Source organism: Parafilimonas sp., from assembly GCF_051953455.1.
In the GTDB taxonomy this organism is placed as follows: Bacteria; Bacteroidota; Bacteroidia; order Chitinophagales; family Chitinophagaceae; genus Parafilimonas.
The window spans coordinates 461,372-510,061 of sequence record NZ_JBQCIT010000014.1 but is presented as its reverse complement, the minus strand read 5'-3'; the positions used below and the strand labels follow the sequence as shown (position 1 = coordinate 510,061).

Genomic DNA, 48,690 nt, shown 5'->3' with positions numbered 1-48,690 from the left:
ACCGCCGTCTTCATCCGTTAAACCATCACAGTCATTATCCTTACCATCACAGAGTTCAGGAGCGTTCGGATAGATGGTGTTGTCGGCATCATTACAATCAGTATTATCAGCAACATAGCCTGTTGGCTGTGCACATGCTTTTTGAGAGATGGAAGCATCGCCATAACCATCGCCGTCAGCATCTTTATACCAGGCAACACCGCCATCTTCATCCGTTAAACCATCACAGTCATTATCCTTACCATCACAGAGTTCAGGCGCGTTTGGATAGATGGTGTTGTCGGCATCACTACAATCAGTATTATCAGCAACATAACCTGTTGGCTGTGCACATGCTTTTTGAGAGATGGAAGCATCGCCGTAACCATCACCGTCAGCATCTTTATACCAGGTAACACCGCCGTCTTCATCCGTTAAACCATCACAGTCATTATCCTTACCATCACAGAGTTCAGGAGCGTTCGGATAGATGGTGTTGTCGGCATCATTACAATCTGTATTATCAGCAACATAACCTGCCGGTTGCGAACATGAAAGCTTTGTGACATTCGGGTTCCCGTAACCATCGCCATCTGCATCGGCATACCAGGTGAATTTTTCAGCATCTTCATCTATCTCGCCATCACCATCATTATCTATTCCATCGCAGAGGTCTTCTTCTTCAGGTGTAAATGTGTTAAGGAATGAATAGCTTGAAAAATCAGAACTGTAATAAGGAAATACTTTTATCCAGTAATCGCCTTTTTGCATGTCTGCAAGGTCAACTGTGCGGTTAGCAACGGCTGCATAACTTGAATGAACGGGTGAAGCAGTTGTATCCTTATACAACCTGAACCACAGGTTATCATAACCACCTGTTTTCTTTTCTTCCTGGCTAATGGTGAAACTGAGGTTACCGTCTTTGCCTGTATAGTTTAGCTTAAACCAGTCTGCCGTATCCCGCCTGTTATTATAATAAAAACCTGCATGGCCGCCTGTTGTTGTATTTGGCGTAACCACCTGGCCCTGGTTTGCATAGCCATTTGGTTCACTGTCATTTTCAAAAGAATAGTAAGTAACCGTATTACTTAATGTATAAGGGCCAAATTCTGAGGTATAATATGGGTTCACTCTTACATAATAAGTGCCGGCCTGCGCCCCATCAAATGTAATAGAAGTGCTGGTGGAGGAATAGGCAGATTTTAAAAGTGTAGTACCATTATTATCAAACAAATAAACCCACTTATTCTGGCCATTGTAAGATTGTAAATCAAGTGTGATAACACCATCTTTTAATGTTGTTAGTTTATACCAATCGGCTGTGTCTTTATAGTGATCGTAATAGTAGTTTACATAACCTGTTTTGCTGCCGTTTAACGGCAATGTAAGCGCCTGTGCCCTTATATTGTTTGGTTCGGGATCATCTGCCTGCTGCGGTGTAAACAAACTATCTTCCAGCGTATAAGGGGCAAACTCAGAAGTATAATAGGTATTCACTCTTATGTAATAGGTGCCGGCAGCAAGGCCGTCTTTATTTACAACAACAGCAGCGCCTGAGGTGTAGCCCGCATCTAATTGTGTTGTACCATCGTTATCGAACAGGTAGGCCCATACGTTCTGGCCGTTGGCAGATGTGATTTTTAAACGTATCCTGCCGCCGCTGTTAGTTACCAGCTTATACCAGTCAGTGCTATCCTTTTTTTTATCGTAATAATAATTAATATGGCCTTTAACGCTGTCATTCAATGGTAATGCAATTGCCTGTGCTTTTGCGTTATTAGGTTCAGTATCATTTTTATGTGTTGTAAACAGGCTGTCGTATAATGTATAAGGGGCAAATTCGTTTGTATAGTAGGTATTCACTCTTATGTAATAAGTGCCGGCTGCAAGGCCATCTCTATTAACCACAACCGCATTTCCAGACGTATAATCTGCATCTAATAGCGTGGTGCCATCTTTATCATATAAATACGCCCAAACATTTTGCCCGTTGCCGGATTTAATTGTAAGGCGTATGCGGCCATCGCTGTTGGTTGTTAATTTATACCAGTCTGATGAGTCTCTTTTATTGTTATAATAATAATTTATATGGCCCGTTGCACTGCTGTTTAATGGCAGCGTAAGCGCCTGCGCTTTTAAATTGTTTGGCTCGGTATCATTTTCTACTGCTGGTGTAAACAAACTGTCAGATAAAGTATAGGGTGCAAAATCGTTTGTATAATATGTTTTGATTTTTATATAATAAACACCCGCAGCAAGACCATCTTTATTAACCACAACTGTATTTCCGGATGTATAACCCGCATCCAGTTGAGTAGCTCCATCGTTATCATATAAATAAGCCCACACGTACTGGCCATTGGCAGAGGATATGGTTAAGCGAATGCGCCCGTTTTCATTTGTCGTTAATTTATACCAGTCTGATGAGTCTCTTTTATTGTTATAATAATAATTTATATGGCCAGTTACACTGCTATTCAACGGGAGGATAATAGCCTCTGCCCTGGAATCGTTAGGTTCTGCATCATTGGCCTGGGCAGGAATATCCAAAGTGTTGGAAATGGTATAGGCAGGCATGTGCCCGCCGTAATAAGGATAAAGTTTTAGATAATACGTGCCTTTTGCAAGCCCGTCCTGCGAAACTATTGTGGTGGCTGCGGTATAACCCTGTGTTAAAAGCGTGGTGCCATCATTATCATATATCTGGCACCATAAATATTCACCGTTGGAAACAGTAATAGTAATATTCAGTTTACCATCACTGTTGGTAGTTACCTTCCACCAATCTATATCAGTGGCAGAGCCAATGGCGCCTGAATTGCTACCGCTCAGGGCAAGCGTGTTTGCCTGCGCTTTTGTATCGTTAGGCTCGCTTTCTGCGGCCATACTGTTTTTCATACAGAGTAATGCAAGAAAAAAGAGTAGAAGTCTCATACGTTTCATAAAGCATGGTTGTTTTGAATAAATAAATTTTAGACCATGCAAAAATTTATTAAATCATTAACCCCTGAAATACTCAATTTGTAGTATGCAATAGTGATAGATATGGAAATGTTTGAAGTTTAAGGTGCATCCTGTAATTTGGCTACGTAACTGTTAATAGGAAAAATTATGAAACGATTATTGCTTTGTTTTTCAAGCGTGCTTATTAAAGTGGCATTAATTGCCCAGTCTGATAACATACCCACACTGCAATGGCGGCCTGTATATCATTTCACGCCTGATAAGAACTGGACGAACGATCCTAACGGTTTGCTTTATCTCAATGGCGAATATCACCTGTACAATCAGCAGAATCCATTTGAAAATTTCTGGGGCCACATGAGCTGGGGCCATGCTGTGAGCACAGATCTTATTCATTGGAAACATTTGCCCATAGCTATTCCTGAAAAAATAAAGGATAGCGATACCACCTGGATATTTTCAGGCAGCGCCGTTTGGGATAAAAGCAATACCAGCGGCTTTTGCAACAACGGCGGATGCGTGGTGGCTATTTATACAGCGCATAGCCCCAACAGGCGCAATGAATCGCAATACATAGCTTATAGTAATGATGATGGCAAAACATTCACCGGTTATGAAAAAAATCCCGTAATTGACCTGGACCGGCTCGATTTCAGGGACCCTAATGTTTTCTGGTATGAACCGGGAAAATTTTGGTTGATGACAGTTGTTGTACCCGATATGCATAAAGCGCAATTCTACAGGTCGCCCGATTTAAAAAACTGGACGTTGCTGAGCGAATTCGGGCCGCAGGGTTATACCGGCGCTAACTGGGAATGCCCTTTCTTAATTCAGTTGCCGGTTGAAGGAACGAACATAAAAAAATGGGTATTGGGCATATCGGCAGCAGGTGGCGAGCGCGGAGTGTTTGAACAATATTTTGTGGGTGATTTCGATGGAAAGGAATTTAAGAATGATAATGCTGCAGATAAAGTATTGCCGCTTGATTACGGCGACACCTATTATGCGGCTATTCCCTGGAATAATGTGCCTGGTGATAAAAATATTTATATAGGCTGGATGATTCCCAACACGCAGCCAACCTGGCCCTGGCGCGGTCAAATGTCTATACCAAGGGATTTGAGTTTAAAGCAAACAACGGAAGGCTACCGGCTTATTCAAAAGCCATCATCTGTTGTTGTAAAAAACCTTGACAAATTTTCCAATAACGTTGTCTCTGTTTCAAACCTGCAATTAAATAATGAAGAGATCAATCCTGATAAAACAGGCAAAATAAAAGGCAATGCTTACTGGCTCGATGCCGAATTGGATGTAAAACCCAATGCTGTAGCGGGTTTCAAAATAGCGCAGCAAAAAGATGCAGGAGGAAAGGTTATTAATGAAACAATTATCAGTTATAATAGTTCAACCCGCCAGCTAACTGTTGACCGGACAAATGCAGGCGGTAAATTAAATGAACATGCGCTTAAACGGAGCATTGATGTTCAAGGCAACAGCCATACTGTTAGGTTAACCATACTGTTAGATAAATCTTCGCTGGAGGTTTTTGTGAATGATGGAGAGGCAGCTTTAACTACTTACATTTATCCCGGTGAAAATGCTGATAAGATTGTAGCTTTTGCAGCAGGCGGAAGCGCAGAAATAAAAAATTTAAAGATCAGGGATATGTCAAATAGTGGGAAATAAAGACATGCTTTTGCTATATTTAATTATGATTGCCTGCCCTGCTTAAAATCAATATGAGGAAACTTATGCTTCAAAGAATTTTTACTTTCCTAATTGCCTGCAGCATTGGTTATTTTTCGTTTGCACAGCCATCGAAAAATATTGCACCGTTTAAAATAAAATTAACCAATGGTAAAATGTTTACTTACCAGGACTTAAAAAAGAATACGCCAACGGTGCTTGTTTATTTTTCTCCCACCTGCGATCATTGCAAACATTTTATGGACGCATTGATGCGTAATGAAAACCGGCTAAAAAATAAACAGATCATATTGATAACCTATCAGCCTGTGAACGAAATAAAAGCGTTTGACCAGTCTTATAATATAGCAACAAAGCCTTATTTTAAAATAGGAACGGAAGGGCTCACATTTATTGTGCAGAAATATTATAACATTCAAAAATTTCCCTACATCGTTCTTTACAATAAGCAGTTAAAAGAGGTGAAAAAATTATCGCCCACAGATGATCCTGATGTATTGGCAAAAGAAGTGAGTGGGTTTGATTAGCATTAAACGTTTGCAAACGTTGCCCGCATTTTTATTAGCTTACACTAAAATGCCCGCAGCCGTTAATTCTTTTTTTAGTTTGCCTTCCAGTTCTTCCACAGATTCATGGTATTCCAGTGTAATTACGCCGCCAAGATCGGAAGGTAACTGCAATTGTTTTTGTTTTACAATGCAAACCCTCGACCTGCCGAAGCGCCCGCAAAACCAGCCCATCTCAAACAATACATTTGGCCTTGCCTGAAAATATTTTGTGTTCTTGTTCTTTATAATATCATCAGGTGAAAGGACGGCAATGGCATAACCGCAAAACCTTGCCATTTCTTCAAACTTTTCTATTACCGAATCGCCCAGGTTTGCTTCATCTTTTAATACAACCACATCAAGTTTAAATTCATCTTCAAGCATATTTTCGAGCAGGCGCAAATTACCTTCATCGTGCCCGTGTATAATAAAAACTTTCCTTGCCAATGGCGGCAGAAAACTTATCGTTTTTTGTTCATTCAGCAGGCGTTCAATTGTGTTCTCATATATACCTGCCTGTTGCGCAAAAGATTCGCGTAAAGCAATTATTGCAGGCACATTAATAAAATCAAGATCTTCAATTTTTTTCCAGGTGGCTACTGTTTGTTTCAACACTTCCGGTTCGGAAACAAATTTGCCCTGCTTCCTGTCTATTTGCATCTGCAGTGCCAACCCAAGGCCTTCTATAAACAGTTCAAATATTTTAAATAAATAACCTAATAATATTTTTTTATCATTTTCATCTTCATATTGCGGAACAAGCTGCTGCATCAGGCCAAAACCACTCCTGCACGTTGAAAGCGCATTTTTATATTGCTCCACCGCTTTCTCTATTTTGGCCTCGGCCTGGTATAATGTCATTTTCAATAAGGCGGCAACCAATTCTATATAATTCACCTGGCCTTCTGCAATCAGCCTGAGATTGTTTTCAACCGCAGGAGATAATTTTTTAAATGCCGTTTTGGCCTGCATCAGGGCCTGGTCGGTTCTGGCTTTATCCTGAAACTGGATGGTTATCATTGCAGTGGAGAAAGCTTCGTCAATTGCCTTCAGGTAATCAAGGTCACCCGCAGGTTTATATGTTGTCATAGGTGTATCAGCCATTAGAAATGATTTTCCTACTAAAGTACAACTTCATGTTGCAATTATTATAACAGGCGCATGTTCGCTTTAAATTTCTTCTATTTACTATACAATTGTAATTTCATCCCCAATATAATTGCATGAACCGTATTGACCGTTTATCAGCCATACTTATACAATTACAATCTAAACGATTGGTAAAGGCACAGCATATTGCCGATAAATTCAGCATAAGCCTGCGCACGGTTTACCGCGATATACATGCTTTGCAGGAATCCGGCGTGCCCATTATAGGAGAAGCGGGCACAGGTTATAGTTTAATGGAAGGTTATAAACTGCCGCCGGTAATGTTTACGCAGGATGAAACATCGGCGCTGCTTACTGCCGCCAAGCTCATGCAATCAAAAACAGATAAAAATTCAGCACGCCATTATAATGCAGCTTTGGATAAAATAAAGGCTGTATTAAGGTTTGCGGAAAAAGATCATATTGAAGAAATTGATGATCACATTGCAGTGTTGGAACACCCGGCCTTTAAGCGTGAGAAACCTGAAGAGTTACATCTTCAGTCTATATTAAAAGCTATAGCGGCCAAAACGGTGCTGGAGATAACGTACAGCGCTATTGAAGGCAATAAATTAACACGCAGAAAAGTGGAGCCGTTGGGTATTTACAACCTTGGCAATAACTGGCACCTCGTGGCGTTTTGCAGGCTGAGGAACGATTACCGTAACTTTCGCACAGACCGCATAGGGAAACTTATTTTCACTGAAGAAACGTTTGAGCAAATACACCCTTCATTGCAGGAATTTATGAAGCGGATGTCGCATGAGCGCGAACTCATCAAAGTGGTAGTGGAAGCAGAAATCGGCATCTTTAAATATTTTGGCCAGGAAAAATATTATCATGGTTTTGTAAAAGAAGAATTGGAAGAGGATATAGTGCGCATGACTTTTTTAAGCAGTTCCCTAATGGGCTTTGCAAGATGGTTTATGATGTTTGGCGACCATGCAAAAATTATAGAACCAGTAGAGCTAAATGATATGGTTTTAAATATTTCAGAAAATATTTTGAAAAAAATTGAACAAAGCCAAATGCTACTGACATAGGGCTGTCACAATCCCGCAGTTATTTTGTGTATTAAAACAAAGTAACTATGACATTCATCGAATTTTTTAAGCAACAATTTATTGAAGAAGGCGCCACCACCCGTAAAATGCTTTCACGCGTTCCCGAAGATAAATGGGATTACAAACCACATGAAAAAAGCATGAGCATGAAGCAGCTCACAGAACATTTAGCCGATCTGCCGGCCTGGATTTCGCTGGTGATTAAAACTGATGAGCTTGACTTTGAAAAACCTTATGATCATCCCAGGGTTAGCAATACACAAGAATTGCTGGCAGCTTTTGAAAAAAGTTATAATGATGGCCTCGCCGCATTAACGCCCGATTCGGAAGCATTGCTGGATAAGCCGTGGACGCTAAGAAGCGGCGCAAAAATATTCAGTACAGATCCAAAGATTGCTGTAATAAGGATGGCATTAAGCCAGCAAATACACCACCGCGCACAACTGGGCGTTTATTTAAGATTATTGAATATTCCAATACCCGGCAGCTACGGCCCGAGCGCCGACGAGAATAATTTTATGTAATAAAGTTTCCCGCAGGCAATCCTGTTCATAAAGATCGCCTGTGGGAATTTTTTTGTAACAGGCTAATATCGTTGTGGCATCACGGTTGTGTCACTCCCTTGTACTGAAGTTTTCATGGCAGCAATGTTCTTTTATACATTCCTGCTGTCTTATTATACAGTAAATAATTATTCCGGTTGTCAATAATAAAACAGCATTTTCCAATCAATAAAGTAGTATTTATATGACGCCTCATTATTTATTCACCATCTTTTTCAAACTCATCAAAATGCTTTGCAAAGCAGCAGCAGTTTTTTTTAATTGCCGTGCAGGCTGCTCCCGTTGTTGTAACTGTTGCTAAACATTTCTCCTTTAGTTTTGCACCTATGAGCAGGTACGATGTTTTTATTATTGGCGGCGGCCCGATAGGTTTGGCATGTGGCATAGCAGCACAAAAAGCAAATCTTAATTATATAATTGTTGAAAAGGGATGTTTGGTAAACAGTTTATACAACTATCCCGTTAACATGACTTTTTTCTCCACCTCTGAGAGGCTGGAAATTGGCAATGTGCCTTTTATGAGCTTAAACCCAAAACCGAAACGTGCAGAAGCACTGGAATATTACAGGCGCGTGGCAAAAGATAAACAGCTTAACATACATCTTTTTGAAAAAATAGAATCGGTTCAGCGCATTGATGAGAAGACTTATGAAATACGAACCAACAAACAAAATTATATAAGTACTAATATAATTGTGGCAACAGGGTTTTATGATATTCCCCAGTTGCTGCATGTGCCGGGGGAGGATTTACCGAAAGTAAAGCACTATTATGATGACCCGCATTATTATGCTTTTCAAAAAGTGATCGTTGTAGGGGCCAGCAATTCTTCTGTAGATGCGGCATTGGAAACATGGCGCAAAGGCGCCGAGGTAACAATGGTTATAAGAAAAGACACCATCGGTAAAAGTGTAAAATACTGGGTGAAACCCGACATTGAAAACCGTATTAAAGAAGGCAGTATTAAAGCGTATTTTAATTCTAATATTACAGCTATCCACGAACATGCGGTAGATATACAAACGCCTGATGGTATGGTTACGCTTGAGAATGATTTTGTGCTGGCATTAACCGGTTATCACCCGGATTTTAATTTGCTTAAAAGTTTGCACATTACTTTATCTGAAGACGAAAAGCAATGTCCTTTATATGATGGCGAAACGATGGAAACCAACCAGCGGGGCATTTATCTTGCCGGTGTTGTTTGCGGCGGCTTTGATACACATAAACTCTTTATAGAAAATTCAAGGGTGCATGCAGAAAAGATAATTGACGATATAAAGAAAAAAATATAAGCTGTTACCAAAAAGTGCCTTAGTTGTTAGAGAATTAAACCACTGAGGCGCAAAGACACAAAGTATTGCTAAGGTTCACCATCCGATACCATAATCTTCCCCGTTATTGGAGGATCCGCCCCAGAAGCTGCCATGCTTCCAGTCAAAATAAATAGCATTGATCGGTCCGCTTGTGCGTTCACCGATGGATAATGTATAACCCATTTTTCGCAGAGCGCTTCGCACATAATCCGGCGTATCGGAATTTACAAGTATGCTGCCGGGATGCGGTTGCCTGTCTTTAATTTGTTCGCCGCCTAATGAAAGCCATAATTGGTCGCTGTTGATGTTGGATGCTTCAGCAGCTTCCTGTATGGTCATGCCAAATTCAACTACGTTTAAGAAACATTGCAATAAATTTTGATCCTGTGTATCGCCACCCTGCACTCCAAAAGCCATAAAAGGTTTTCCGTCTTTCATGGCCAGTGTGGGTGTGAGTGTGACACGTGGTCTTTTGCCGGGCTCAATTACATTAAACGGATCAAGCGCACTGTCTAACACAAAGCTTTGCAAACGCTGGCTCATACCCACACCCGTATGCCCCGCTATACAGGCGGGAAGCCAGCCGCCGCTTGGCGTAACAGAAACCACCCATCCGTCTTTATCTGCTGCTTCCACCGAAGTAGTGCCCCGCCATAAGCGGTCTATATAGGCAGAATCGGGCGCGCTGATATTACGAACAACATCTTTTTGCTGCATGGCGTTTATTTGTGCCGCATCATGTTTTGGAATAGCGCCGGGAATAGTTTTATTGGTTGAATCAATCGTAAAACCTCTTTGTTTTAAAATATTTAAATATGGATTGGTTTTGCCTTCAAAAGGGTAGGGGTCGCCGGGGCCAATAGTTGGATTGCTTTTATCTAAGTTAATTAACGCCGCCCTTTGCCTCGCATAGGTTTTATCCAATAAACCTTTCATTGGTTCTTCGGGTGGAAAATATGGATCGCCATAATAAAAATCCCGGTCGGCGAAAGACAGGCTCATTGCCTGGTATAAAGTATTCATATAACGGGCAGAGTTATAGCCCATGCTTTCCAGATCGAAATTTTCGAGTATGTTCAACGCCTGCAGCATGGAAGGCCCTTGTGTCCATTGCTGCAGTTTATATACTTCAATGCCTTTATAATTTACGTGCATCGGTTCTTCTTCAACGGGTTTCCATTTTGCCAGGTCTTCCATCGTAATCAATCCGCCCTGTTCCTGTGCGCCACGCACAAATTCTTTCGCAATATCGCCTTTATAAAAACGGTCATAAGCAGCATAAATGGCATCTTTCCGGTTCTTCTTATTTTCTAATGCCTGCTGTTCTGCCTCCACCATTTTGGTTAATGTTTCCAATAAATCTTTCTGCACAAAAATTTCACCCGGCTCAGGCGCTTCCCGCTGCTGCCCTTCATGCGGTAAAAAAACGGCTTTGCTGTAAGGCCATTGCTTAATCATCTTCTTTCCACGCTCCATGCTATTGGCTGTTTGTGCTTCAATAGGATAACCGGCGGCCAGTTGCATGGCAGGCGCCAGCACCTGTTTCAGGCTCATCGTTCCATATTCGGCCAGCATATAACAAATTCCACCGGGCGTGCCCGGCGTAACGGCAGCCAATGGCCCATATTCAGGCGGAAAAGCCATGCCTTTATTTTTGAAAAAATCAACGGTGGCGCCAGTTGGTGCCACACCGAGTGCATTTATAGCAATTACTTTTTTGGTTTTAGGATTATAGATCAGCGCCTGGGTTTCGCCGCCCCAACTTAATACATCCCACATGGTACATGTTGCAGCAATCATGGCGCAGGCAGCATCTACGGCATTACCGCCCTGCTGGAAAATCATAGCGCCGGCTTCCGCTGCTAATGGCTTGCCTGTTATTGCCATCCAGTTTTTGCCATGCAATGGTGGTTTCTGCGTGTGCTGTGCGAAAATTATTACTGGCAGTAAAAGCGCGATAAGCAGGGCAAAGTATTGCTTCATATAACATTGATTTGCTTAAAGATAAAAATCAATTTATGAAAAGCTATAAAATAAAGAAGACTATTGGCTGCCGGAAGTTTGAAAAAAATTAGTAGCCGGCCTTGAAAATATCAGCGCATCCTTGTAAGATAAGGAATAAAAAAGGCGCAATAATTTTTCATTATACCAAAAAAATGGTTTAAAATTACAGGAAGAAATTAAGCCAAAGCACGAACATAAATTGTATAAACCTGCTTATTATGCAGGCACGCTAAATATCGTAAGCAAAAATTGTTGAAGCCCCGTCCAATATCTGACCATTGGCCTTTGCTAACTAAACAAGCCCCGTAAAAAAGCGGGGCTTTTCTGTATGTGGCGAAACTCGTTTCCTTTTAAATTAAAACCTTGTGCCACCCGCATCTTAAAATTTAATTAATACTGCTTAACAATGAAGAGACCTGATTCGGATAATCCATTCTAATAAATTGATTATCATTCAGGTAAAGTTGATGAAAGTTGCAGCTTTTTGCAATAAGCCAAATTGTCTTCTCCATATACTTCAAACCACTATCTTTGCCGCTCTCAAAAAAATTGTAAATACGTTTTAATTATGCAACTGAAAGGATTGGTGCGTTTTTTTGCGCTTGCTCTTATACTAATTTGCTTGTACCAATTGTCTTTTACCTGGATTGTTCGCAGCTATGAATCTTCAATGCGTGATAAGGCTGGATTGTGGGTGAAGGCTATGTATCCCCAAACTACTGATAAAGACAGCCTGGAACTGCTGAAAAAACAAAGACTTCAGCATGTGCTGGACAGTACAAAAGATACCAAAATTGGCCCTTTTGGGTTTACCACTTACCAGGCGGCTAAAGAAAAAGAATTGATGCTTGGTCTTGATTTGCAGGGCGGTATGAGTGTTACCATGGAAGTAGGGCTTGACGGGTTAATAAAATCGCTGGCTAACTACACTAAAGATCAAACATTTAATAAGGCGCTGGATGCCGCCGTAGCTAAAAAAGCAACTTCCGGTGCAGACCTCATTACACTTTTCTCAAATGAGTTTAAAAACGTAAGCGCCGGCGCTAAGCTTGCTCCTTATTTCGTTACACGCAGCAACGGTAAAATAAACTACGATGCTTCAAACGATGCGGTTATCACTTACCTGAGAGACCAGGCTAAAAGCGCATTTACCAATACCACCAATATTTTAACCCAACGTATTGACAGGTTTGGCGTGGCTTCACCCAATATTAATCCGGATCCTCAAAAAGGTATCATCAATATTGAGCTGGCGGGTATTAACGATCCTGAAAGGGTGAGACATTACCTTCAGTCAACTGCCAACCTCCAGTTTTTTGAAGTATATAACATTAATGATATTGGGGAAGGCGTTCTTTCTGCAGAAAAATCACTGGCTGATTATCTTAAAGGAACAAACCCTGCAGATAGTTCAAAACAGGCCGCAGATACAACCAAAAAAATTGTTGATACAGCCAATAAAAACACGGCTGCTGTAACCAGCCACGATACAAATGCCATTGCTGGTTTTAATAATGCTCAAACGGCAAAACCTGCCCCTGGTGCAGCCGCCGGCAGCAATGTTGATTCACTGGCCATAATGCGTAAAGAAATGCCTCTACGTACGCTGGTGCAGTTTGCGCAGCCACAGCAGGACCAGGCAACCGGCAAAGTACAATACCCGGCCAACGTTGGTTATGTTGCCATTGCCGATACAGCTACCCTGAACGACTATCTTGCTTTAGACTTTGTAAAAAACAAGTTTCCTTCCAATTTAAAATTTGTTTATGGCAAACCTGAAAATGGAGGCACAGATGCAACTGCCAAAAACTTTGTGGTATTATATGCCATTAAAACTTTGGATAATGGCACCGCAGAACTGGAAGGGGAGCATGTAAGCGATGCAAGGGCTGACTATGATGAACGCGGCAGGCCTGCTATTAAAATGACCATGGATGCAACCGGTACACGCATCTGGGCAAGAATGACGGAAAGAAATTCTCCGCAGAAAAATGGCGGCGTTTCAAAACCTATAGCCATTGTATTGGATAATATTGTTTACAGCGCACCGTTTGTAAACGGCCCTATACCAAATGGCTCTTCTGAGATTTCCGGTAATTTTAGCGTGAACGAAGCGCAGGACCTTGCAGATATCCTGAAGTCAGGTAAACTGCCGGCTCCCGCTAAAATTGTTGCAGAGCAACAAATAGGCCCCACACTTGGCCAGGATGCAGTAAATGGCGGCTTAATGTCGTTTGCCATATCTTTCCTTGTAATATTCGCTTTAATGCTTATCTACTACAATACAGGTGGCTGGGTGGCAAATATTGCCTTAATCTTAAACCTGTTGTTTACGATAGGTATTTTAAGTGCACTCGGATTTACGTTAACAGCACCCGGTATAGCGGCATTGGTATTAACAGTAGGTTTGGCAGTAGATACCAACGTAATCATTTTTGAAAGAATAAAAGAAGAACTTACCAAGGGTAAGAGTTACATACTGGCTGTACATGATGGTTACAGGCGTTCGTATGCACCCGTAATTGATGCCCACGTAACCACTTTACTTACTGCCATCATCCTGTTCATATTTGGTTTAGGCCCAATCCTGGGTTTCGCCACTACACAGATTTTGGGTATTTTACTGTCTTTATTCTGCGGTATTTTAATCTCCCGCCTGATAACAGATTTTTATACCAATAAACAAAGGCACTTTAAATACTTTACCGGTATTTCCAACAAGATATTCAAGCACACAGAATTCAAATTCACCAAATACAGGAAAGTGGCTTACGGTATTTCTGTGGTGGTACTTATACTGGGTGTTGCTTCTTTCTTTCATGGTTTTGAAGAAGGCGTAGAATTTAAGGGCGGCCGCAGCTATACCATTAAATTTGATAAGGCTTATAATACTACAGAAGTTGCCGACGCATTAAAAACGGTGTTTGATGATTACCCGGTTATAAAAACAGTGGGTACGCCTGAACAATTAAATATTACAACGGCTTATCTCATTAATCAAACAGGGCAGAACGTTGATTCTACCGTAGAGAGAACATTGTATGCAGGTTTACAGAAATTTCTTCCGGAAGGTACCTCGTACAGCACTTTCCAGTCAACTTATAAACTGGCTTCGCAGAAAGTGCTTCCGTCCATTTCAGACGACCTGAAATCCGGTGCACAAAAAGCGACGATTATTTCAATCATCATTATTTGCCTTTACATATTCATGCGCTTCCGCGACTGGAGATTTTCCCTCGGTACAATTGTATCATTGCTGCACGACGTTTTTGTAACACTTGCCGTGTTCAGCTTCCTTGGAGACGTGATGCCATTCCCGCTCGAAATTGACCAGCATTTTATTGCGGCAATATTAACGGTGATTGGTTTCTCCATGAATGATACGGTGATTGTATATGATCGTATTCGTGAAGACTCGAGGCTGATGAAGGGAGAAAGCAGGGAAACGATTATCAATCGTGCCATCAATCAAACATTAAGCAGAACAATCATGACTTCGCTTACCGTATTCCTCACCATTTTAATCCTGTTCATATTTGGGGGTGAGGTTACCAGGGGCTTTGCCTTCGCCATGTTGATTGGTGTGATTACGGGTACATATTCTTCTATATTTGTTGCGGCGCCTATTCTCATTGACTTTGGCAAAAACAAACCCTTGGGCGCTGTTACTGAAGTGAAAAACGAGGAAATAAAAAGGGCCGAAGCAAAAAGGTTATAAACCTTATCAATACATAAAATAAAAAAGCAGCTTTAACAGGCTGCTTTTTTATTTGTGTTATGCAATGCGGCATGTTCTTCTTGCATCATAAAGCTAATAGCCCTCAGCAATTACATATAATACCGGCAGGCAGTTTCTTTTTTTATTGGAAAAAGCAATGACTACACTCAATAAATTCCTAAAGCAGTTATAATATATATCGCAGCAAAATGTTATTTGTTTTTTTTTGACTATAATTGCGCAATTGGATATTGCCACCACAACATGTTATCTAAGAAAACGAAATATGCCATAAATGCGCTTGTCTATCTTGCCAGGGAAAGTAAAGACGGTGAACCTGTGCAAATAAGCAGGATTGCAGAAAGCGAAAATATTCCAAGGAAATTCCTGGAAGCTATATTGCTTGAGCTGCGGCATGCCGGCATGCTTAACAGCCGCAAAGGAAAAACCGGCGGGTATTATTTGCAAAAGACTACAGAAGAAATAAATATAGCAGATGTGATGCGCTTGTTTGATGGACCTATTGCTTTACTGCCCTGTGTTGCCTATAAATATTATGAGCGTTGCGAAGAATGCATTGATGAAGAAACCTGCGGCATACGGTCTGTGTTTTCCGACGTGCGGGCACAAACGGTTAGAATGCTGAAAGGTGCAACCCTTGCCGAAATCATTGATCGCAGCGAAGGGCTGAAGAAAGAAATCAGCCGTAATAAAAAGCCGGGAAAGAAAAAATAAATTTTTTTTGCGCAAAAATCCTACTAATTCGATAGGAATTATATATTTGTCGCAAATAACCTGTTTATATGTTTAGATTAGCTAACCGCGGAAGCCTGTTGTATTTATTAATCTTGATGCCGGGTATTAATGCACTGCGTGCACAAATAATACAGTATCCATCACCAATAGATACAGCAATAAAAAATGCAGCAGATACTACCATGAAGGGAAAAGCAATACCAAGTACGTTAACCTTTGCGTTGGATATGCGAACGCGTTCCGAAATGCGGCATGGATATAAATCTTTGCCAACGGCTGATACAGGCGCTGCTTTCAACATAAGCCAGCGCACCCGTTTTAATATTGATTTCAAGAGTAAAAAAATTGATGTTTTTCTTTCTTTACAGGATGCCCGTGTATGGGGCCAGCAGGACCCAAGGGGTGGACAATCGGGTACCGGCTCAGCCGTAACATCTACAACCTACCCTGTTTATTTATTTGAGGTGTACGCTGAGCCAAAGTTTACAGATAAACTTTCCATTCGCATAGGAAGGCAAAGAGTGATGTATGACAACCAGCGTTTATTTGCTGAGAATGATTGGCGGTTAGCCGGTAATTCCCATGACGCCATTCGCCTTATTTATAATAACAAAACCAATTTTACGACGGAGTTGCTGGCTGCCTATAATCAAAGCGGCGAAAATGTTTTTACCACAAAATATTCGCCCGGCGTTCCCAATTACAAATCGTTGGTTGTGCATTACCTTAACTGGAAAGTAACGAATAAGTTTATTCTTACAACAATTAATTCTGCAGACGGATATCAAAGCGCTGAGCCTGGAAAATATGCAACAACCTATGAAAGATTTACCAGCGGCGGCAGGCTCGAATATTCAACTGAAAACTGGTATGCAACTGCGGCTGCCTATTATCAATATGGCAAGGATTCATCCGGAAAAAAATTAGGTGCCTTTTATGTTCAGCCTGAGGTAAAATATTCCAATGGTCCCGTAACTATTCGTCTTGGCATGGAATACCTGAGTGGCGCTGACAGCTCAACCCATCCTTCAAAAGATAAAAACTTTGTGCCTTTATATGGTGTGGCACACAGGTTTATGGGTAACCTTGATTATTTTGCTTCTTTTCCCGGGGATGTTAATGGCGCCGGATTAATTAACCCATATCTATTTGTATGGTATAATAAAAATAAGATTGGTATTCGTATAGAGAGCCATTTATTTTATTCCCAATCACGGTTTGTTTATAAGGGCAACCCCGTAAATAAATACCTGGGTTTTGAAAATGATCTGCGGTTTAATTACAAGCCAAATAAGTTTACAGATGTTGAAACAGGCTTTTGCTGGGCTGCTGTAACCAATTCCATGACAGTTATAAAAAAGGGCGGTGATACAAACGCATTTCCCTACTTCGCATATATAAGTTTAAAGCTTACGCCCACACTTGGAAAGATTACCTTTTAATAAAAAGATCAGAGGAAGTAATACTCATAACTTAAATTCCTATTAAATATATAGGCTTAATAAAAATTAATCTTATGTTCAAACAAATATCAACGGCTGTTCTTTTATTTTCTGTATTCATTGCCGGCTGCTCCGGAAGTGCCGAGAAAGAAAAAAGTACTTCCGGTTCAGGAAATGTTTCTATTTCTTTTTCCGGTGCCTTCGCTTTATACCCGCTTGTGCAAACCTGGGTTACCGAGTATAATAAAATTCACCCCGAAATAAGGTTCGATGTACAGGCCGGCGGCGCTGGCAAAGGCCTTACAGATTGCCTTGCCGGTGCAGTTGACGTGGGCATGTTTTCCAGGGAACTCTCTGATGCGGAAAAAGAAAAAGGCGTTTGGTCTTTATCGGTTTGTAAAGATGCTGTACTGCCCACTATGAATGTAAAAAACCCTTTTTATAACGAAGTGCAGGCACGCGGTGTAAAGAAAGAAGAGTTCAATGCCATATTTGTTGATAACAGTATTAAAACATGGCAGCAATTACTCGGTAAAGGTGCCGGCGCTGATAATATAAATGTTTATACAAGGGCCGATGCTGCGGGCGCTGCCGATTCATGGGCTGCTTTCTTCGGAAAAAAACAGGAGAATTTAAAAGGCATTGGTGTAAATGCAGATCCCGGCGTGGCGGATGCAGTAAGAAAAGATATAAAAGGGATTGGATATAACAATACGCTCTTTGTCTTCGATCAGAAAACAGGCAATAAACTTCCCGGCATTGATGTGGTGCCTATTGATGTGAATGGCAATGGCAAAATTGATACAGCGGAAAATTTTTACGGTAATCTCAATTCATTTCTGCAGGCTGTAAATGATGGTAAATTTCCTTCACCGCCTGCAAGAAACCTGTACTTTCTTACAAAAGGTAAAACACAGAAAAAAGAATTGCTGGATTTTTTTAAATGGGTGTTAACCGACGGGCAAAAGTTTGTGCATGTTGCGGGTTATGTGCCCCTGCCTGAAAACATATTAACCGAACAGGCTCAAAAACTTTAAGAAAGTTGTGTTGTAATTAGTAATACCGGGCATTAAAGCTTTCATGACTGCGCTATGGCATGAAAGCAGGCCCGGTTTGTAACCGGCTTTTAAAACTACCGCTAATGTTATTAACCAGGAAATTAACCGATAATGTTTCATCCAAATGGATGGTAACCTGTCTTACATTTTGTCTTTTATTGCCGCTGGCAATAGGTACGGGGCTTGTATTTAAATCAACGCCCTTGTTAAGCGAGCACAGGGTAAGCGAACTTGTATTTTCAAAAGACTGGTTTCCTTCCGATAACAGGTTTGGCTTTTGGTCTTTCATCGTATCATCGGTTTGGGTTACTGTGTTATCATTGATAATATCAATACCGCTTTGCCTTTTATCGGCAATTTATCTTACGCAGTACGCGCCCAAGTGGCTTTTAAAATTCATGCGGCCGGTTATTGATATTCTTGCAGGCATACCTTCTGTGGTATATGGCGTTTGGGGTTTGCTGGTGGTTGTTCCACTCGTTGGAAATGAAATAGCTCCGTTCTTTGGCAAAGAATCGCTTGGTTACAGTTTGCTTGCCGGCGCCATTGTGCTTGCCGTAATGAGTATTCCCTACATACTGAATATGTTGCTGGAAGTGTTCAGGCAAATGCCCGTAGAGCTTGGTGAAGCTTCTTTAGCGCTTGGCGCTACAAAATGGGAAACCATTAAACATAGTTTTTTGCGCAAGGGCTCAACCGGTATTATTTCCGCATTTGGTTTAGGGTTTTCAAAAGCACTGGGCGAAACCATTGCCGTACTTATGGTTGTGGGTAATGTTGTTCAAATCCCAAAATCCATGTTCGATTCCGGCTATACATTGCCCGGATTAATTGCCAATAATTATGGCGAAATGATGAGCATTCCTTCTTATGATTCTGCATTGATGTTTGGCGCGTTGTTGCTGTTTGTTATTATCATTATCATCAATGTTATTTTCCGTTATATCATTTATAAATCCGAAGCACTATGATGACATTCAGAAGAAAATATGAAGAGCGTTTTTTTCGTGCATTATCATTTTTGTTTACGGCAATAATTGTATTTGCACTCGTACAAATAATATGGACGATCGTTAAAAAAGGCTTCCCTGCGCTCTCATGGCAAATGATAAGCGAGGAACCGAAAGGAGGGTTTTATTTTGGCAAAGACGGAGGCATTTTAAATGCTATAGCAGGATCATTTTATCTTGCCATTTGTTCAACTGCACTTGCGTTTATCATAAGCCTTCCCGTAGCCTTATTCATGAATATTTATTTGATAAGATACCAGCGTTTGCTCATAGGCATTCGTTTTTTTCTGGATGTGCTTTGGGGGGTTCCTTCCATTGTTTACGGCGCATTTGGTTTTACGCTGCTCATGTATTTAGGGTATAAAAATTCTTTGGGGGCAGGTATTATAACTGTTGCTGCCATGATAACGCCTATTATGATCCGCGCCATGGATGAAGTGCTTAAAACTATACCTATTGGCTTGCAGGAAGCTTCGTATGCACTTGGTTCAACAAAAACAGAAACAGCTTACAAAGTTTTTTTCAGGGAAGCATTACCTGGCTTTGCCACAGCCATTCTGCTTGCATTTGGCCGTGGCATAGGCGACGCTGCTTCAGTTTTATTCACCGCCGGTTATACGGATCATATACCACATGGTTTTGGCGAGCCAACGGCAACATTACCGCTTGCCATCTTCTTTCAGTTAAGTTCTCCTATTGAGGAAGTGCAAAACCGTGCTTATGCAGCCGCTGTTATATTAACGGTTATTGTGCTAGTATTAAGTGTTTCTGCAAGACTCATCAAACTGAAAAAATAATTTATCACCAACAAAAAACAGTTGTATGCCCACACAAATTGAAACACTACCCAAAAACGATTTAACTACTACAGTTGTAAGGAACAATGTACCGGTAGTAGAGATAGATAAAGTAAATGTATATAGTAAAGGGCACCATATTCTTAAAAACGTTTCCACTATTATCCCTAAAAATAAAATCACTGTTTTACTGGGCCCTTCAGGCTGCGGTAAAACAACTTTACTAAAATGCCTTAACCGGCTAACCGATCTGTATCCTGACCTGGAAGTAAGTGGCAGCATCAGGATTGATGGTGATAATATTTTTGATGCGCGTAAAGACATAACCGCTATTCGCCAGAAAATGGGTTTGTTGCTGCAACGTCCATATCCATTGCCTATGAGCATTTACGATAACATTGCTTACGGGCTTAAACTAAAAGGTATTCGCAGTAAAAAAATCATTGGCGATAAAGTTGAAAAACATTTGAAAGAAGTAGCGTTGTGGGATGAAGTGAAAGACCGCCTTAAAACATCTGCACAACGCTTATCTATCGGGCAGCAGCAGCGTTTATGTTTGGCGAGAGGCCTTGCGGTAGAGCCTGAAATTATCCTGGCTGATGAACCTTCTTCAGCACTCGATCCTATTTCTTCAAGGGTTATTGAAGAAGAATTTATAAAACTAAAATCTGATTACACTATCATATTGGTTACGCATATTTTAAGACAGGCAAAACGCCTTGCCGATAATGTAATATTCATGTATTACGGAGAAATAATTGAAAGCGGCCCGGCGCAGCAGGTTTTTGAAGATCCTCAATCTGAAATATTGAAGGAATACCTGCGTGTGGGCCACTAAGCTTTGTTGGTGGTAAACGTTTGAATAAAACGAAAAGCTGCTCTTGTCTAAGAGTGGCTTTTTTATTTAACGTCACACAATTCATCTTACTTTAGCATTATGGAGCAACCGGAACAGGAGCAGGCAATTAAAAAAGCAAGCAAACTGCGCATCCTATTCAGGATGGCATTTATATGCAATATCTTTTTTATTATCTGCATGATTATGCGCTATACAACCGCGCCAAAATATATTCCGCAGCCGTTAATTGAATTTGCTATTATTTTAGGATGGCTGGCGCCTGTAATAAATTTTATAAATTTTATGCTGGTACTTGTATTGCCTTCACGCATAAAAAATAAATTTATTCCGCTTTGGTTGCTGTACATAAATATTATTTGCTTTCTGCTGCAGATTTATTTTTTCTTTATTTTGAAAGATGCACCACATACTTAACAACAAACCTGCAAAGCTGTTTATAGGCTTCACGGCTTTCTTTGTAGCCAATGCATTAATTGCTGAATGCATAGGCACCAAAATATTTTCACTTGAAAAATTATTTGGCTTTGCACCATCCAACATCACACTGTTTGGTCAAAGCGGTTTGTCATTTAATCTTACCTGCGGTGTTTTATTGTGGCCGCTGGAATTTGTAATGACAGACCTTGTGAATGAATATTTTGGGCCAAAAGCAGTGAAGCGCATTAGTTATACAGCTATAATATTAATAAGCTATGCGTTTATTATGTTTTATGCAAGCATTCATATTCCGCCTGCAGATTTCTGGATAACATCCAGTCAAACCAAAGGCATTGATAACATGCAAACTGCCTTCAACGGTATTTTTGGGCAAGGGCTTTGGATTATACTTGGAAGCCTTACTGCATTCCTTGTAAGCCAGTTGGTTGACGTAACGGTTTTTCATCGTATAAAACGCATAACAGGTGAAAAAAAAGTATGGCTGCGGGCAACCGGCTCAACCGTGGTTTCGCAGATCGTTGACAGCTTCATAGTATTAACCATTGCATTTAAATTGGGCGGAACATGGACATGGCCGATGATCTTTGCCGTAGGCACTTTAAATTATATCTACAAATTTCTTATGGCCATTATTCTTACACCGGCACTCATTTGGGTTGAAAAAAGAATTGAGAAATATCTTGGCCATGAAACAGCCATGCGCATGAAAAAAGCGGCAATGGGCGAACCAACAGACGGTTTTGAAAATATACCTACAGCAGGCTGATAAAAGTTCTGTATTTAAAAATGCAGCTATCCATATCAAAAAACAATTCACAATATCATTTCACGCAATGATTGGTACAAGAATTGAAACCAGATGTATAAAAAATATTTATGTCTACATTAGATGAAATGAACACACTCAGCCAGATACTGAACAAGCTAACTGTAAAAGGTTATGATAATGAGTTCAGGTGGGCCAGCGAAGGTTTCGTTGTTAATGATAAAGTGTATAAACCCGAAGATTTAACTATTGTTAAAAGTTATCGTTTTGAAGGCGAGTCAGATCCTTCAGATACATCTGTATTATATCTTATTAAAGCAAATGACGGGTTAATAGGTTACAGCATTGATGCTTATGGCGTTTACAGTAACCATGACGATGAAGAAGGTTATGACAATTTTATACGTCAAATACCTGTAAAAGATAATGACGAGCAATTGCTGTTTGAACTTTAATCAGTGTTTCTTGAAATACTGAATTTCCTGTTCGTGTTTCTTTGCCGCTTCAAGCGTATTGAAAGTGCCCAGGTTCCTGCGTTTGTTGGTTTTTGGGTCTTTCTTTTTTGAATACAGCCTGTATTCGCCTGATTTTAATTTCCGTATCATAATTAATATTTTATAAAAAGTTTACAATAGCCATGCCATCTGCCAAAAATAATCCTGCGCAATCCGTTGTAATTGTTGGCGGCGGCGCAGCCGGCTTAATGACTGCTTTTGAATTGTCGAAACATAAAATAGCAGTAACTATCCTGGAGGCAAAGCAAAGGCCCGGTGGCCGCATAGATACTTTATATGAGCATTCTTTTTCTCAACCTGTTGAAACAGGGGCTGAATTTATTCATGGTGATGCGCCCATTACCTTGTCTTTACTGAACGAAGCTGGCATTTCATATCATGCCATTAATGACACAATGGGCCGCATTGAAAACGGCGTGTTTAACAATGAAAATAATTTCGAAGGGCATTGGGACTTATTAATGAAAGAAATGGCTTCACTGCAACAGGATATGCCGTTGGCTGAATTTATTACTACATATTTTGGAGAAGATAAATACGCGGAATTGAGATCATTTGTAAAAAATTTTGCAGGTGGGTTTGACCTGGCAGATATTTCAATAGCCAGCACCAAGACTTTGTACCGCGAATGGAGTAAGGAAATGGGAACACAGTACAGGATTGATGGCGGTTATAAAAAATTAATAGATTTCCTGGAAACGAAATGCAGGGATAATGGTTGTTCTATTCATTTCTCCTGTTGCGCCAAAAAAATAAGCTGGCACAAAAACGAAATAAATGTGCTTTCTATGTGCAGCCGCCTGTTTAAAGCCAATAAAATTGTGCTTGCCGTGCCCATAAGTGTTTTACAGGCCGAAGAAGTCAGCTCGGATTATATAGAGTTTTCACCTGCTATTCCTCAACACACAAAAGCCGCAAAAAACATAGGTTTTGGAGCGGTAATAAAAGTTATACTGGAGTTTGAGGAAAATTTCTGGAAAATAAAAACTAAAGATGCGGGTATGATTTTTATGCAGCAGGAAATTGTTCCAACCTGGTGGACGCAATCACCGGTTGAGAACAATATTTTAACCGGCTGGATTGGGAATGAGAAAGCAAAATTTTTGCAGCATGAAACAGACGAGGCCATTCTTCACAAAGCCATTCAATCGCTGGCAAATAGTTTTAACATGACTGCAGAAAAACTTCATAAAAATTTAAAGGCATATAAAATAGCCAATTGGTGCAAAGAGCCGGATATTTACGGCGGCTATTCGTTCAGTACGGTGGAAAGTGCAAACGCCAAACATATTTTGCGGCAACCGGTTGACGATACTATCTTTTTTTCCGGTGAAGCTTTGTTTGAAGGTTCACCGGGCGCTACGGTTGAAGCAGCTTTAAGCAGTGGCAGAAAAACAGCCGAAGCGGTTTTAAAATGCTATAAAAAGGCATAAAACTTTCAAATTAATTGTATGGATAAATCGAAACCAGATAACGATCCTAAAAAAGAAAAGCCTTCACAAAAACATTATGAAGATGAATTGTTTAAGCGTGAAAAATATCAATCAGATGAAATAGATTCTGATGGTTCCGCAAGTGCATTTGATGAAACAGAAACCGTAGATGAAGATAATTTTGACAGGCTTTCTGAAAAATAATTGGTTCAGTATTTATATTTAATGTGCCTGCTTTATAAAATCCCTGAAGGCAACACCATTTTCTTTAAGATTGCCACCGGCATCCTGCAAGGCAACCGCTTTGCCTGAACCTTCTGTGCCGCCGTCTGCGCTGTAAAAAATGCCATAAGCCAGCCCTGCATTGCGCACAGCATGCAATATGTTTTTTACTAATTCCGGTGAAGGTTGCAGTACGCCAAATTCGTTTGACATAACCGGTTTGCCCGTGGCTGTTTTAATATAATCCGCCACATAAGCAAATATTGCCGCATCAAAATCTGCATCGCCGCCCTTGCCCCTCATTTTTACAGGTTCATACCAGTGAAAATTTACATAATCAAGATCAAGTTTTTTATAAGCTGCCAGTATTTTTCTTCCAAATTCAATCTGACGCTGGAGCATTTTATTATTTGTATTCTGAACCCGCTGTACCAGTGCCGGCGGTGCTGCCTTTGTTACAAAATCCATGGCTTCTTTTTTCCTGCCTTTTTGCATAAGATCATCGTAAACAATAAGACAAACTTCCCTTACTGTGATGCCACCATTGGTAACTTTTATACCGCGTTTATGCGCTATATCAATCGCAGTCTTAAGTTCGGTTAAATAATCTTCCGCCGAGCCGGTGTGGTATAAAGGATTATCTTCTTCGTTTTCAACCACGAGCACTTCTGGTTTATATTTATCAAGAATTGAATTGAGTGCATTGCTGTAAGCAGCCATATCTGTGGGAAAAGGCACCGGGTCATGATCACCTACCGCATTGCGCGGAACAGCATAATTTACATTCAACAAAAATTTTAAGCCTGCGGCTGTATAAGCATCACAGGCATTGCTGCTGCCATTCCATGTTTTTATATCAATTTTTGCCCTTGTATAATTTACGCCCAGAGCTTTTACTATCTGCGCCTGTCTTTCCGGTGGGATATTCCTGCCGCCCGATTTGGCAACCATTACGCCAAACCTGGTAGCCAGTGAAGAAGTAGTGTCACCCGCAGTTACAGCAACATCATTTGCAGCAACGCTTTCATTGTATGAAGCGGAATCTTTTGTTTGTGCCTGCTTTTGTTCTACAGGCAAATTAGACCTGTTTGCCAATCTGCAGTTAACATTTAGTAATAAGAGAAGTAAGGGGAATAAAACCTGCATCTTCATAAGTTTTGTTTTCACGAATTAAATATCCGGTACAATTTAATACTGCCAAACCTAAGCCAAAAATTTTCATTGTTTTTCTGGTGTTGATAATAGCGGGAAGAATGACTGTAACATTTTCTGGGCGTTAACCGTTAAACGGCTTTTATTATAGCGTGAACGTCACAGTTTTTATTTGTATTTCAACAAATGGTTAAGCAACAAAAGGTAATAATATTTTTATTTTTAAACACAGGGTGGTTCACTATCGTTAAAAAGAAATTAAAAAACTATATTCGATACCTGAATGAACTACACCGTCGTTATTTAGCTGTCCCATCTTAACCATTACTTTATCTGTTAATTTAAATATCTTGTAACCATGACTAAATTAAGCGTGAACATCAACAAAATTGCCACTTTACGTAATAGCCGCGGCGGCAATAATCCCGATGTTGTTCAGGCCGCAATTGATGCGCAAAAATTCGGTGCGGAAGGCATTACGGTTCATCCAAGACCCGATGAACGGCACATTCGCTATGATGACGTACGAAAGATAAAAAAAGTTATTACCACAGAATTTAATATTGAGGGCAATCCGCAGGAAGAAAAATTTGTGCAGCTGGTGCTGGAAACAAAACCCACGCAGGTTACACTGGTGCCTGATGCTTTATCACAGGTTACAAGCAATCATGGCTGGGATACGATTGCGCACAAACAATATTTGAAAGATATAATTGCCGTGTTTAAAAATGCACGCATACGTACATCAATTTTTGTTGATCCTAAAATTGAAATGATTGAAGCTGCAGCCCAAACCGGCACAGACCGGGTGGAGTTATATACCGAAGCTTATGCACATAATTATGAAACCAATAAAGAAGAAGCTATAGCACCTTATCTCGCAGCAGCGGTAGCAGCCCGCGAAATGAACATTGGCTTAAATGCCGGGCATGACCTTAATCTTAAAAACCTCCATTACCTCATCCGTAATATTTCATGGATAGACGAAGTAAGCATTGGTCATGCACTCATTTGCGATGCTATTTACCTGGGTTTAGAAAACGCCATTCAGTTGTATAAACGCCAGCTTGCATTGCCTGAAGGCAATTTGTTTTAATACCAATATTATTTATTTCATTCTGGCTTTAATAAAAGCTATGGCTTTTGCGTAGGCATCTGCTGTAGCTTCTTTATTGTAACTGGGATTGCTCGGGTTGGCAAATGCATGCACCGCATCATATTCATAAGCAGTAAGATTTTTACCGGCGGCTTTCATATTAGCTTTAAATTCTTCAACCACTGCCGGCGTGATGCCACCATCTTTTTTGGCAAAAAAACCAATTACATCGCAATGGAGCTTTTTTAGTGCATTCACATCTTTCTCAGGCATTCCATAATACATAATGCAACCTTCAACACGGTTGCCGCCAAGCAAAGCTGCCTGCAAGCTCCAGGCACCGCCAAAGCACCAGCCAATAGTAAAAACCTGTGCGTTTGAACCAACATAATTATAAGCGCCTTTAATAATATTTACTGCCCGGTCTGTTTTTACAGCCTGCACCAGTTTGCGGGCTTCATCGGGCGTCGTGGCAATTTGTTTATCATATAAATCAATGGCAATGGCATTAACGCCAAGTTCATTGGCTAATTTTTCGGTTTCCTGTTTTATATAATCATTCAGCCCCCACCATTCCTGGAAAACAAAAATGTAATAGTTTGTTGGCTTAGGTGCTTTAACCATCCATCCGTGGGCATCGGTACCATCAGCCGCTTTAAAATTTATATCAGCGCCATTGACAGTTTTGTAATTAAAGGGCAACGGCGCGTCATGCTGCATTACAAAACTTTTATCATTGGCCAGGAGCGCAAATTGTTCTGTTGCGTTAGCTGCCGGGCAGCAGGCTGCCGGTTTTTTTTGTGCATTGGCCGAAATAAAACATATCAATAGCACAAAAAATAATAATTGCTTTTGCATAGCGATGGATTTAATTTTTGAAATAACAGTTCAGCACAAGTTAAATAATAAGTTGTAACGATTATTAACCAAACATGCGGGCGAAACGCTAACGTAGTTTATAAAATTTAGTAACCTTGAAATAGTTTCTTTTAATTTCGATTGTTTTATTGAAGAGCATGGAGAAAAATAATTTTATAGATTATATAAGAATTTTTTGCAGGAGTGGCAATGGCGGCGCCGGCAGCAGGCATTTTATGCGTACCAAATTTAATCCTAAAGCCGGGCCGGATGGAGGCAACGGGGGCAGGGGGGGCCATATAATATTAAAGGGCAATAAACAATTGTGGACGCTGCTCCATCTTCGTTATTATAAAAATGTGATTGCAGAAAACGGTGAAGGCGGCAATAAGAATAACTGCACCGGAGCTGATGGTGAGGATATAATTATTGAAGTGCCGCTTGGCACTATTGCCCGAGATGAAGAAAGCGGTAGAATGGAAGCGGAGATTTTGGAAGACGGCCAGGAAGTTATCTGGCTTCGTGGCGGAAGGGGTGGATTGGGTAACGCCAATTTTGCTACGGCCACTAACCAGGCGCCCGAATATGCGCAGCCGGGTGAACCGGGTGTGGAAGCATGGAAAACACTCGAATTAAAAGTGCTGGCTGATGTGGGGCTGGTGGGTTTTCCCAATGCAGGAAAATCAACTTTATTATCTGTACTTACAGCAGCAAAACCAAAAATTGCTGACTATGCATTTACCACTTTAACGCCCCAGTTGGGCATGGTGGAATACAGGGACGGACGGTCTTTTTGTATTGCCGATTTGCCCGGTATAATTGAAGGTGCTGCCGAAGGCAAGGGCCTGGGCCACCGCTTTTTAAGGCATATTGAACGCAATGCTGCTTTATTGTTTGTAATACCCGCCGACAGCAATGATCATATAAAAGAATTTGAAGTACTGCTGAAGGAGCTGGAAGAATATAATCCTGAATTAATGCAGAAAGAATTTTTGATTGCCATCAGCAAAAGCGATTTGCTGGATGATGAATTAAAAACAGCCATAAGAAATGAGTTTGACAAAGCAACAAGGATAGTATTCATTTCTTCTTTTACCCAAAAAGGTCTTGTTGAATTAAAAGATCTGCTATGGAAAACCATAAATAGCCAGGCTGATTAAAGAGATGTTGTTATTTTAAAGTTATCAATCTGAAGATAAATGTTTGGATGTCAATCACCTTGTAATTTTATCCCATAAAAATTACTAATGTAAGGTTACTTTTTTCTTTTAACAGTATTAATGTGTAATTAATACGCAATTGTTCTTAACTTTGCATCTAAATTAAGCTAACCGAACCGTTCATGCCATAGTTGTTTGCCGCCGATTGTATTGCCTCGCGGTTGATTGTCGAAATGAATAATTTTTTTGACATTAAAAAAAACAACAATTATGACAAAGGCAAATTTAAAATTCTCAAGCAAGAAATTAATCGCAGCAGCATTTTTATCAGCTTCAGTATTACTTACTTCTCTTACAACTAACGCCGCCATATATAACAAAAACATCGAACTGGTTTCCGGTGAAAAAAGCAATATTGCCCTTACCGCTAATACCAACGATGCATTATTGTTCAAATTAAATGTGAACAATGAAAAAGGCGACAAGTTTATCGTAACTATTAAAAATGATGCCGGCGATCTTTTATTCTCCCGTGCATTCAGCGATGTGAATTTCAACAGGCAATTTAAATTGCTTAAAGGTGAGCAGGCAAATACACGTTATTACATTAACATTACTTCAGACAACAAAGTTCTTGAAGATTCTTATGTAGTAAGTTCCACTGTACGCACTGTAAATGATGCAGCAGTAAACAAGCTTTAACATTAAAATTGTTTCTATAAAGCTTCCCTTTTACGTTTGTGTTTTAGGGAAGCTTTTTTATTGGGGGTGCTATAACATTTAATTACAATAATCTTTTCATTATAGATTTTACCTTTGTCTTTTACAATAAAACAAGGATTTTACAGTTTTATAAAAAATCATCCGATTTTTAGAGGCCATCCGGTCTGAATCCTTTTAGAAAATTTAAAAATCTTATAAGCCTGATGAAGAAATTGTTATTAGTGGGTGCTGTATGTATTACCATATTTACCTCTATGATTGCTGCAAAAGGAAAAGAAACTGCCGCCCTGAACTCAAACTCTAAAGCCGTTAATACTACAAACAAATCTGTGAATACAGAAGCGGTTATTAATTATTGGGTTGATTCATTGTATGCTCAAATGCAATTGGAAGAAAAGGGTTTGAGCCGTTCTGTTTTTTTTGAAGCTTATAAAGGGTATGAATATTTGCTTTCTGCGGGTAAACTGCAAAAGCAAGGTTTCCTAACCATTTGCGATTACAGCCAGCCCAGCAATAAGAAAAGATTATATGTGATTGACGTAGATAAAGCAAAACTGCTTTTTAATACCTACGTATCACATGGCCGTAATTCCGGTAATGATTATGCTACAAGCTTTTCAAACAGGAATAATTCGCATAAAACATCTTTAGGGTTTATGTGCACTGCCGAAACCTATAATGGAGATAACGGTTACAGTCTTCGGCTTGATGGATTGGAAAACGGTTTTAATGATAATGTAAGAACCCGCGCTATTGTAATGCATGGCAGTAATTATGTAAGCGGCCAGCGTGCTTCAAAAGGTACGATGATGGGCCGCAGTTACGGTTGCCCTGCTGTACCTGCAAAAGAAGTTAAAAGCATTATTAATACCATTAAAGGTGGAAGTTGTTTCTATAGCTATTATCCTGATAAAACTTATACAACTGCATCAAAAATTCTCAATGCAGATTTTGTTTGGCCTTTAACGCAAACGCCGCAGCTCGCATCTGTAAGATTGCCTGATTCGCTGGCAAAAATATATACGCAGTCAGAAGCGCTTAGCTTAAATTAAACTTGCAATTGGGATCAATATATTATTAAACCGTTCTACAACTTATTTCAATAAAAATTTCTTATAAAAAGCTGTTGAGCATAATCATTGTATATGATTTGTTGCTCAGCAGCTTTTGTATTTCTTTTGCTGCTTATATACTTATTTAATTTAAAAGCAGTTTAATAAACGGCGGTTATATATGCTGAATGTTGAAACTTTTTTGAACATGCGTTGCCTGTTCCGCATTAACAAAACACTAAATTTTAAACAGCATACCATACACATCAGCTTAACCGTTATGATGATTGTATTTTCGTAGTCATGTTCCGTTACATTTTAATTTTTCTTTTTTGCTTTACCGGCACAGTGGTTAAAGCCCAGGTAAATGCAGAAGATATCAGTTCCATGCAAAAGCAGGAAGACAGCCTGAAATATTATGCTAAAGGCATGGTATATGATTCCATGGCTGAAAACAGGTTTTATTTCGACAGTGTTTTTATTCGCCGGTTTGTAGCGGCATTAAAAACGCCGCATTCATTCCAATATCCTTTCGACTCATTAATTACCATATCACGGTTATATGCGCCCGATAGCAGCTTCAGGATTTTTACCTGGCAATTGCGGCGTGATGAAAGTTATTACCGGCAGGAGGGCGCCATTCAAATGAGAACAAGAGATGGATCGCTCAAACTATTTCCATTGTTTGATGTATCTGATTATGCTTCCGTGCCAACCGATTCAATCCGCACAAATAAAAACTGGATAGGCGCTATTTACTACAATATCATTGAAAAAGAATTTAAAGGCAAAAAATATTATACACTGTTTGGCTATGATGATAACGATATGGCCAGCACACGCAAATGGCTTGAGATATTAACTTTTAATGCAGCGGGAGAGCCGGTTTTCGGCGGTCATTATTTTACCTATAAAGATGATGAATTGAAGGCGCCGCAACCTGTTGACCGTTTCCTGCTCGAATACCAGAAGGATGCACGGGCAAGACTGGTGTACGATCCTGAACTGGATATGATTGTTTTTGATCATTTGATAAGTGAAAACAACCAGCCGCAAAAAAAGTTTACACTTATTCCCGATGGTGATTACGAGGCGTTTAAATGGCAGAACGGTAAATGGGTGCATGTTTCAAAACTGTTTAATCAATCTTTAAAAGATGGCGAGGCGCCAAGGCCGGAACCTATATATGATAAGGAGGGAAGCAGCATGAAACCGTTGAAAGAAAAAAATAAATGACTGCACGGCGAGGATCGCCAAACGTAGGGGCTACGCTTTATTTAAATTTTACCTGATTGAAATCCCGGCTTATTTACTCAGTTGGCTTTCTTTCTCCAAATATCAAACTTCCCACGCGTATCATCGTGCTGCCTTCTTCAATGGCAATTGTGTAATCTGCTGTCATGCCCATAGAAAGCGTTGATAGTTGGCAGTTGGCAGTTGACAGTTTTGACTGTAGTGATTTTAAATATTGAAATTCTTTTCTAATTTGATTTTCATCGTTCGTAAAACTTGCCATGCCCATCAGGCCGGCAATATTTACATTGTTCATGTTCAGATTTTCAAGTTCCCTCATTAACGCATTGGCTTCTTCTTCATCCAGGCCAAACTTGGTTTCTTCCTGTGCAATATGTATTTGGAGCAGGCAGGTTGTTGTTACATTTATTTTAGCCGATTGTTTATTAATTTCTTTCAGCAGCTTAAAGCTGTCAACGCCGTGAATCAATGCTGCAATGCCCACAATCTGTTTCACTTTATTGGTTTGCAAATGGCCGATAAAATGCCAGCGTATATCTTTTGGAAGCTGCTGTTGTTTTTCAATAAACTCCTGCACATAATTTTCCCCAAAATCCCTTTGCCCTAAATTGTATAAAGCAAGTATGTCTTCAACCGGTTTTGTTTTACTTACGGCAACAAGCGTTACGTTGTGCTGTTTACATTCCTGTACCAACTTATTATAGGCTTCAATATTCATCTGTTTGATTTAAAAAAATACCCGCGAATATTCATTAAAAATTGATGTGCAAACTTAAAACACAAACTTAACTTCGTAGCCATGATGCAGTTTCACCGTAACAATTTATCAAACGAACAGCTTGCTGATTTCTATAAAAAATTATTGCTGCCGCGCATGATTGAAGAAAAAATGCTGGTGCTGCTGCGGCAGGGAAAAATCTCAAAGTGGTTTAGCGGGATAGGGCAGGAGGCCATAGCCGTTGGTGCAACGCTTGCCCTGCAGCCCGATGAATGGATAATGCCATTGCACCGTAATCTTGGCGTTTTCACAACCCGTAATATGCCGCTGCACAAATTATTTATGCAATGGCAGGGCGGCGCAGATGGTTACAGCAATGGGCGGGAACGCAGCTTTCATTTTGGCAGTAAACAGCATCATATCTGCGGCATGATCTCGCATCTTGGCCCGCAGTTGTCAATTGCCGATGGTGTGGCATTAGCGCATAAATTAAAAAGGGAACAAAAGCTTTCGCTGGCATTTACCGGTGAAGGTGGCACCAGTGAAGGCGATTTTCATGAAGCTTTGAATGTTGCGGCAGTATGGAATTTGCCGGTAATATTTTTAGTGGAAAATAATGGATATGGATTAAGTACGCCAACCAATGAACAATACCGCTGCGAAAATTTGGTTGACCGTGCCAAAGGTTACGGCATGGAAGGCGTAATGATTGATGGCAATAATATTTTAACGGTTTACGATACTATTAAGGGCGTACGTGATTATTGCATTCAACAGCAGCGGCCTTATTTAATTGAATGTAAAACGTTCCGTATGCGCGGGCACGAAGAAGCCAGTGGTATAAAATATGTGCCGCCGCATTTGTTTGAAGTATGGAAAGAAAAAGACCCGGTTGTAAATTATGAAAACTATTTGCTAAACGAAACTGTGTTGACAAATGAATCAACTCAATCTATAAAAGATGCGATAAGAAATTATATAGAAGAAGAACTGGCCATTGGTTTTGCAGTGCCATCAATTGTTGTGAATACGGCAAATGAATTAAAAGACGTATATGCCCGGCAGTCAATGGTTGACAGTAAACGGTCTGCAATAAAACTTGTTGATAACAGCCTTCCTGATAAACAGCAACCCGCAACCGGTAGTGAGATGCGTTTGGTAAATGCCATCAGCGATGGATTAAAGCAAAGCATGCGGCAGCATCCCAATCTTATTTTAATGGGCCAGGATATTGCTGAATATGGCGGCGCTTTTAAAATTACAGAAGGCTTTGTTGACATGTTTGGCAAAGAGCGTGTGCGCAATACGCCTTTATGTGAAAGCGCTATCGTTGGTGCTGCACTTGGGTTAAGTATGGAAGGTTTTAAGGTAATGATGGAGATGCAGTTTGCCGATTTTGTAAGTGTTGGATTTAACCAGATTGTAAACAATCTTGCAAAGATCCATTATCGATGGGGACAAAATGCTGATGTTGTTATACGCATGCCCACAGGCGCCGGTGTAGGCGCCGGGCCTTTTCATTCACAAAGCAATGAAGCTTGGTTTGTGCATACACCGGGATTAAAAGTTGTGTATCCCTCAACGCCCATGGATGCCAAGGGTTTGCTGATTGCTGCCTTTAATGATCCCAATCCTGTTTTGTATTTTGAGCATAAGGCTTTATACAGAAGCATAAGCGGCCATGTGCCTGATGATTATTATGAAATAGAAATTGGTAAAGCCAAAGTGGTTCAATATGGTGAAGATATTTCCGTTATAACATATGGCGCCGGTGTGCATTGGGCACTTGAGTATGCTAATGCGCATAAAGATATTTCATTAGATATAACTGATTTAAGAACCTTATTGCCGCTGGATTATGATGTCATAAAAAGAAGCGTTCAGCGTACAGGCAAAGTTTTGGTATTGCATGAAGATACCTTAACGGGCGGCGTTGGCGGTGAGATTGCCGCATGGATAAGTGAGCATTGTTTTGAAATGATGGATGCGCCTGTTGTGCGCTGTGCATCGCTGGATACGCCTGTACCTTTTAATATTGAATTGGAAAAAAATTTTTTGGCAAAATCAAGGTTAGATGCGTGTGTGCAAAAGCTTATTAACTATTAAGCTGTAATAATAAGATTAGCTTATTTTTCTACAAGATCATCCACAACAATATCTTTTTCTTTTTTGTTATAAAATATCATACCTAGCATCATAATAAAGCTGGTTACGATGACCACAAAAAATAAAATGCCGGCCTGCAGCTTCTCCGGGTGATATGATTCGGGTATCTTATAAAATAATACGATGGTTATTAATCCACGCGGAATAAAAAACACTTCCGGGTAAACGCTTTCCCTTAAAAAATCGCGCAGGTATATAAAACGTATTATCAATAATATCAGTACAATTATGCTGCCTACAAGTATAACATCTGTTGAGCCAATGGCCTGTATGTTTATGGAATAACCAAATAATAAAAAGAAAAATGTACGTATTAAAAATGAACTTTCAGCCGTAATGGAATGCAGCAAGTGCGTGGCTTCTGTGGCTTTTTCTCCTGAAAACAACCCTCTTATTTTTGGAACTTTTACCAGGTGCCAGTTATTCATTAATAATCCGAAAAAAAGAATAATGATGAGCGATGGAAGGTTTAGAAGTTTGCCGCCTTCATACAAAATAATCAGTACGGCAAACACGAGGAAAAACTTAACGCTCATTTTTGATTTGGCAAGGATAATAAACAGCAGCACTGAAAAAACCACGGAAAGGATAATGGCGATGGCAATGCTTAAAAAGAATGTGCTTATGGCAAGCACTGAGAAAATTTCCCTTGCCGTAAAATAATTAAAAAGAATGATTCCTAATATATCGGAAAATGAGGCTTCATACACAAGGAATTCCTTTTTCTTTTCCGATAAATGGTGCAGGCTTGGAATTACAATTGAACTGCTCATTACCGAAAGCGGAATAGCGTAAACAATACAATCCCGTACATCCTGGTGCAATAAAAAATATAAAGCAGCGCTTATGGCTGTTACAGAAAGTATTAATATAAAAAAGGCTGCAAAAAACGAGCGGCTAATCAGCCTTACCTTATTGCGCCCAAGCTTCAGGTCAAGCCCGGCTTCCAGTACAATCATAATTAAACCGACAGATCCAAAATATTCAACCGTATTATCGGCAACGGGTAACTGCCATCCGTTTGCATTGGCAATTCCACGCAGTGCAATGCCCGCTGCAAGCAGCAGCAATACAGAAGGCACTTTTATATAATTGGAGATAATGGAAAAAAGATAGGAAACAACAATTACACCACTCAATAAAATCAAAACCCATTCAGGGGAAAAATTTGTCATACTACTTATTTACTCAATAATTACAATTGTAAAATTTGACAAAATGAAATTTAAAGAAAACATAAATAAACCATTTTAAACAACAGTTTGCATTATTTTTTGAAATTCAATTCGGGCTTGTTTTTTGGGATGTAAGATTCAGAAGAACAATTGTATAAATCGGGGATACTTAAATAAACCTGCCGTTTATTATTACTTTATCAATAAGGTTATTGCCAAAAGAATAAGGCAGGTAAGCCAGCGATGGAACCGGCCTGGTAAATATAAGATTGGCCTTTTTGCCAATGGTTATGCTTCCGGCCTCATGCTGCAACTGCATGGCATAAGCACCGTTAATAGTAGCAGCATTAACAGCTTCTTCCGGCAGCATGCGCATTTGAATGCATGCCATGGAAACAACTGTGTTCATATTGCCCGAAGGCGATGAGCCCGGATTATAATCGGAGGCTAAAGCAAGGGCGGCGCCGGCATTAATTAGCTTTCGTGCCGGCGGGTACTGCATTCTTAAAAAATAAGCGGCAGTTGGCAATAACGTGCCAATAGTTGCACTTGTTGAAAACTTTGCTATTTCATCATCATTCATTGTTTCCAGATGGTCAGCGCTTAATGCATTCAATTCAATGGCAGCCTCAATGCCACCAATACTGTTTAACTGGTTCACGTGAAGTTTGGGCCGCAAGCCATATTGTATGCCGGCTTCACAGATGCGTTTTGTTTCTTCAGCAGAAAAAAATCCATCTTCGCAAAACACATCAATAAAATCTGCAAGCTTTTCTTTGGCAATGTTGGGCAGCATTTCATCAATGACCAGTTTTATATATCCTTCATGATTGTTTTTATATTCCAACGGATAGGCATGTGCCCCTAAAAAGCTGGCTTTAACCGGTATTAAATCAAGCGCCTTCAACCGCTGAATGACACGCAGCATTTTCAATTCGGATTCAACGCTTAAACCATAACCGCTCTTTATTTCAATAGCGCCGGTGCCAAGCGCTATTACTTCATGCAATTTTTGCAGGGCTGCATTAAATAACGCATCTTCACTCATGCTGCTTAATTTATTTGCAGAGTTTAAAATGCCGCCGCCCTTTGCAGCGATTTCTGCATAACTTAATCCTTTTATTTTATCAATAAATTCTTCTTCGCGGCTGGCTGCAAAAACCAGGTGGGTGTGGCTATCGCACCAGCAGGGGAGTATGTAAGCGCCGTGAGCGTCATTTATTGTGGGTGATGATAGGTGCGTGGTAATTGAAGACAGGTTCTCCATTTTTCCATAGCCTTTTATCTTTCCGTCTTCAATAATTAAGTATGCGTTTTTTATACAGGGAAGATTGGATAAATTGTTGCCATGAAGCAATATATTTTCTTCACGCACATTTACAAGGCAGCCAATATTTTTTATAAGCATCTGCATATACAAATCTATCTAAAAGCTGAATAGCATTTATACAGCCGAAGTGTGCGACGCAACAGACCCTGCCTGCGTGATGCAGTTCAGGCAGGGATGCCATACTTTATTGGCTGATAACATAAAATTATTAATCAATAAAACATGCAGGGCAGGTTATAAAATTATATGTTAATGTTGATGGCTGTGCTATTGCAGATGTTTTGAATTTTTAGTTTCGTTTTACTGATTATGCAAAAAATTTTACCCTTCTTATTTATACTTTTTTCAACAGCCGCTTTTGCAGGGAGAATTACGGGCACCATTATAGATGACAAAGGCAATGCATTGCCTTATGCCTCTGTTTCCATAAAAGAAAAAGGAAGCGGCACAACTGCCAATCAACAGGGGCATTATTCACTTGAACTGGCTGCGGGAGATTACACGATCGTTGTGCAATACGTTGGTTTTGCCAAACAGGAAAAGAAAGTGCATGTAACCGATGCCGGAATACAGCTTGATTTTATGCTGAAGCCTTCGCAACTGCAGTTGAAAGATGTGGTGGTTTCATCAAACGGTGAAGATCCTGCCTATGCTATTATCCGCCATGCCATAAAAAAGCGGCAGGCATATCATGATGCGCTGGACTCCTTTACCTGCGAAGCCTATATAAAAACACTAATTAAAACGAGAGCCCTGCCGCGTAAAATCCTCGGGCAGAAAATTGACAGCGCCGACTGGAAACAGATGGGTGTTGACTCCGCAGGGAAAGGCGTGATTTATTTGTCTGAATCGCTTACCAAAATAGCTTTTAAAAAACCGGATAAAGTGAAGCTGGAAGTGCTTTCAGGAAGGGAAAGCGGCTCCAATGGTTTTGGATTTACCATACCAACGTTCATAGATTTTTATACCAATAATGTGCAGATAATGGGCGGCCAGTTTGCACCGCGTGGTTATATATGCCCCATTGCAGACGGCGCTTTGAATTTTTATAAATATCATTTCCTCGGTTCTTTTTTTGAAGACGGGCGTGAGATAAGCCGCATACAGGTGATTCCGCGCAGAAAGTATGAACCCTTGTTTTCGGGAACGATTGAAATAACAGAAAATGACTGGCGCATTTACAGTGTTGATTTAATGCTTACCAAAGAATCGCAGCTTGAAATATTGGATACGGTTAAAATAACGCAGATACATTTTCCCGTAACAAAAAATATATGGCGTACCAAAAACCAGGTGCTGTATTTTACTTTCAATAAGTTTGGTATTGATGCGGTGGGTAATTTTTTAAATGTTTATAATAATTACGATGTTACACCGGCATTTAAAAAGAAGTTTTTTAATAACATCATCATGCAGTTTGATACGGGCGTGAATAAGAAAACAACTGCTTACTGGGATTCTGTGCGGCCCGTGCCCCTTGAGCTGGAAGAAATGAAAGACTATAAGGTTAAAGACAGTATTTACCGCTACCAGCGTGATTCTTCTTTTACAAAAAGATACCGTGATTCACTGCGCCGCATGCAGGGAAAGATAAGCGTGATGAATGTTTTGTGGAATGGCTTCAGCCGATCAAATTATAATCCCAAAAATTATACAACCATTCAATGGCAGCCTTTATTAAAGCAGGTACAATATAATACGGTTGAGGGCTTGGTGCTGAACGGTGAAGCCACATTCAGCCGGGGTTTTCCATCCGTTAACAGAGAGCTGAGTTTTACACCGCATGTGCGATATGGTTTTAGCAATGAGCATTTTAATGCATATGCAACACTCAATTATCATGGCCGCACCAACTGGCGTGGCATAACTAATGATGCAGGTGATGATGCATCTTCATTTCGTTCAAATAATTTTTCGCTGAGTGGAGGCAGGCGTATCAGCCAGTTTAATAAAGGCAATCCTATCAGCCCCTTATTCAATAGTATATATACATTGTTCTTTAATCATAATTACATGAAGATTTATGAGAACAAATTTTTGCAGTTTGATTATTACGGTACTTCACAATCAGGCTTAAAATACACAGCGGATTTATTGTATGAAGACCGTATGCCGCTTGATAATACAACAGATTTTTCCATTATAAAATACGGTAACAAAAAATTCACGCCCAATTATCCTTATGAAAAAATGGATAGCCAGTTTGTGAGGCACCAGGCTGTAATTGCCGGCATAACTTTATCGTATCAGCCGGGACAGAAGTATGTGCAGTTTCCCAATTACCGTGTGCCGCTGGGCTCAAAATATCCAACGTTTACACTCGCTTATCAAAAAGGGTTCAATAAAATTCTTGGCAGCGATGTTGATTTTGACAAATGGAATTTTTCCGTAACAGATGATATGAATTTTAAGCTGGCCGGCCAGTTAAATTACCGCATTGATATTGGCGGATTTTTAAATGATAAATCTGTTTTTATTCAGGATTACCGGCACTTCAACGGCAATCAGCTGATATTTGCAAGCCGCTATTTATACAGTTTTCAAATTGCCCCATATTATGCCAACAGCACTACGGCTTCTTTTTATACAACGCTGCATGCCGAGCATCATTTCAATGGATTATTGACAAATAAAATTCCCTTCTTTAAAAGATTGAACTGGAACCTTGTTGCCGGCACCAATGCGTTTTATGTAAACGGCAATAACAATTACGTTGAAGTATTCGGCGGGCTTGAAAATATATTCAAGCTGTTTCGTGTGGATGTAGTTGGTTCTTATCTGAATGGGAAAAACGGGCAGGTTGCTGTGCGTGTTGGCCTGGGTGGATTATTTGGCGGGAAGATAAGGTTTGAATAAGCGATTTGGTAATATTTACAAATGCACAGATGAATTTGTTGCAATATTATCTGTGCATCTGTGGCAGTAGTTATAGAATAATTCTTTTATAGTTCAATTTTACCTCTCCAAAATTTACAATCAGCGCTATTTTATTGCCCGATACTTTTAGATAATTAATTGCCATAGCAATATCTTCATTTGCAATACCATTTTTGCCTTTCACTTCAAGAATTATTTTATCAAACACTATAAAATCTGCGTAAAATTTATGCGGAAGAATAATGCCTTTATAATTTACAGCATATTCTTTTTCGCGTTCGTAATCCATTAGTTCATTATTAAACTCAAACTCCAACGCATCTTTATAAACAATTTCCAGAAAACCTGAACCAAGATTATTATGCACTTCCATGCACAGACCAATAATTTTATACGTTTCTTCTTTTAAAGGAAAATCCATAGGGTTATTTTTTAGGTGTTGATTAATTTTTATGGAAATGTATGTTATTTTTTGCCACAGGTGCACAGATGAAAATTAAGATACAATTTATATGTATAATTATCTGCGCATCTGTGGCAAAATTTATTAAACTCAATTATAACTAATTGCGTACTTCGTGAAATTGTAAATCAACAATTGTAAATCGTAAATATTATGGCTCCTTTATCTGAACGCATGCGGCCCACAAAACTGGATGACCTTGCAGGACAGCAGCATCTTGTGGGCAAAGGCAGCATATTGCGCACAGCTATCGAAAATAATAATATCCCTTCCATGATATTCTGGGGCCCGCCCGGAAGCGGCAAAACAACTATCGCCAATATTATTGCACATACTTTACATCTTCCTTTTCACCAGTTAAGCGCCATTAGCAGCGGCGTAAAAGATGTGCGGGAAATAATAGAAAAAGCCAAACACGAAACGAATGCTGTTTTATTTATTGATGAAATTCACCGCTTCAATAAAAGCCAGCAGGATGCATTACTGGGTGCTGTTGAAAAAGGCATCATCACATTAATCGGCGCCACCACCGAAAACCCATCTTTTGAAGTTATATCAGCTTTGTTAAGTCGTTGCCAGGTATATGTTTTAAAACCGCTTGATGAAAATGATTTGATACATCTTCTGCATAACGCAATGGAAAAAGATGAAGTATTAAAAAAATATAAGATTGATTTAAAAGAAACGGCAGCGTTAATAAATATAAGCGGCGGCGATGCGAGAAAATTGTTGAACCTTTTTGAACTTGTTGTTAAAACAGCCGGTAATTCGTCTGACACTCTAATAGTATCTGACGAATTAGTAATGAACGTTGCACAAAAGCGAATTGCTTTATACGATAAACAGGGCGAACAACATTATGATATCATTTCCGCTTTTATAAAAAGTATTCGCGGCAGCGACCCCAATGCAGCCGTGTATTGGCTGGCGCGAATGATTGAAGGGGGAGAAGATGTAAAATTTATTGCAAGAAGATTGTTGATTCTTGCCAGTGAAGATATTGGCAATGCCAATCCCAATGCTTTGTTATTGGCCAATGCCACTTTTGATGCAGTAAATAAAATCGGCTGGCCTGAATCGCAGCTTATTTTATCGCAGTGTACCATTTACCTGGCTTCGTCGCCCAAAAGTAATTCGGCCACCACCGCCATTGGCGCTGCATCTTCGGCTGTAAAACAATATGGCGATTTATCGGTGCCTTTACACATCCGCAATGCACCAACTCGTTTAATGAAAGACATGAATTACGGCAAAGGTTATAAATACAGCCATTCCTATGAAGGCAATTTTGAAGAACAGGAATATTTGCCAAAAGAGATTGCAGGAACAAAGTTTTTTGAACCAGGCCAAAATGCGAGGGAAGAAGAACTGAGAAAATATTTAAAAAGCAAGTGGAAAGATAAATATGATTATTAGAGTTTCTTAAAATCAGTTATAAAATTGAGTGTACGGTCTTACTATGATTTACTTTTTTATTGACAATATTATTTTACACTTAAAGCCAATGCGCTCCAGTCGAAATCGCCGAACCCATCTTTTAATAATTCCTCAAATTCTTTCTTAGCCAATGCTGCCAAAGGCATAGATGCACCAACGGTTTCTGCCTGTTGATTAATAAGCGTTGCATCTTTTAAACCCAGTTCAAGGGTGAAAGCAACAGGATGGAACTTATCTTTTAATATAATATCACCGTAGTTTATATAGATGCCGCAATTAAAAAGCGTTGTGGTCATCATCTTCATCCAGGCTGTCTCGTCAATACCGCTTTTTCTTGCCAGGTTAATGCCTTCGCTCATAGATTGAATGGCGCCCAGGATCATATAATTTGTACAAAGCTTTGCCACATTGGAAGCGCCCGGCGCCGTGCCATATTCCCATATAGCAGCAGCACCTGCATTATTCAACAATGGCTTTATTGTATCAATAATTTCACTGTCCCCGGAAATCATAAAATTTAATTGCTTATTCCTTGCGGCATCCGGCCTGCCTGAAACAGGGCATGCGATATAATGATTTTCATACTGCTGATGAAGCTTAAACAATTCATCGCTGGTTGCCGGCAAAACGGTGCTCATGGAAATATGAATACCGCCGGGTTTTAAATTGGCGGCAATACCATCTTCCCAATCTGTTATTTGTTTCAATGCATCATCGTTTGAAACAATGGTAAATACAATGTCGCATGCAGAGGCCAACTGCTTAACGCTTTCGCAAACAACGGCGCCTTTTTCTTCCAGCAATTTTGCTTTTGAAATGGTGCGGTTATATACCATGATGCCTGTATAATGTTCAAGCAGATTTTCTGCTATAGGCGTGCCGAGATGGCCCAAGCCGATAAAACCTATGTTCATAAATATTCTGTTATTGAAATTGTTTGAATTGTCGTTAATACAATATTCTTTTATTGAAACATTTGTTCCAGGAACGCTGCAATCTCTGCGCTGTTTAAAATTTTATCAGGTTTCATTTGCCCCAACGCCTGCTGCGGCATGAAATCTACCTCTGCCGATTCAGGATCCTGCACGATAGTGAAACCGCCGGCCTGTTTTATTTTACTGATGCCATTTGCGCCGTCTGCATTGGCGCCGGACAATAAAATGGCAATTGCACTTTCGCCAAAAACTTCAGCAAGCGATTCAAAGCTCACATCAATGCTCGGGCGGCTGTGATTAACTTTTTCAGAAGAATCGAGCGAGAACATTTTTTCGTTTTCAAACAACACATGATAGTCTGCCGGCGCTATATAAACATAACCCGGTAAAATATTCTCCTTATCTTCTATCTCCTTAACAACAAATTTTGTCCTGCTTGAAATAAGACTTGCCAGTATGGATTCGCCGTCGTTTTTGCGATGAACAATTATCAATAAAGCTACGTTTTCATTCAAAGGCAAAACGCCCACTATCTTTAAGATAACTTCAAGGCTGCCTGCTGAACCACCAACTGCAATTAATTTATATTTTGTTACTCTATCTTGCGCCATATCTTTTCTTTCTCCACCTGCACAAATTTTTTAGCTATTGGCGAAAAGCGCAAACTTTCTTTTGAGCCGAGAATAAGAAAGCCAAGCTTTTCAAGACTGTCATCAAAAAGTTTTAAAACTTTATCCTGCAAAACTTTATCAAAATAAATAAGCACGTTGCGGCAGAATATTACCTGGAACTCATTAAACGACCTGTCTGAAACAAGATTGTGTGTAGCGGTTATCATTTTATCTTTAAGCTTCTGGTTAAATTTCGCGAAGCCATATTGTGCCGTATAAAAAGAAGAAAAATCTTTTTTGCCGCCGGACAGCACATAATTTTCAGAGTACTGCTGCATGCGGTTTAAAGGAAAAATTCCTCTTTGTATATTTTCAATCACCGATGGATTTAAATCTGTTGCATAAATTAACGACTTGCGCAGCAGGTTGGCTTCTTCAAGCAAAATGGCCATTGAATATACTTCTTCGCCGGTGGCGCAGCCCGTGTGCCATATTCTTATAAAAGGATGCGTGGCCAGCACCGGTAAAACTTTTTCGCGGATTAATTTAAATACATGGGGATCGCGAAACATTTCTGTAACATTTACCGTAATCTCTTCAACAAGATGTGTAAGATAATCCGCATCATTTTTTACACGGTAAATTAATTCTGCAAAGCTTGGAATGCGGTCAATGGTAATAAGCCGGTTAATGCGCCTGCGCAGGGAAGCTCTTGCATAATTGGTGAAATCGTACCCATAACGCCGTGCAAGTTCGTTTATCAGTAATTCAACCTCTTCATCTTTAACCATTATTGCTTCCACATTAATTATTTAAGGCTTTCGTTTAAAATGTTTATCAGCCAGTCCACATCCACAGGTTTCGGTATATAATCACTGGCGCCTGCATTCAGGCATTTTTCACGGTCGCCCGCCATAGCCTGTGCTGTAACTGCAACAACAGGAATATTTTTGTAAGCTTCTGTTGATTTCAATACAGGTATGGCATCATAACCATCCATGCCCGGCATCATCATATCCAAAAGAATGATGCCAATTTCATTTACCTGTTTTTCAAGTATGGCAAAAGCTTCTATCATATTATTTGCTACTGCAACGGCATAGCCCTTTGCTTTAAGCACGGCAGAAAGCGCAAATGTGTTGCGCAGGTCATCATCAATTATTAAAACTTTTTTCAAACCGGTTAAAATTTTAAAAACTAAATATATAAGAAGTTGCCTGAAATTTTTTGTACAGGATGTGAATTTAATTCCTGGTTTATTTAAACAAAACTTTGATTAAATGTTGCAAGCCTTATCTTTAATCGCTTATTGAAATAAACTATGTCGTTTATCATATTGCTTGCTGGCATTGTTTTATTGATCGTTCTTATTACATCAGCAAAACTTAATGCATTTCTCGCTTTTCTTATTGTTTCTATATTGATGGGCCTGGCCAATGGAATGCAGGTGCACGAAATAGTGCCTGCCATGGAAAAAGGCATTGGCGATATTCTTGGTTCGCTAAGCATTATACTTTGCATGGGCGCCATGCTTGGAAAACTGATTGCCGAAAGCGGTGCTGCCCAAAAAATTACAACCGGCCTTGTAGATGCCTTTGGCAGAAAATATTTGATGTGGGCTATGGTGCTCACCGCTTTTATCATCGGCATTCCATTATTCTTTGATGTGAGTTTTGTATTGATGGTGCCGCTTATTATTACCGTTTCAAAACGGTATAATATTCCTGTGGTATATATCGGGCTGCCGGTGGTGGCCGCTTTATCAATAACACATGGTTATTTACCGCCGCATCCTGCGCCAACGGCGCTGGTGAAGCAGTTTGGTGCAGATATAGGGTTAACCATGTTGTATGGTGTTTTAATTGCCGTTCCTGCCGTAATAATTGCGGGGCCGTTGTTTGCAACGCGCTTAAAAAAATACATGAATAAGCCTCCGGATACATTTGTGTCTAAGGACCTGCCGGAAAGTGAACTGCCCTCTTTTTTCAATAGTTTATTTACCACATTTCTTCCCGTATTATTAATTGCTGTTGCCACCATTTGCCAGCAGTTTATCCAGCAGCAAAATATCGTTACAAAAATTCTTATTGATATCGGCGACCCGCCGGTTGCTATGATTATTTCTGTTATATATGCTTTATACAGCCTGGGTATAAAGAGAAAGAAACCGATAGCGTTGCTTATGGGGCATCTTACAGATTCCATAAAAGATATTGCCGTTATATTGCTCATATTGGCCGGCGCAGGCGCTATGAAAGAAATCCTTACAGAAACAGGCATCAATACGCAGATAGCAGGCATGCTGGATAATTTTCATGTGCATCCTTTGCTCGCCGCCTGGACGATAAGCGCCGTCATACGTATTGCATTAGGCTCAGCCACCATTGCAGGTTTAACCACGGCCGGCATAATTGCTCCCATAATTGCAACAAGTGGTGTTGATCCTAACCTGATGGTATTGGCAACAGGCGCAGGCAGTTTAATCTTCGGCCATGTGAACGATGGCGGCTTTTGGTTGTTTAAAGAATATTTTAATCTAAGCCTGAAAGACACTTTTAAAACATGGAGTGTAATGGAAACGATAGTATCAGTTGTGGGGCTTGGCGGTGTATTTGTACTGAATGCTTTTATGCATTGATGAATGATTTGTATTTAGAACGGATAGCCGATAGCAAGGTTCCAAACAATGTTGTTTTTACGCCATTCGCTGTCGCCAAAATCAATCTTATATTTTTCGCCATTTGGTAAATTGTAAGGCAAATGCAAAGGAAAAGCCACATCGAGCCTAAGGATAAGAATGCTTACATCTGCACGTAAACCTATACCTGCATCAACGGCTATCTGACTCATAAAATCTTTGGAGGAAAATTTAGAGCCCGGCCTTTCACTATCATACTTTAACGTCCATACGTTACCCGCATCCGCAAACAATGCATATCTTAAAATAGAAAACAGCTTGGCGCGGTATTCGGCGCTTAATAAAAGTTTTACATCGCCCGGCTGATCCCAAACTAACTTTTCTCTTGGATTGCCGGCATAATACCCGCCCACTAATGTTCTTGCCCTGAAACCTCTTAAATCGCTTACCCCGCCGGCAAAAAATTCTTTTATAAAAGGCACAAGTGTGTCATTGCCATAAGCTGCGGCAATGCCTGCATCAAATCTTGTATTAAAGGAATTATACTTGCCTAACTTCAGGTAATGCCGGAAATCGCCTTCTAATTTTATATACTGTGTAAACTCCTGCCCAAGGATTTTCTTTTTTTCGCCTTTCAATACATTAGCGCCGGTTATTAAACCCAGCAAATTGCCCGAAGCATCAACATTGCCATTAAAATAAAAATTATTCTTTTTTGTATTGGCCTGCGCCTGTGAATTATAATTGTAATTATAAATGCTGCCTATAATAAACTGCTTCTCCACGCTGCGGCGTACAGTAAGGTTTGTATCAATAAGCGCTTTAAAACTATCCGTAAAGTTTGCAGGCTTAACTGCGTTTATATTAATTAGCGTAAACTCGTGCTCGTTTTTAATATTATCCTTCCAAACATAACCATACGTTCCGCCTATTGACCGGAGTGTATATTGTGTAGTGCGGTTGTAAAATTTATAGCTGGCCCCAAACTTTGTTTGCGGAACATAAGCGCTGCTGGTATTGAGCCTGAACGGCGCTATAATCCGCGGCACGAATAGATTAGCTTCAAGGCCATAGCTTAATGTGTTTACATTATATCCTGAAGATATTTGTGTTTGAAAACCAAAATTGGCTGCAATAGTGAACAGCTCCGCGCCCTTAAATAAATTACGGTGCCGCCAGTTGGTTGAAAATTCGCCGCCTGTTGCATTATTCGATTTTGTAAGCCCTGATACTTCAAAGCGTATAGACTTTACATTGGTGGGTGTTAAATAATAAAAAGCATTTAATTTTTGAACACTGTCTCTTGCCGGTTCAAAACGCACTTTTACAAACTTGTATATGCCCAATGTTATAAGGCGGTTCAGGCTTAAATTATGATCGGTGCGGTTATACAATTCACCGGGTTTAAACACAAGCGTTCTGCTGAATATTTTAGGATTGTATTTGTGATTGGGATCAACAATACGGTAACCTTCAAACAATTTTGCTTTTCGCCGCGTCGTATCTGAGTTTATATCATAATCTGCAAAAACATAAACATTATTAATATAGTATGGAAGCCTGGCGTTTGAAGGTGTCTCCGGCTTTATCCTTAAATCAATATCCACTTTATGATTGCCGATTGTTGAATCGGCTTTGGCCAATAAATAATCAGGGTTGAAATAATAAAAGCCTTTATCTTTTAAACGGGCGTCAATGCGTGTGCGTTCATCTTTTATCACATCAAGGCTGTAAGGATTGTTTGGCTTTAACAACACATATTTTTTACCCACCGCATACCGCTGAATATTTTTGGCAAGAACACTTGAATCGTTAGGGTAGGAGACGTTATTGATGATGTATTGCGTATCAACTAATGCCGTATACGTCACAGATAATTTTTTATTTTTTACAGATGTATCCATAACAACAGAATCCCTGAAGAAGCCTTCGTTTTCCAAATGGCTTTGCAATACCAGCCGGTTTTTTTCAAGCGCTGAATTGGAAGCCAATACCGGCGGTTCGCCAACTTTATATTTCAACCAATATATGAGCCCCTTTGGTTTTTTCGGTTCTTTAAACATGTTGAAAACCGTAAGCTTAAACCGTGCGCCTAAAATGGTAGAGTTAGGTTCGGGGCGCACCAGCGAACTCATTTCGCTCTCCAGCTCTTTTCTTTTTTTGGAAGGAATTTTATCTGTTGATTTTATCTTTTCTTTTGAACCCACAAAAAGGTTTTGGCCGGGGCCAAGGTTTTTGGTATTGCTGCAGGAAGCAAGCAATAAAACCAGGCCGGCAAAAACTGCGAGGTGTTTAAAATGGATGCTATGTATTTTTTTCAAATTCATTAGTGCTCCTGTTATAAAAACAGTTAAGGTGTATTGGTTGGATTTTGATATTGAGACGCCTGTTTTATTTCCTGCTGCCTTCTTTTTTCCCTTTGCTGCTTCGTAATTCTTTTGTTTTTCTTCCTTATCAGTTTTGCTTCTTTTCTGCCTGTAAATATTTCACTGAATTTATTATAGTCATATGTAAGAATAAAGCTCATACCGGTCTCAACTACCTGTCCGTCTATCTGGTTTTCGTATTGGTTTAACCGGTAAACACGTATCATATAACGGCCATCTTTCGTAAGCTGGTAATCAACCGAAACATCGCCAGCCGGGTTTACTGTATTCTGATTAGGGTTGCTCGGGCCTTCCAATTGGAAATTACTACCCACATTTACACGCAGCCTGTCATTCAATAATTTTTTTGA

42 protein-coding genes (1 of these 42 running past the window's edge) are annotated in these 48,690 nt (G+C 39.9%); 26 read left to right on the top strand and 16 right to left on the bottom strand.

The window, feature by feature from the left end; translation table 11 throughout:
• The coding region (locus ACTHN6_RS06870; protein WP_440434994.1) for a MopE-related protein at positions 1 to 2,922 on the bottom strand (2,922 nt) is incomplete at its 3' end.
• Positions 2,923 to 3,090: 168 nt separating this feature from the next.
• Between ACTHN6_RS06870 and ACTHN6_RS06865 the strand changes: the two genes are divergently transcribed.
• Complete coding sequence (locus ACTHN6_RS06865; protein ID WP_440434993.1) at positions 3,091 to 4,629, top strand: glycoside hydrolase family 32 protein; 1,539 nt, start codon at positions 3,091 to 3,093, stop codon at positions 4,627 to 4,629.
• Between the two features lie 65 nt (positions 4,630 to 4,694).
• Entirely contained in the window at positions 4,695 to 5,177 is a 483-nt protein-coding gene (locus ACTHN6_RS06860) for a TlpA family protein disulfide reductase (protein ID WP_440434992.1), read from the top strand.
• A gap of 39 nt (positions 5,178 to 5,216) precedes the next feature.
• Here ACTHN6_RS06860 and ACTHN6_RS06855 read toward each other — a convergent pair whose 3' ends face one another.
• Complete coding sequence (locus ACTHN6_RS06855; RefSeq protein ID WP_440434991.1) at positions 5,217 to 6,302, bottom strand: TIR domain-containing protein; 1,086 nt, start codon at positions 6,300 to 6,302, stop codon at positions 5,217 to 5,219.
• Positions 6,303 to 6,421: 119 nt separating this feature from the next.
• On the opposite strand from ACTHN6_RS06855, the gene ACTHN6_RS06850 reads away from it, so the two are divergent.
• The 3 genes from ACTHN6_RS06850 to ACTHN6_RS06840 all read left to right on the top strand — a co-directional run bounded on the left by ACTHN6_RS06850 (position 6,422) and on the right by ACTHN6_RS06840 (position 9,269).
• Positions 6,422 to 7,390 (top strand): helix-turn-helix transcriptional regulator, encoded by a 969-nt coding sequence (locus tag ACTHN6_RS06850; protein WP_440434990.1) that lies wholly within the window; start codon positions 6,422 to 6,424, stop codon positions 7,388 to 7,390.
• 47 nt (positions 7,391 to 7,437) lie between these two features.
• Positions 7,438 to 7,935, top strand: coding sequence for a DinB family protein (locus ACTHN6_RS06845; RefSeq protein ID WP_440434989.1), 498 nt, complete (start codon positions 7,438 to 7,440; stop codon positions 7,933 to 7,935).
• 365 nt (positions 7,936 to 8,300) lie between these two features.
• Positions 8,301 to 9,269, top strand: a complete 969-nt coding sequence (locus ACTHN6_RS06840) for a YpdA family putative bacillithiol disulfide reductase (protein ID WP_440434988.1) — start codon at positions 8,301 to 8,303, stop codon at positions 9,267 to 9,269.
• Between the two features lie 75 nt (positions 9,270 to 9,344).
• Here the strand turns inward: ACTHN6_RS06840 and ACTHN6_RS06835 are convergent, their stop codons facing one another.
• Positions 9,345 to 11,273, bottom strand: coding sequence for a gamma-glutamyltransferase family protein (locus ACTHN6_RS06835; protein ID WP_440434987.1), 1,929 nt, complete (start codon positions 11,271 to 11,273; stop codon positions 9,345 to 9,347).
• 589 nt (positions 11,274 to 11,862) lie between these two features.
• On the opposite strand from ACTHN6_RS06835, the gene secDF reads away from it, so the two are divergent.
• From secDF to ACTHN6_RS06785, 10 genes are all read left to right on the top strand, one after another.
• Positions 11,863 to 15,012: a protein translocase subunit SecDF gene (gene secDF, locus ACTHN6_RS06830; RefSeq protein ID WP_440434986.1), complete on the top strand. Its 3,150-nt coding sequence runs from the start codon at positions 11,863 to 11,865 to the stop codon at positions 15,010 to 15,012.
• A gap of 264 nt (positions 15,013 to 15,276) precedes the next feature.
• Positions 15,277 to 15,747 (top strand): RrF2 family transcriptional regulator, encoded by a 471-nt coding sequence (locus tag ACTHN6_RS06825; RefSeq protein ID WP_440434985.1) that lies wholly within the window; start codon positions 15,277 to 15,279, stop codon positions 15,745 to 15,747.
• Positions 15,748 to 15,815: 68 nt separating this feature from the next.
• Positions 15,816 to 17,210: an alginate export family protein gene (locus ACTHN6_RS06820; RefSeq protein ID WP_440434984.1), complete on the top strand. Its 1,395-nt coding sequence runs from the start codon at positions 15,816 to 15,818 to the stop codon at positions 17,208 to 17,210.
• 74 nt (positions 17,211 to 17,284) lie between these two features.
• Positions 17,285 to 18,247 (top strand): PstS family phosphate ABC transporter substrate-binding protein, encoded by a 963-nt coding sequence (locus ACTHN6_RS06815; protein WP_440434983.1) that lies wholly within the window; start codon positions 17,285 to 17,287, stop codon positions 18,245 to 18,247.
• Between the two features lie 104 nt (positions 18,248 to 18,351).
• A complete protein-coding gene (gene pstC / locus ACTHN6_RS06810; protein ID WP_440434982.1) occupies positions 18,352 to 19,239 on the top strand; it encodes a phosphate ABC transporter permease subunit PstC in 888 nt (295 codons plus the stop codon).
• Positions 19,236 to 20,075, top strand: a complete 840-nt coding sequence (gene pstA, locus ACTHN6_RS06805; protein WP_440434981.1) for a phosphate ABC transporter permease PstA — start codon at positions 19,236 to 19,238, stop codon at positions 20,073 to 20,075. The genes pstC and pstA overlap by 4 nt, the downstream gene beginning before the upstream one ends.
• Before the next feature lie 25 nt (positions 20,076 to 20,100).
• Positions 20,101 to 20,913 carry a phosphate ABC transporter ATP-binding protein gene (locus ACTHN6_RS06800; protein ID WP_440434980.1) on the top strand — a complete coding sequence of 271 codons (813 nt, stop codon included), beginning with the start codon at positions 20,101 to 20,103 and terminating at the stop codon, positions 20,911 to 20,913.
• A gap of 99 nt (positions 20,914 to 21,012) precedes the next feature.
• Positions 21,013 to 21,348, top strand: coding sequence for a hypothetical protein (locus ACTHN6_RS06795; protein WP_440434979.1), 336 nt, complete (start codon positions 21,013 to 21,015; stop codon positions 21,346 to 21,348).
• Positions 21,332 to 22,138 (top strand): queuosine precursor transporter, encoded by an 807-nt coding sequence (locus ACTHN6_RS06790; protein ID WP_440434978.1) that lies wholly within the window; start codon positions 21,332 to 21,334, stop codon positions 22,136 to 22,138. The genes ACTHN6_RS06795 and ACTHN6_RS06790 overlap by 17 nt, the downstream gene beginning before the upstream one ends.
• A gap of 110 nt (positions 22,139 to 22,248) precedes the next feature.
• Positions 22,249 to 22,593: a hypothetical protein gene (locus ACTHN6_RS06785; protein WP_440434977.1), complete on the top strand. Its 345-nt coding sequence runs from the start codon at positions 22,249 to 22,251 to the stop codon at positions 22,591 to 22,593.
• Here ACTHN6_RS06785 and ACTHN6_RS06780 read toward each other — a convergent pair whose 3' ends face one another.
• On the bottom strand, positions 22,594 to 22,743 hold the full coding sequence (locus ACTHN6_RS06780; protein WP_440434976.1) for a hypothetical protein: 150 nt from the start codon (positions 22,741 to 22,743) through the stop codon (positions 22,594 to 22,596). It abuts the gene before it with no gap.
• Between the two features lie 32 nt (positions 22,744 to 22,775).
• Between ACTHN6_RS06780 and ACTHN6_RS06775 the strand changes: the two genes are divergently transcribed.
• Both ACTHN6_RS06775 and ACTHN6_RS06770 read left to right on the top strand, forming a co-directional pair.
• Positions 22,776 to 24,086 (top strand): flavin monoamine oxidase family protein, encoded by a 1,311-nt coding sequence (locus ACTHN6_RS06775; RefSeq protein ID WP_440434975.1) that lies wholly within the window; start codon positions 22,776 to 22,778, stop codon positions 24,084 to 24,086.
• An 18-nt stretch (positions 24,087 to 24,104) separates the two neighbouring features.
• Positions 24,105 to 24,290 (top strand): hypothetical protein, encoded by a 186-nt coding sequence (locus ACTHN6_RS06770; RefSeq protein WP_440434974.1) that lies wholly within the window; start codon positions 24,105 to 24,107, stop codon positions 24,288 to 24,290.
• An 18-nt stretch (positions 24,291 to 24,308) separates the two neighbouring features.
• On the opposite strand, the gene ACTHN6_RS06765 is transcribed toward ACTHN6_RS06770, so the two are convergent.
• Entirely contained in the window at positions 24,309 to 25,385 is a 1,077-nt protein-coding gene (locus tag ACTHN6_RS06765; RefSeq protein ID WP_440434973.1) for a hypothetical protein, read from the bottom strand.
• A gap of 433 nt (positions 25,386 to 25,818) precedes the next feature.
• Here ACTHN6_RS06765 and ACTHN6_RS06760 point away from each other — a divergent pair, with 433 nt between their 5' ends.
• Positions 25,819 to 26,556: a pyridoxine 5'-phosphate synthase gene (locus ACTHN6_RS06760; RefSeq protein ID WP_440434972.1), complete on the top strand. Its 738-nt coding sequence runs from the start codon at positions 25,819 to 25,821 to the stop codon at positions 26,554 to 26,556.
• A 12-nt stretch (positions 26,557 to 26,568) separates the two neighbouring features.
• On the opposite strand, the gene ACTHN6_RS06755 is transcribed toward ACTHN6_RS06760, so the two are convergent.
• The gene (locus tag ACTHN6_RS06755; protein WP_440434971.1) at positions 26,569 to 27,414 is read right to left on the bottom strand and encodes a dienelactone hydrolase family protein; all 846 of its coding nucleotides are present in this window, start codon (positions 27,412 to 27,414) and stop codon (positions 26,569 to 26,571) included.
• Positions 27,415 to 27,572: 158 nt separating this feature from the next.
• Between ACTHN6_RS06755 and obgE the strand changes: the two genes are divergently transcribed.
• From obgE to ACTHN6_RS06735, 4 genes are all read left to right on the top strand, one after another.
• Positions 27,573 to 28,574, top strand: coding sequence for a GTPase ObgE (obgE, locus tag ACTHN6_RS06750; RefSeq protein ID WP_440434970.1), 1,002 nt, complete (start codon positions 27,573 to 27,575; stop codon positions 28,572 to 28,574).
• A gap of 270 nt (positions 28,575 to 28,844) precedes the next feature.
• Positions 28,845 to 29,276, top strand: coding sequence for a hypothetical protein (locus ACTHN6_RS06745; protein WP_440434969.1), 432 nt, complete (start codon positions 28,845 to 28,847; stop codon positions 29,274 to 29,276).
• A 224-nt stretch (positions 29,277 to 29,500) separates the two neighbouring features.
• A complete protein-coding gene (locus ACTHN6_RS06740; protein WP_440434968.1) occupies positions 29,501 to 30,349 on the top strand; it encodes a murein L,D-transpeptidase catalytic domain family protein in 849 nt (282 codons plus the stop codon).
• Between the two features lie 303 nt (positions 30,350 to 30,652).
• A complete protein-coding gene (locus ACTHN6_RS06735; protein WP_440434967.1) occupies positions 30,653 to 31,585 on the top strand; it encodes a hypothetical protein in 933 nt (310 codons plus the stop codon).
• 73 nt (positions 31,586 to 31,658) lie between these two features.
• Here the strand turns inward: ACTHN6_RS06735 and ACTHN6_RS06730 are convergent, their stop codons facing one another.
• Positions 31,659 to 32,321, bottom strand: a complete 663-nt coding sequence (locus ACTHN6_RS06730; RefSeq protein WP_440434966.1) for a YggS family pyridoxal phosphate-dependent enzyme — start codon at positions 32,319 to 32,321, stop codon at positions 31,659 to 31,661.
• An 84-nt stretch (positions 32,322 to 32,405) separates the two neighbouring features.
• Between ACTHN6_RS06730 and ACTHN6_RS06725 the strand changes: the two genes are divergently transcribed.
• Positions 32,406 to 34,427, top strand: a complete 2,022-nt coding sequence (locus ACTHN6_RS06725; RefSeq protein ID WP_440434997.1) for an alpha-ketoacid dehydrogenase subunit alpha/beta — start codon at positions 32,406 to 32,408, stop codon at positions 34,425 to 34,427.
• Positions 34,428 to 34,447: 20 nt separating this feature from the next.
• On the opposite strand, the gene ACTHN6_RS06720 is transcribed toward ACTHN6_RS06725, so the two are convergent.
• Complete coding sequence (locus ACTHN6_RS06720; RefSeq protein WP_440434965.1) at positions 34,448 to 35,662, bottom strand: cation:proton antiporter domain-containing protein; 1,215 nt, start codon at positions 35,660 to 35,662, stop codon at positions 34,448 to 34,450.
• A 169-nt stretch (positions 35,663 to 35,831) separates the two neighbouring features.
• Positions 35,832 to 37,076, bottom strand: coding sequence for an imidazolonepropionase (hutI, locus tag ACTHN6_RS06715; RefSeq protein ID WP_440434964.1), 1,245 nt, complete (start codon positions 37,074 to 37,076; stop codon positions 35,832 to 35,834).
• Between the two features lie 225 nt (positions 37,077 to 37,301).
• On the opposite strand from hutI, the gene ACTHN6_RS06710 reads away from it, so the two are divergent.
• Positions 37,302 to 39,848 (top strand): DUF5686 and carboxypeptidase regulatory-like domain-containing protein, encoded by a 2,547-nt coding sequence (locus tag ACTHN6_RS06710; RefSeq protein WP_440434963.1) that lies wholly within the window; start codon positions 37,302 to 37,304, stop codon positions 39,846 to 39,848.
• Positions 39,849 to 39,918: 70 nt separating this feature from the next.
• Here the strand turns inward: ACTHN6_RS06710 and ACTHN6_RS06705 are convergent, their stop codons facing one another.
• On the bottom strand, positions 39,919 to 40,290 hold the full coding sequence (locus tag ACTHN6_RS06705) for a GxxExxY protein (protein ID WP_440434962.1): 372 nt from the start codon (positions 40,288 to 40,290) through the stop codon (positions 39,919 to 39,921).
• Positions 40,291 to 40,485: 195 nt separating this feature from the next.
• On the opposite strand from ACTHN6_RS06705, the gene ACTHN6_RS06700 reads away from it, so the two are divergent.
• Complete coding sequence (locus tag ACTHN6_RS06700; protein ID WP_440434961.1) at positions 40,486 to 41,748, top strand: replication-associated recombination protein A; 1,263 nt, start codon at positions 40,486 to 40,488, stop codon at positions 41,746 to 41,748.
• Between the two features lie 68 nt (positions 41,749 to 41,816).
• Here ACTHN6_RS06700 and ACTHN6_RS06695 read toward each other — a convergent pair whose 3' ends face one another.
• The 4 genes from ACTHN6_RS06695 to ACTHN6_RS06680 are packed head-to-tail and all read right to left on the bottom strand — an operon-like array spanning position 41,817 to position 44,492.
• Positions 41,817 to 42,683: an NAD(P)-dependent oxidoreductase gene (locus ACTHN6_RS06695; RefSeq protein WP_440434960.1), complete on the bottom strand. Its 867-nt coding sequence runs from the start codon at positions 42,681 to 42,683 to the stop codon at positions 41,817 to 41,819.
• Between the two features lie 50 nt (positions 42,684 to 42,733).
• Positions 42,734 to 43,315: a chemotaxis protein CheB gene (locus ACTHN6_RS06690; RefSeq protein WP_440434959.1), complete on the bottom strand. Its 582-nt coding sequence runs from the start codon at positions 43,313 to 43,315 to the stop codon at positions 42,734 to 42,736.
• Positions 43,297 to 44,118 carry a CheR family methyltransferase gene (locus ACTHN6_RS06685; RefSeq protein WP_440434958.1) on the bottom strand — a complete coding sequence of 274 codons (822 nt, stop codon included), beginning with the start codon at positions 44,116 to 44,118 and terminating at the stop codon, positions 43,297 to 43,299. Before ACTHN6_RS06685 ends, ACTHN6_RS06690 begins: the two co-directional genes overlap by 19 nt.
• Positions 44,119 to 44,123: 5 nt before the next feature.
• A complete protein-coding gene (locus ACTHN6_RS06680) occupies positions 44,124 to 44,492 on the bottom strand; it encodes a response regulator (RefSeq protein WP_440434957.1) in 369 nt (122 codons plus the stop codon).
• A 144-nt stretch (positions 44,493 to 44,636) separates the two neighbouring features.
• Between ACTHN6_RS06680 and ACTHN6_RS06675 the strand changes: the two genes are divergently transcribed.
• The gene (locus ACTHN6_RS06675; protein ID WP_440434956.1) at positions 44,637 to 45,953 is read left to right on the top strand and encodes a gluconate:H+ symporter; all 1,317 of its coding nucleotides are present in this window, start codon (positions 44,637 to 44,639) and stop codon (positions 45,951 to 45,953) included.
• A gap of 14 nt (positions 45,954 to 45,967) precedes the next feature.
• Here ACTHN6_RS06675 and tamL read toward each other — a convergent pair whose 3' ends face one another.
• A complete protein-coding gene (gene tamL / locus ACTHN6_RS06670) occupies positions 45,968 to 48,280 on the bottom strand; it encodes a translocation and assembly module lipoprotein TamL (RefSeq protein WP_440434955.1) in 2,313 nt (770 codons plus the stop codon).
• 23 nt (positions 48,281 to 48,303) lie between these two features.
• Positions 48,304 to 48,690, bottom strand: partial view of a translocation/assembly module TamB domain-containing protein gene (locus ACTHN6_RS06665; protein WP_440434954.1) — the end only. Its footprint extends 4,695 nt past the window's final position; only the last 387 of its 5,082 coding nucleotides appear in the window; its start codon lies beyond the right edge, outside the window; its stop codon occupies positions 48,304 to 48,306.

What these genes read in the sequence shown, in the direction of transcription:
- ACTHN6_RS06865 (WP_440434993.1), top strand. Translation starts at nt 3,091, where the DNA reads ATGAAACGATTATTGCTTTGTTTTTCAAGCGTGCTTATTAAAGTGGCA.
- ACTHN6_RS06860 (WP_440434992.1), top strand. Translation starts at nt 4,695, where the DNA reads ATGCTTCAAAGAATTTTTACTTTCCTAATTGCCTGCAGCATTGGTTAT.
- ACTHN6_RS06855 (WP_440434991.1), bottom strand. Translation starts at nt 6,302, where the DNA reads ATGGCTGATACACCTATGACAACATATAAACCTGCGGGTGACCTTGAT.
- ACTHN6_RS06850 (WP_440434990.1), top strand. Translation starts at nt 6,422, where the DNA reads ATGAACCGTATTGACCGTTTATCAGCCATACTTATACAATTACAATCT.
- ACTHN6_RS06845 (WP_440434989.1), top strand. Translation starts at nt 7,438, where the DNA reads ATGACATTCATCGAATTTTTTAAGCAACAATTTATTGAAGAAGGCGCC.
- ACTHN6_RS06840 (WP_440434988.1), top strand. Translation starts at nt 8,301, where the DNA reads ATGAGCAGGTACGATGTTTTTATTATTGGCGGCGGCCCGATAGGTTTG.
- ACTHN6_RS06835 (WP_440434987.1), bottom strand. Translation starts at nt 11,273, where the DNA reads ATGAAGCAATACTTTGCCCTGCTTATCGCGCTTTTACTGCCAGTAATA.
- secDF (WP_440434986.1), top strand. Translation starts at nt 11,863, where the DNA reads ATGCAACTGAAAGGATTGGTGCGTTTTTTTGCGCTTGCTCTTATACTA.
- ACTHN6_RS06825 (WP_440434985.1), top strand. Translation starts at nt 15,277, where the DNA reads ATGTTATCTAAGAAAACGAAATATGCCATAAATGCGCTTGTCTATCTT.
- ACTHN6_RS06820 (WP_440434984.1), top strand. Translation starts at nt 15,816, where the DNA reads ATGTTTAGATTAGCTAACCGCGGAAGCCTGTTGTATTTATTAATCTTG.
- ACTHN6_RS06815 (WP_440434983.1), top strand. Translation starts at nt 17,285, where the DNA reads ATGTTCAAACAAATATCAACGGCTGTTCTTTTATTTTCTGTATTCATT.
- pstC (WP_440434982.1), top strand. Translation starts at nt 18,352, where the DNA reads ATGTTATTAACCAGGAAATTAACCGATAATGTTTCATCCAAATGGATG.
- pstA (WP_440434981.1), top strand. Translation starts at nt 19,236, where the DNA reads ATGATGACATTCAGAAGAAAATATGAAGAGCGTTTTTTTCGTGCATTA.
- ACTHN6_RS06800 (WP_440434980.1), top strand. Translation starts at nt 20,101, where the DNA reads ATGCCCACACAAATTGAAACACTACCCAAAAACGATTTAACTACTACA.
- ACTHN6_RS06795 (WP_440434979.1), top strand. Translation starts at nt 21,013, where the DNA reads ATGGAGCAACCGGAACAGGAGCAGGCAATTAAAAAAGCAAGCAAACTG.
- ACTHN6_RS06790 (WP_440434978.1), top strand. Translation starts at nt 21,332, where the DNA reads ATGCACCACATACTTAACAACAAACCTGCAAAGCTGTTTATAGGCTTC.
- ACTHN6_RS06785 (WP_440434977.1), top strand. Translation starts at nt 22,249, where the DNA reads ATGTCTACATTAGATGAAATGAACACACTCAGCCAGATACTGAACAAG.
- ACTHN6_RS06780 (WP_440434976.1), bottom strand. Translation starts at nt 22,743, where the DNA reads ATGATACGGAAATTAAAATCAGGCGAATACAGGCTGTATTCAAAAAAG.
- ACTHN6_RS06775 (WP_440434975.1), top strand. Translation starts at nt 22,776, where the DNA reads ATGCCATCTGCCAAAAATAATCCTGCGCAATCCGTTGTAATTGTTGGC.
- ACTHN6_RS06770 (WP_440434974.1), top strand. Translation starts at nt 24,105, where the DNA reads ATGGATAAATCGAAACCAGATAACGATCCTAAAAAAGAAAAGCCTTCA.
- ACTHN6_RS06760 (WP_440434972.1), top strand. Translation starts at nt 25,819, where the DNA reads ATGACTAAATTAAGCGTGAACATCAACAAAATTGCCACTTTACGTAAT.
- ACTHN6_RS06755 (WP_440434971.1), bottom strand. Translation starts at nt 27,414, where the DNA reads ATGCAAAAGCAATTATTATTTTTTGTGCTATTGATATGTTTTATTTCG.
- obgE (WP_440434970.1), top strand. Translation starts at nt 27,573, where the DNA reads ATGGAGAAAAATAATTTTATAGATTATATAAGAATTTTTTGCAGGAGT.
- ACTHN6_RS06745 (WP_440434969.1), top strand. Translation starts at nt 28,845, where the DNA reads ATGACAAAGGCAAATTTAAAATTCTCAAGCAAGAAATTAATCGCAGCA.
- ACTHN6_RS06740 (WP_440434968.1), top strand. Translation starts at nt 29,501, where the DNA reads ATGAAGAAATTGTTATTAGTGGGTGCTGTATGTATTACCATATTTACC.
- ACTHN6_RS06735 (WP_440434967.1), top strand. Translation starts at nt 30,653, where the DNA reads ATGTTCCGTTACATTTTAATTTTTCTTTTTTGCTTTACCGGCACAGTG.
- ACTHN6_RS06730 (WP_440434966.1), bottom strand. Translation starts at nt 32,321, where the DNA reads ATGAATATTGAAGCCTATAATAAGTTGGTACAGGAATGTAAACAGCAC.
- ACTHN6_RS06725 (WP_440434997.1), top strand. Translation starts at nt 32,406, where the DNA reads ATGCAGTTTCACCGTAACAATTTATCAAACGAACAGCTTGCTGATTTC.
- ACTHN6_RS06720 (WP_440434965.1), bottom strand. Translation starts at nt 35,662, where the DNA reads ATGACAAATTTTTCCCCTGAATGGGTTTTGATTTTATTGAGTGGTGTA.
- hutI (WP_440434964.1), bottom strand. Translation starts at nt 37,076, where the DNA reads ATGCAGATGCTTATAAAAAATATTGGCTGCCTTGTAAATGTGCGTGAA.
- ACTHN6_RS06710 (WP_440434963.1), top strand. Translation starts at nt 37,302, where the DNA reads ATGCAAAAAATTTTACCCTTCTTATTTATACTTTTTTCAACAGCCGCT.
- ACTHN6_RS06705 (WP_440434962.1), bottom strand. Translation starts at nt 40,290, where the DNA reads ATGGATTTTCCTTTAAAAGAAGAAACGTATAAAATTATTGGTCTGTGC.
- ACTHN6_RS06700 (WP_440434961.1), top strand. Translation starts at nt 40,486, where the DNA reads ATGGCTCCTTTATCTGAACGCATGCGGCCCACAAAACTGGATGACCTT.
- ACTHN6_RS06695 (WP_440434960.1), bottom strand. Translation starts at nt 42,683, where the DNA reads ATGAACATAGGTTTTATCGGCTTGGGCCATCTCGGCACGCCTATAGCA.
- ACTHN6_RS06690 (WP_440434959.1), bottom strand. Translation starts at nt 43,315, where the DNA reads ATGGCGCAAGATAGAGTAACAAAATATAAATTAATTGCAGTTGGTGGT.
- ACTHN6_RS06675 (WP_440434956.1), top strand. Translation starts at nt 44,637, where the DNA reads ATGTCGTTTATCATATTGCTTGCTGGCATTGTTTTATTGATCGTTCTT.
- tamL (WP_440434955.1), bottom strand. Translation starts at nt 48,280, where the DNA reads ATGAATTTGAAAAAAATACATAGCATCCATTTTAAACACCTCGCAGTT.